Here is a 57,671-nt window from a genome sequence, read left to right as displayed (position 1 = left end):
GGAAAATTTAACTTATGAAAACATCGTTATTAGAAAAGACTAGGACAGTTAATAAATTAATTCAACGTGCTGCTGGTAATCCAGTTGATTTTGAGGAAATGGCTAAGGTGCTTAGTCAAGCGGTAGTTGCCAACATTTATATCGTTGGACGTCGAGGAAAGATCCTTGGCTATAGTTTTATGGATCATTTTGTTTGCGGAACCATGGAAGACATTGTCATTCATTCCGAGCGTTTCCCGGAAAGCTATAATGAAGGTCTGATGAAAGTTAGTGAGACAAAAACTAACACTGCGCAGGTTGCAAATGGTTGTGTATTTAATTGTGATGAACCGTGCCATTTCACGAATAAACTTACGACAATCGTTCCAATCTTAGGTGGAGGCGAAAGAGTCGGGACGCTTGTGCTGGCTAAATATGATGAAGAATTCCAAGAGGAAGATTTAGTCTTAGCTGAATACGGTGCAACGGTTGTAGGGATGGAAATTTTACGAGTTAAGGCGGAACGGGCGGAAGAAGAAGCTCGTAAAAAGGCGGCAGTCCAAATCGCAGTAGGAACTCTGTCCTATTCTGAGCTCGAAGCAGTGGAACACATCTTTGCCGAACTAGGCGGCGGTGAAGGACTTTTAGTTGCCAGTAAAATTGCTGATCGAGTGGGGATAACTCGTTCAGTTATTGTTAATGCCCTGCGCAAATTTGAGTCAGCAGGAGTGATTGAGTCGAAGTCACTAGGCATGAAAGGCACCTATATTCGAGTTCTTAACGATTATTTGATAGACGAATTGGATAAGCATATCAAACACACAAAGTAAGACTGAGTGACTTGCACACTAGTTGCGCTGCGTTAGCAGCATGAATGTCTACCTCCCTTGATGTAGAGCATGGAACTGCCATTTCATAAGAAGTGGACAAACTGTTTGACAGGAGGTTAAATTTCATGGATGAACATGATTATGTTTACCAACTGCGACCGCTTATCGTTCCGGCCGTTCTATTTCTAATTCTCTTTCCCCTTGTTATTGGTGGTGTTCATTTCTTTAGCACGCTACCAATCTTAGAACTACGGGTTCTTATTGGGATCTATGTCGTGGCAGCACTCGGGATTTTATCCTTATGGATTGTTGGAAAGAGTAAACATGTTCAAATTAAAGAAGGGCAAATAGTCTTTCAGTCGTTACTTGGTAAACACACCTTAGAACCGCAGGATATTCGTCGGGTTGCCTTTTACTTTGATCAAAAAGGGCAAGAAGTCGCCCAGATTCGGACTGAAGATGAGCTTTATTACGTGAGCGAGTTCTATTTTCCCTTTCCCGAGCTCATGAGTGACCTCGAGAATTTCATAATGAAGTACGATTTACGTTCAAACCTTGAGAGTTATGCTGGTTTGATTAAGTAAGGCTCGATGAACTGACCCTACTTGTAAAGAATTGCGGAATGTGCTAATCTATCTATTGGTAGTGTGGTTTAATGAAGCACGCAGAGGGATTAAAGCGTTAGTTCCTTGTCGGGAGACAAGGGGCGTTTTGAGATGAACCTGCGGAGGAAAAAACAAAAGAAAGTTGGTTAACAAAATGGCAGTAATTTCTATGAAACAATTATTGGAAGCGGGTGTCCACTTCGGACATCAAACTCGTCGGTGGAATCCGAAAATGGCTCGTTATATCTTTACTGAGCGCAATGGAATCTATATTATTGATCTCCAGAAAACCGTTAAAAAAGTTGATGAAGCCTTTAATTTTGTTCGTAACCTCGCAGCTGAGGGTGGTACCATGTTGTTTGTAGGTACTAAGAAACAAGCTCAAGAGTCAGTCAAAGATGAGGCAGAACGTTGCGGTATGTATTTTGTGAACGAGCGTTGGCTTGGTGGTATGCTTACAAATTTCCAAACGATTCAAAAACGTGTTGACCGTTTGCGTGTTTTGGAGCGGATGGAAGCTGAAGGCGTTTTCGATGTGCTTACAAAGAAAGAAGTTTCTGCTCTGCGTCATGAGATGGAAAAATTGGAGCGTTTTTTAGGCGGCATCAAAAATATGAAGAAAATTCCGGATGCTTTGTTTATTGTTGATCCACGTAAAGAACGTATTGCGGTTGCTGAGGCACGCCGTTTGAAGATTCCAATTGTTGCAATTGTGGATACAAACTGTGATCCAGATGAAATCGATGTTGTAATTCCGGCTAATGATGATGCAATTCGTGCAGTCAAGTTACTTACTTCGAAGATGGCAGATGCTATTATCGAAGGCCAACACAGTAACGATGAGGATGAGGAAGCTGGAGAAGTAGCTGAAGGCTAAAAGCGAGTTTGGTAGTTCGAGGTTCGATGTCCGAATACGGTGCAAAACGCAGTAAACCTCGGGCATCGTGCTTCAACTATAGTATATATGAAGGTTCGAGGTTAGAATATCGCACCTCGAACCTATGCATTGCACTCGAACATAAAGTGAATATCTGTTGGTAAAATATAAATTGCGCGTCAAGCATCGTGCATTGAATTTGGAGGGATAACCATGGCAGACGTAAGCGCAGCTCAAGTAAAAGAGCTTCGGGAACGTACAGGGGCAGGTATGATGGATTGCAAAAAGGCACTGGTACAATGTAACTGTGAAGTTGACAAAGCCTGCGACTTTTTACGAGAGAAAGGCTTAGCAGCCGCCGCTAAAAAGGAAGGGCGGGTTGCAGCTGAAGGGACCGTTGAAGCCTATATCCATGGCGGCGGGCGCATCGGCGTACTGATTGAAGTGAACTGCGAAACAGACTTTGTGTCTCGTGGAGATGAATTTCGAACGTTAGTACGCGATCTGGGGTTGCATATTGCAGCAGCCAATCCGCAATATATGAACAAAGAGGACGTACCTGCTGAAGTACTTCAGCATGAGAAGGATATCTTAAAAGCGCAAGCTCTCAATGAAGGAAAGCCTGAGAAAATCATTGAAAAGATGGTAGAAGGTAGAATTGAAAAGTTCTATAAAGAAGTTTGCTTAATGGATCAAACATTCGTTAAAGATCCAGATAAGAGCGTGCGAGACTTGGTGCTCGATAAAATTGCTAAAATAGGTGAACGCATAGTTATTCGACGTTTTACTCGCTATGAGTTAGGTGCAGGTATAGAGAAACGACAAGATGATTTTGCATCAGAAGTTATGAAAGAAATAAATCGATAAACAACCTAGACAATCTATCTAGAGAACACCCTGGTGTTCTCTTTTTCGAATATGAGAGGATTTCTCATTCTAGGCGTGGATTAAGATTGATGGAGGTTAATCGATGGAAAAACCACGGTATAGTCGACTTGTCCTTAAAATTAGCGGGGAAGCGCTTGCAGGTAATCAAGGTTTTGGGCTTCAACACGATATGCTCGTCTCCGTAGCGTCCCAGGTGGCAGAAATTCGGGATATGGGGGTTGAAGTTTGCCTGGTTGTTGGTGGCGGAAACATATGGCGAGGAATTGCGGGAAGTGCCCAAGGCATGGACCGTGCAACGGCTGATTATATGGGCATGTTGGCAACAGTGATGAATGCCTTGGCTTTACAAGATGCCTTAGAAAAGACCGGGACAGTCACCCGTGTCTTATCGGCTATTGAAATGAGACAGGTTGCTGAACCGTATATTCGACGCCGAGCGATTCGACATATGGAAAAGGGACGAATTGTAATTTTCGCGGCTGGAACGGGTAACCCTTACTTCTCCACAGATACAACGGCCGCTTTGCGGGCTGCTGAAATCGAGGCTGATGTCATTTTGATGGCTAAGAAGGTAGATGGGGTTTACGATTCTGACCCGATGAAGAATCCCCAGGCCAAGAAGTTTGACCGTTTAAGTTATCTCGATGTCCTAAGCAAAGGACTAGGTGTGATGGACTCTACTGCCACGTCACTTTGTATGGATAATAATATTCCTGTCATAGTTTTTGACCTAACAACACCAGGCAATATTCGAAAGGTGCTTATGGGCGAAGCCATTGGAACTTATGTAGGGAGGGATAGTGAATGATCTCTGAGGTGATTAGAGACGCAGAAGAGCGGATGCATAAAGGGATAGACGTCTTACGTAGAGAGTATGCCACAATTCGAGCAGGCCGGGCAAATCCGAGTGTTCTCGACAGAGTTATGGTCGAATACTATGGGGCACCTACTCCAATCAGCCAGCTGGCAAATATCTCTGCTCCTGAGCCAAGAATGTTAGTTATTCAGGCTTGGGATAGAACCGTTCTTCCAGCTATTGAAAAGGCAATCATGAAATCTGATCTAGGGTTGAATCCGTCCAGTGATGGAATAGTGATTCGCTTGAATATTCCCCAACTCACAGCTGAACGTCGCATGGAATTGGTCAAAAAGGTAAAAAAAGAGGCTGAAGAGGCGCGAGTAGCAGCTCGCAACGTGCGCAGAGATGTCAACGATAAGCTTAAGAAGCTTGAAAAAGATCATGAAGCCTCCGAAGATGAGATAAAGAGGGCCCAAGAAGATGTCCAGAAGCTGACAGACAAGATCATTAAAGAGATTGAACATATCATGGATACTAAGGAAAGTGAAATTACGGAAGTATGATACAAGGTTTGCTCGGCCGAAACTGGGACGAGGTAAAACTTGAACTTGAAAGCATAGGTAAACCTTATGCTTTTCAAATCACGAGCCCTCATGGTAAAATGAAAGCGTGGGGAAGCTGTCGTGTCGTCCGTGTTAGAGAAATTGACGGTCGTGTGGAGGTTGTCTTAGCGTATGAGAAATTTTCGCCAAGTCAGCCATAGACCCCTTGTTCGTTGTTCGATATTTGTGGTTCGTGGTTCGATATTCAACTAAGAACCGCGCAACCACGGACCAAGAACTTCGAATAGGGGGTCTTTTCGAGGTTCTTGGTTCGAAAGGCCCGAAGTCTGTAGTTTGAATATCGAACACCCAGTATAGGGCTTTTCATGGTTTGCATATCTTAGTTCGAGGATTTATAGTCCGAAAGTCCGTAGTTTGTAGTTTAATATCGAACCACGAACATCGAATTTCGAATATCGAGTATGGGGGTGGAATGATGTGGTTCAAACCTTGGGATAAAAATAAAGTTAAATCAAATGACCAAGTTGCTATGGACCGCCTCCCGCGTCATATTGCCATTATCATGGACGGAAACGGGCGATGGGCTCTGAAACGAGCGCTTCCTCGTTCAATGGGACATCGGGCAGGCGTTGAGGCCTTACGAAAGGTCGTTAAGGCATGTTCTAAACTTGGAATTGAGGTCTTGACTGTTTATGCGTTTTCTACAGAAAATTGGAAAAGGCCTAAAGATGAAGTGGGAGTATTGATGACACTTCTTACGGAGTACTTGAGAAAGGAACTCCTTGAGTTACATCAAAGCAATGTAGTCATTCGTACCATGGGGAAGCTCAATGACCTCCCGCCGGAGGCGCAGCATGAATTAGCACATGCGATGAAGAGTACACGCGATAATACGGGCCTCATTCTAAACCTTGCTCTTAATTACGGTGGACGATCGGAGATCATCGATGCAGTTAAGAGTTTGAGCAAAGAAGTCTTAACTGGAGAGCAGAGAATTGAAGAGATTGATGAGCAAAGCTTTAGTGAAAAACTCTACACTCGAGGATTACCAGATCCAGATTTGCTTATTCGGACCTCAGGAGAAATGAGGTTGAGTAACTTCCTACTTTGGCAGTTGGCTTATACAGAGATTGTTGTAGTAGAAGAACTTTGGCCGGATTTTGGCCAAAAGGCTTTAGTTGAAGCGATAAAAGCGTATCAGAAGCGTGATCGTCGTTTCGGTGGAATACATACAAATTGAGGAGAACACATGCTTAAAAGAACAATAAGTGCCTTGATTGGCGCGCCACTTTTCTTGGGACTTATTTATATGGGTGGGCTATATTCAGCGTTCCTAGTTGCAGTATTGACATTATTTGCCTTATGGGAATTTATGCAAATTGGTGAGAAAATGGGTATCCGCACTTGGTCTAAGCTTACGACAGTTGTCACGGTTGTTTGGTTGGCTAGCTTGTTGAGCGGTGGGGCAGAATGGATGGTGACGGTTCTAGTCTTTTGGCTTCTAATTGGACTTGGACGGTTGGCCTTAACTTATCCAAAAACGTCTTTATCGGAAGCAAGCTTTAATATACTTGCGGTCCTTTATTCGGTTGTCTTATTATCTCACCTATATTTACTTCGTCAGCTTCCAAATGGAACCGAATGGACTTTTCTGACTATATTTTTGGTATGGGCAACGGATACGGGCGCATATCTTATAGGGAGACAATTTGGAAGCCACCTTTTAGCTCCCCAAGTTAGCCCTAAGAAAACAGTGGAAGGCTCTCTTGGGGGATTGTTATTTAGTGTAGCAGTCGCCTTAGTGTTCTGGCGTATTGCCGGCGGAGCAACTTTGATTATGTATGTCATCTTGGCTATTATTATTGGGATTAGCTCGCAAATTGGTGATCTGTTTGAATCTGCCTTGAAGCGTAGCGCTGGGGTTAAAGATTCTGGAAAGCTTATTCCCGGGCACGGTGGGATCTTGGACCGGTTCGATAGTCTGATTTTTGCACTCCCTTTAGTGTATTATGGGGTTATATTACTTTCGTGAGGTGAAAGCGTTGAGCATTCAGAAACACCCTATATGGACAAATCTAAATAGGCTTGCAGTGGTAACTACGGGACTCGTCATGTTGAAAGTCTTTACATACTTTTTCCAAGATTTTTTGCCGGTATTTGGTGAAGTTATCGCTAAAACGTTTAGTGCCCTTTTGCCATTTGTTCTAGCACTTCTTCTTGCCTTCCTACTCGAACCGCTCGTTGTGCGACTGATGCGAGGTATTCGGATTCGTCGAACGTATGCATCTATACTCTCTATCATTTTGGCACTGGCTGGATTGAGCCTGTTTATTTTTATAATTGTTGCTCGTCTTTATACAGAATTATCCGAGTTAGCAGTCACGTTACCTGATTATAGTTATCTTGTGGATTTTGTGACAAAGCAAGTAGATACTGTTGAAAAATTTATAAAAGTAAACCCTCAAATTCAAACTACTCTGGTAGGAGCGACGGAAAGCTTAGCCAGAACACTTCAGGAATGGGCCAAATCTGGGAGTACCCTTTTACTGGGTTTTCTAACTGCATTGCCTCGTGTGTTTATTGTCTTGGTGGTGTCCATTGTCGCGACATTGCTGATGAGCTCGACTTATCCAAATGTAAAACAGTTTATTTCCGACTTGTTTCCGAACCGTTGGCACGTCAGTGCTCAAGCTATCAGTAATGATTTGGGAGCGGCGATTGTGGGATATTTGCGGTCGCAAGCAATTTTGATTTCTGTCACGGCATTTTCAACCATCGGCGGTTTGCTGCTGCTGGGAAATCCTTATGCTGTTACGTTGGGTGTACTGGCAGGGCTTTTGGACATAATGCCGATTGTGGGCACGGGTATGCTGTTTTTGCCTTGGAGCGTCGGGCTTTTTATTATGGGATCTTTCGGAGAAGGTTTAAAATTATTGGTGCTGTGGCTTGTTACATTTACAGTACGTCAGTTTCTGGAGCCCAAAATCTTGTCTAATGGAATTGGAATACACCCGCTTCCAACTCTCATTTCGATGTATGTAGGACTTCAGTTAGTAGGTGCTATAGGCATGATTATGGGACCAGTGGTGGTTATTTGTTATGAAGCCGTGCGAAAAGCGGGAGCTTTTGGGCCTCCCAAGTAAAATGATTATTAATCATCGAGTGAAGTGGAGTTCACTGTAACAACTAAAAGTAGGAAGAGATGATTCGCGTTGAAAACCCTAACTATATTGGGATCAACAGGCTCTATTGGCCGTCAAACCCTAGATGTTGTCCGACATTCGGGAGAGCAGCTCAAGATTCATGCCTTGGTAGCGGATAAAAGTATCGAGCTTATAGAACAACAGGCCAGACTTTACCATCCGGAAATCGTTGTAATGATGGATGAAGGGGCCGCTCGTGAGCTACGTGGTCGATTAAAGAATTTACCGATTAAGGTTGATCAGGGTATGACCGGGATTATTAACTCAGTTATCGCCCCACAAGTGGATACCGTCGTCACGGCAATTTCAGGTAGAATTGGCCTAGAACCCACTCTTGCTGCGCTAGAGGCAGGCAAAACTATTGCCCTAGCTAATAAGGAAACATTGGTCGCTGGTGGGGACTTGGTCATGTCTACGGCAAGGAAGATGAAATGCCCGATCCTCCCAGTGGATAGTGAACATTCCGCAATTTTTCAGTGTTTGGAGGACAATCACGAAACGCTTGAGAAGATCATTTTGACTGCATCGGGTGGCCCTTTTTTCGGATGGACTCAGAAACAATTAGCAACGGTCACGTTAGAGAAAGCACTTTGCCATCCAAATTGGGATATGGGTGCGAAAATTACCATTGACTCGGCAACAATGATGAACAAGGGTCTCGAAGTGATTGAGGCGCATTATTTATTTAATATGGAATATGATCAGATAGAGGTCCTTATACATCCGCAGAGCGTAGTCCACTCCATGGTTCAATATCGAGATGGCTCCGTACTTGCCCAGTTAGGTAGGGCGGATATGCGGTTGCCAATCCAGTATGCTCTGAGCTATCCATCCCGCTGGAAAAACTCTTTTGAACGACTAGATTTTCGTGGAAAAACATTAACCTTCCATGAACCAGATCTGGAAGGTTTTCCTGCGCTTGCTATGGCTTATCGTGTAGGTCGACGCGGCGGAACTCTACCTGCCGTGATGAATGCAGCCAACGAAATCGCAGTGTTGGCATTTCTTCAGGAGAAGGTCACATATCTTAAGATTCAAGACATTGTCGAAAAAGTTTGTTCTGAACATAATGTGTTAGATAGCCTAGATTTGGAAAGCATACTCGATGCAGACACCTGGGCACGACGACGTGCCGCAGAGCTTATTTCGTAGTTCGATAATCGGGTTGCGAAACTGAACCATGACTCGAATTTATGTTATGATCGAACCAACCGTGTAATTATAATCGAAGCATGAAATACGAATTACGAACTTCGAAAAAGGGGGGATTAAAGTGTTAACGACACTCGCCATCGTTTTTGTTTTTGGAAGCATGGTCATGATTCATGAACTTGGGCACTATATGGTTGCAAAATGGATCGGAGTTAAGGTTATAGAATTTAGTTTTGGTTTTGGTCCGAAAATTGTGGGTTATCAAGGGAAGGATACACTTTACGCTCTGCGTCTCATCCCTTTAGGTGGGTTCGTCAAACTTCATGGAATGGATGCTGAAGTTGATGTCAATGGCAAAGCTGTGATTGCCCCTACCCATGATGCGCAAAGTTTTATGAATAAGCCAGTTTGGCAGCGTATGTCGGTAATTGTGGCTGGACCGATCATGAACTTTGTTCTAGCAATAATTCTATTCGTGGGAGTTTTTGCCTATCTCGGGATTCCATCACAAGGTAACACTAATATGATCGGATCACTCGTTACGGGAAAACCAGCAGCCACTTCTGGGATTCAACCGGGAGATAAAATACTGGCAGTGAACAATGAGTTAACGCCAAATTGGACAAGTTTGACAGAAGCCATCTGGGCCAAACCGGACCAAGTGTTAAGCTTAACGATTGAAAGAGACAAAGGAAAGCAACAAACTGTATCATTGAAGACGGAAAAGGACGCTCCAACTGGGCATGGTATGATTGGTATTGCACCGGAAATCATCTATACGCATGCTTCTATTTTGGAGTCGACCCGTTACGGATTAGAACGAACAGTAGATTTTACAAAGACAATCGTGGTGTTGTTGGTACAGATGGTAACGGGAAAGATACCAGCCGATGTAGGTGGTCCAGTTATGATTGCTCAAGTCATTGGGGAAGGGGCCCAGCAGGGGTTAGCAAACTTATTGAGTTTAACTGGAGTATTAAGTATTCAACTAGGACTCATTAACTTATTTCCCATCCCTGCTCTAGATGGGAGTAGGCTTATCTTCTTATTGATCGAGGGGGTAAGAGGGAAGCCGCTAAACCCAGAAAAGGAAAATATGATTCATTTGGTAGGTTTCGTTTTGCTTATGGCTTTAATGATCGCCGTTACTTATAAAGATGTCCTGCGCTTATTCAATAAAGTTGGGTAGTGAATGAGGCTTGGAGTAGGAGATAGACATGGTGCACAGAAAAACGACAAAACCCGTATCAGTAGGACCTGTGACAATTGGTGGCGGAGCCCCGATTGTCGTACAATCGATGACAAATACGGATACTCGCGATGTAGGAGCAACCTTAGCTCAGATTAACGCCTTGGCTGATGCTGGCTGTGAAGTCGTCCGTCTTGCAGTCTTGGATGATGAGGCAGCCTCGGCTTTAAAGGAGATCGCAGCTAAGAGTCCACTGCCTGTGATTGCAGATATTCATTTTGACTATCGTTTGGCTATCCGTGCAGTTGAACAAGGTATCCATGGCTTGCGACTTAATCCTGGGAATATCGGAGCCCGTTGGAAAGTACAAGAGGTCGTTCGTGCTGTAAAAGAACGACAAATCCCCATACGAATTGGGGTTAACGCAGGGTCATTGGAGAAAGAGCTCTTAGAAAAATATGGAGGTCCCACTGCCGGAGGGATGATCGAGAGTGCCTTAGGACATATTCGATTACTTGAAGAAGAAGGGTATCATAAAATAAAGGTCTCGTTGAAAGCATCGTCCGTTCCCCTGATGCTTGAGGCTTATCGCAAGATCTACGAAGTTGTGGATTATCCGTTACATCTCGGGGTGACTGAGGCAGGGACGGTACGTTCTGGTGTGGTAAAATCGGCGATAGGGATCGGGACATTGCTTGCTGAAGGGATCGGAGATACGATTCGAGTGTCACTCACAGGTGACCCGGTACGAGAAATTCCTGTAGCTCTTGAAATCCTGCATGTTCTAGGCCTAAGACAGCGGAGCGTGGAGTTAATCAGTTGTCCAACCTGTGGCCGCACGCAAGTTGACTTAGCCTTATTGGCGGAGAGTGTTGAAGAGCAGTTAGCACACTTGCCTGTACTGGACAAGCCCTTAAAGGTTGCGGTAATGGGATGCGCAGTCAATGGGCCGGGCGAAGCACGTGAAGCTGATTTTGGAATTGCAGGCGGAAAAGGGACAGGGCTTTTATTCCGAAAGGGAGAAATTGTAGCTCGACTACCAGAAAATGAATTACTACCGGCTCTCCTCCGCGAAATCGAAGAATATGTCCGTGAACATGCTAAGAAATAAGGTTGGGGCGCGAGTCATAAATTGCTCGTAAGCAGGTGGTAATAACGTGGGGCAATGCTTGACTCGCCAGTACAACAACAGGCTTGGAATTGGGTCTACAGAATGACGATATATGATATTAAGGTAGGGATTTATGAATCCCTACAAAGGAAAGGAATGGACATTATGCGTGTCAGTCAACTTTTAAACCCTACACTCCGAGAGGTTCCGGCTGAGGCTGAAGTTATTAGCCATCAATTGATGGTTCGGGCAGGTCTAATTCGCAAGTCAGCGTCTGGATTTTACACTTATTTGCCACTCGGATTACGAGTCTTAAGGAAAATTGAAGCCATTGTTCGAGAAGAAATGGATGCCAAAGGTGGACAAGAAGTCCTGATGCCGATCATGCAACCCGCCGAATTATGGAAAGAGAGTGGGCGTTGGGAGGTATATGGTGACGAGCTGTTTCGTTTAAAAGACCGTCACAATCGGGAGTTTTGTCTCGGGCCGACGCACGAAGAAATTATTACGGACCTTGTAAGGAATGAAGTTCGTTCATACAAGCAACTTCCACTTTTACTTTATCAGATTCAGAATAAATATCGCGATGAGCGACGTCCCCGTTTCGGCTTGATGCGTGGACGTGAGTTTGTCATGAAAGATCTTTACTCTTTTGATCGAGATGAAGCAGGGCTCGGTGAAAGCTACAAAAAAATGTACGATGCCTATTGCCGAATCTTTTCCCGTTGTGGTTTAGCTTACAGGGCTGTCGAAGCAGATGCCGGGGCCATAGGTGGAACAGGTGGAACCCATGAATTTATGGTTCTAGCCGATTCGGGAGAAAATGCAGTAGTCTATTGTCCAGAGTGCAATTATGCGGCCAATGTAGAAAAAGCAGAGTGCCGTCCTCAAGTTATTGAGGATGTCTCGCCTGAAGGCCAACACAAGTTAGTCTCTACGCCGAACGTGAAGACTATTGAGGAGTTATCAGAGTTTTTAGTTGAACCGAAGACTGCTCTGGTCAAATCTTTGCTTTATCAAGGAGATGAGAAATTATTTTTGGTATTGCTCCGTGGAGACCGCGAACTAAATGAAATAAAATTAAATAACGCTTTAGGAGGATTCGTATCCCTCCAACTAGCGTCTCCTGAGGCTGTCTCAACGATTTTAGGGTGTGCACCAGGTTCTGTGGGCCCAATCGAAGTGCCTGCTGGACTTTTGGTAATCGCCGATGAGGAAGTACCTCTGATGAAAAAAGCAGTGTGTGGAGCGAATAAAGCGGATTATCACTTTGTCGATACCGTTCCAAGTAGAGACTTTCGTATAGACAAGATCCTGGATTTACGAATGATGGAACCCGGTGAAGCCTGCCTAAAATGTGGTGTTCCCCTCAAAGAAGCTAGGGGAATAGAAGTAGGGCAAGTATTTAAGCTGGGGACAAAGTATAGTAAAGCATTAGGAGCAACTTTTTTAGACTTAAATGGAGAAGAAAAGTTTTGTGTCATGGGTTGTTATGGCGTTGGCGTGAGTCGTTCAATAGCCGCTACGATCGAACAAAATCATGATGATAATGGGATTATTTGGCCGATGCCGATTGCCCCATACCAATGTATAGTTGTACCAGTCAGCACAAAAGATGCCCTAGTGGTCGAAACGGCGGATAAGCTTTATCTTGAGCTTAAACGTCTTGGGGTGGAAGTTGTTCTGGATGATCGTGATGAACGTGCTGGTGTGAAATTTAAGGATGCAGATCTCGTCGGATATCCTATACGGGTAACAATAGGGAGTAAAACCCTGGCGAATGGCCAGGTTGAGCTTAGAGAACGAAAAACGGGCGAAACAAAGCTAGTACTAGTTGAGGAAGTTGCCGGGCAGGTTAAGACCATAATAGAGAAAGCTCTAAAATACTAACTTCGGACCTCGATGATAAACAAACAAAAAAACTCTCATTCCAACTTCGCATAATGAGGGTAGGGGGAACGCACATGGCTAGGACTCTTTCGTTGATGGAAGTCCCGTTCATATTAAAACTTCCTCCAGATCAAATTAGACCTTGGCAAATAGATTTGACGACGGTCGAGCTCATTCAGGTGGAGGTCTTTCCCAAACAAGGGAGATGGGTCCTCCACCTTTCTTCATTAAATGAGCTGGAGGAAGCCAGTTTAGCATCCTTGGAATTATTACTAATGACACTAGTTCCGGAGATTAAGAAGGTCGAATGTTGTGTTGAATGTGTAGCGCAAGTCACTTCGTTAAAATCCCTCTGTGAGAAGCACTGGGGAGAAATTGTCCAGGATATAACAAAGCAGCTACCTTCCATGAAAGGTTGGCTTGGTGAGGCGCATTATGAAGTTTCCAACGAAGAACTGCGGCTATTCGTTCCCAACGCTTTAGGGATTGAATATTTCCATGCCAAACAACACGTCCTTGAAAAATATTTTTATACCCGTTATCGGCTGCAACCAAAGATTATCTGTGAGCTGGATACCAGCATAGATCTTACTGGTCTTGCCCAGCAAACTGAAACGGTAGAGTTTGAACATTTACAGCAACTTCTTTCTTCTCAAACCAAACAGGGGGCTGAATCTGATAAAAAACGAATAACATGTTTGCTAGGGAAAGAGTTTAATGGAGAGCCCGTTTCCTTGCATGAGGTTCAAGACGAAGAACGTCAGATCATTGTTTTAGGGCAAGTATTTGGAATTGAGTATAGAAAATTAAAATCCGGACGATTACTGCTAACTCTTATGATCTCGGATAAATCCGATTCGATATCTGGCAAGGTTTTTCTAGAAAAGGAGCAAGAGAGCCTTGATCTTAAAGAAGGAGAATGGGTGAAAATCCGTGGAAGTGTTCAATACGACCGCTATAATTCCGAGCTAACTCTAATGCCAAAAGATATAATGCGGACGTCTCCGGCGATTCGCCAAGATCAAGCAACGGAAAAAAGAATCGAATTGCATTTGCATACGCGTATGTCGACTATGGATGGCATGACTTCAGCAGAGGACCTGATTCAAAGAGCAAGCCACTGGGGTCATGAAGCAGTGGCGATTACTGACCATGGGGTTGTACAAGCATTCCCGGAGGCCGTTGATGCGGGTGCCAAATATGGTGTTAAGATAATTCTGGGCGTTGAAGGGTATTTGATTGATGACTCACCTGGCACTCCTCCTTTAAATCAGCAGAAAAGTCGCCATATCATCCTTTTGGTTAAAAATAAAATTGGGCTTAAGAATCTATATCGTTTAATTACTGCATCCCATTTGGAGTATTATCATCGCCGTCCTCGGATGCCGAAATCATTGCTTCAGACTTATCGTGAGGGATTGATCATCGGTTCAGCGTGTGAAGCAGGGGAACTGATCCAAGCAATTATGCGTAAAGAACCTCGAGAAACGTTAAAGGAAATAGCCTCATTTTATGATTATTTAGAAATACAGCCTATTGGCAACAACTCTTTTTTGCTTCGTAACGGCCAAGTGCCTTCTGAAGATGGACTCCGAGAAATAAATCGAACAGTGCTCTCTCTTGGGCGAGAAATGGATAAATCAGTCGTGGCCACTGGTGATGTTCATTTTTTAGATCCAGAAGATGAGGCCTACCGACGAATTATTATGGCCGGAAAAGGGTTTAGCGATGCCGATGACCAAGCTCCTTTGTTTTATAAAACGACGGAGGAAATGCTTCAAGAGTTTGCATACCTAGGTGTTGAAGAGGCTCTAGAGGTGGTTGTCCGCGCGCCTAAACGTATTTGTGACGAAATTGAAGCTCTGAAACCCTTCCCAGATGAACTCTTTACACCTACTATTCCGGGAGCAGAGGAAAAAATCGAGACGATGTCCTGGAAACGGGCCCGTGCGTTGTACGGTGATCCATTACCGGAGGTTGTCGTAAAACGCTTAGATAAAGAACTAAAAGCCATAATCGGAAATGGTTTCTCCGTTCTCTACCTAATCGCACACTTATTGGTGAAAAAATCGAATGAAGATGGTTATCTTGTCGGCTCTAGAGGGTCTGTTGGATCTTCCTTGGTGGCCACGATGACAGGGATAACCGAAGTGAATCCTTTGCCTCCTCATTATCGCTGTGTGAATCCTGATTGTTTGCACTCCATTTGGGTTGAGGACGGAAGTGTCGGTTCAGGCGCAGATTTACAGGATAAAGATTGCCCAAAATGCGGGCAACAGCTGGCGAAAGATGGTCACGATATACCCTTTGAGACGTTCTTGGGTTTTAAAGGTGATAAGGTACCAGATATTGATTTAAATTTCTCTGGAGACTATCAGCCTAGAGCTCATCGATTTACGGAAGAATTATTCGGCAAGGATAATGTATTTAAGGCTGGAACCATCGCGACAATCGCCGATAAGACCGCGTTTGGTTATGTCAAAAACTATGTCGATGAACGGAAACTGCAAATTAGACCAGCTGAGATGGCACGTTTAATAAGGGGATGTACTGGAGTCAAAAGGACAACTGGGCAACACCCCGGAGGGCAGATGGTTATCCCTAAAGAATGTGATATTTTCGATTTTACGCCGTTGCAAAGACCTGCCAATGATCAAAAATCTGAGTTTATCACCACCCATTTTGATTATCACTCTATTTCCGGCCGCTTGGTAAAGCTTGATATCCTTGGGCACGACGATCCGACGGCAATTAAGATGTTGGAGGATTTAACAGGGGTGGATGCACTAGCAATTCGGGTAGATGATCAGTTGACGTTGTCTCTGTTTTCCAGTCCAGAGGCCTTAGGGGTTACAGCTGAGGAGATATATTCTAAAACGGGCACCTACGGAGTCCCAGAATTCGGGACTAAGTTTGTGCGGCAAATGCTAGAGGACACTCAGCCAAAGGGATTCTCAGACTTAGTGCGTATTTCGGGACTGTCGCACGGTACCGATGTATGGATCGGTAATGCGCAAGAACTTGTTCGAGGCGGAACAGCCAGCATTTCAGAGATCATTGCTTGCAGAGACGACATTATGGTATATCTCATTTATAAAGGGTTAGAGCCTTCACATGCCTTTAAGATCATGGAAGGTGTTCGAAAAGGATATGGGCTAAAACCAGAACAAATTGAAGAAATGCGAGCCAACAATGTGCCTGAATGGTATATCGAATCTTGCCAAAAGATTAAATACATGTTTCCTAAGGCTCATGCAGTTGCTTACGTGACTATGGCGTTCCGAATTGCTTGGTTTAAGCTTAACTATCCAGAAGCATTCTATGCGACGTTTTTCACGGTTCGAGCAGATGAGTTTGATATTGAAATCATCATTCAGGGAAAGGAATTCTGCCGCCAAACCATTGAAGAGATCGAACGAAAAGGGAAAGAAGCGACTGCCAAAGAAAAGAACATGGCGACGATTCTTGAACTTGCGGTTGAGATGTATGCCAGGGGCATTACTTTAAGGTACGTCGATTTATGGGAATCCGCGGCGACTGATTTTTTGATAACACCCACGGGGCTATTGCCCCCCTTCACATCTGTTCAAGGATTAGGAGAAACTGCCGCTCGGAATATTGTGGATCTTCGGAAGGAACAAGGGATTAAATCAATTGAAGATTTGAAACTTAGTAAATCTATTATCGAAGTTCTTCAGAACCACGGGTGTTTTGAAGGGCTTGCAGAAACGAATCAATTTAGCCTGTTTTAGGGGAGGGTCCGCGTCGCACGTCCTCGGCCATGCGTTCGCCGTGGGGCGAGAAAATACCAATCGGAATTTTCTACCGCGTTGAAAAACCGACCTTCAGTGATCGGCTCTCATGGATGGTGGACCGACCGCCACTCGTCGATAGAGTCTGGGAACCACGAGATGCACAACGTTTTATGAAAGAATTAGAATAGTAAGGATTAGGGAGGAAAGTACAATGACAAATCCAATCGCAATTGGAGCTACTGCTCCAGATTTCAAACTAAAGGATAACCGAGGTAATGAGGTGAGCTTAAACGATTATAAAGGTAAGAAAGTTTTACTGTCGTGGCACCCTTTAGCTTGGACTCCTGTTTGCGCTGATCAGATGAAATCTTTAGAAACTAATTACGCGCGATTTGAGGCATTAGGTACGATTCCATTGGGTCTCAGTATTGATGCTGTCCCTTCGAAAAATGCCTGGGCTAAGGAACTGAAGATTGCCAACATTAAAATGCCCTCGGACTTCTGGCCACATGGGGCAGTCGCTAAAGAATACGGCTTGTTTCGTGAGGAAGAAGGGTTTTCTGAGCGGGCAAATGTGATTATTGATGAAAACGGTAAAATAATATGGATAAAAATCTATGATATACATCAACTCCCAGACGTTGAAGAGGTTATTCAACAATTAAAGTGAATTTGTTCAGCACTTTTATAAAATAAGTAGATACCAAAAAAAGAGCCTCTCGGCTCTTTTTTTGTAGAATACGTATTACTTTACCAACTTTTACGTGCTCTCCAGAACTCAGGTTGGAGTACAACCAATAACGTGAAAAGTTCCAAGCGTCCCAGTAGCATACAAATGATCAAGACCACTTCGCCAAAAGTATTGATCGAGGAAAAAGTAGTTGTAGGTCCAACTACTCCGAATCCCGGGCCGACATTACCGAGGGTAGCTGCTACAGCACTCATTGCATCAAACGGTTCTAAGCCTGTGGCAGAAAGCAGAATAGTAGCAAAAGCAAAAATGGCCATAAAGAGGAAGAAAAAAACAGCCACAGTATTAAGCATGAGTGGGTCGACATGTTTACCGCCGTAATTAATACTCATTATAGCGCGAGGATGGACAGCCCTCCTTAGTTCAGCCCAAGCCAGTTTCGCCAATAGAATCATCCGGGCTACTTTAATGCCCCCAGCAGTTGAGCCAGCGCTCCCACCAATAAACATTAATAAGAATAGGACAATTTTGGTTAGTGAAGGCCACTTGTCGAAATCGTCTGAAGCAAAGCCAGTAGTCGTTATAATTGATGCCACCTGAAACAGGGCTAGTCGCAAAGAGGAAATGATCTCCTTACCCCCAGCAAGCCATAAACTCAGTGAGATGAGCATGGTGGCGCCTGCAATAATCGCCAAGTAAATGCGAAATTCTGTATCTTGCCATATATGTTTCAATCCTCGACTCCAAGCTAGAAAATAAAGCCCAAAGTTTCCACCGGCAATAATCATAAAAACAACGATGATCAACTCAATGACAGTACTGTCATAGTGCATAATACTGGAATTCTTAGTAGAAAAACCGCCAGTCGCCATTGTAGCGAAGGAATGGTTTACGGAATCAAACAAAGACATTCCTGCAAGCACCAAAAGGACTATTTGTAATAGGGTAAAGCCAACATAAATCTGCCAGAGTCTTGCAGCGTTATCTCTAATCCGTGGTAATACTCTTTCCGCCATTGGACCAGGGACTTCGGCGTTAAAGAGATGTACTGCCCCTGCCCCAATCTTGGGCAAGAAAACAATGAACAAAACAATAATCCCCATACCTCCCAGCCAATGGGTTAAACTGCGCCACAGTAATAAACTGTTGGAGAGGGCCTCAACATTGTCGATGACACTAGCGCCGGTGGTAGTCAGGCCGGAAACCGTTTCGAATACCCCGTCAATATAAGATGGGACGGCATTCGAGAGGTAAAAAGGAAGGGCGCCAGAAAGTGACGTCAAAATCCAAGCCCCAGATACGATGGCAAAACCCTCTCGAATCCCCATTCGGCCTTCTTTACGTCCGTGATGAGTAAGAATGAAACCGACGACACCCGTAAGAGCAATCGTGAAAAGGAAAGGCCCTGGGCTAGTATCTTTTTCTATAAGAGCGCAAGCGAGAGGAATACTCATTATTGCCGCGTAAACTAATAACAATCCCCCTAATACGCTCTCTATCAATCGAAAGTTCATTTTCAGGTCCTACTCTCAAAGAATTTTCCGACTTTCTTAACTATGTCAGGAAGCGTAAAGACCACGACCCTGTCTCCAGCGTGAAGGACTGTTTCGCCATTAGGAACACTGACCACTTCTTCATGAATTAAGGCTCCAACCAAGGAATTACGAGGGAATTTAATATTCTTAAGTTTTTTGCCGGCAATTTGGCAGTTGGCGGGAACTAAAATTTCCATAGCCTCCGCTTTAGCACCTTCCAGAAGAGTGACAGCGACAATGTTACCGCGTCGAACCTGGCGTAAAATGACGCCAGCGGTTAGTAGTCTTGGAGATAAGACAACATCCACCCCGACTTTGCCCATTAAGGACATATAGTCAGAGCGTCCCACACGGACAATCGTTTTCTGAGCGCCTAAATTCTTGGCTAAAAGAGCCAACAGTAAATTTAGTTTATCATCATCAGTGAGGCATACAACGGCATCAGCCTCTCCGACTCCTTCTTCAGCTAAAAGATCAATATCCGTGCCTTCACCACACAGGACGAGTCCTTTACCCAGATGGTCTGCTAATTCACGACAACGTTCTCTATTCTTGTCAATTACTTTTACAGACAAGCCCGCTTTGACCAAAATCTTGGCTAGATGACGTCCTATTCGGCCCGCGCCGATGATCATAATTCGTTCTATCACCGATCTCTTATCTGCGAACTGCTTACCAAATTTCTCTATAGCATCAGCCCCCCCAACGAAAAAAACATTATCCTGAGGAAGCAGATAATCTTCGCCGTGGGGAATGATCATCATGTTTTGGCGTAAAATGCCCGCGACCAGAATATGAGGTGGGAGGGTTAGTTTTAGCAAGGGAATGTTTACAAGCGTTGATTCTGGACTAATTTTTACTTCCAATAAGCGGACTTTTCCATCAGCAAAGTCCTCTACCGCTAAAGCTGCGGGTGTCAGAAGAATTCGGCTAATTTCGATAGCCGTTGTCATTTCTGGATTAATAGCCAAATCGATACCCAAGGATTCATTAAATTTGAATTGATCTGCGCAGGCGTATTCCTGGTTTCGCACCCTCGCAATCGTTTGAGGTATTCCTATTTTTTTGGCCGCCATGCAAGCAATCATATTAACTTCATCACTGTCAGTAACCGCGACAAGTAGATCAGCATTTTTGGCAACGGTGCTGGTTAGAAATTGTGGGTTTGCTCCATTTCCTACTATAGCCATGACATCTAAACTATTTTGCACGATCAAACGACGTTCTTCGTCCTGTTCGATTACGATTACTTCATGCTCCTCTTTGGCTAAGCGCTCAGCGAGGCTAAAACCTAATTTTCCTGCCCCCACAATAACGACGCGCATTTCATACCCCCATCAAAATATAAATATATTATTTGAATGATTATGTACAGTTTACTGCTTCAAGCAAGCCGAGAAAAGCAAATTTTAGGCATATAGTTTGACTCGATGTCTGTCACTATATGCCTAGAATCTTAATCCGTCAACAAATTTTTCATAAACAGAATACTTGATTGTTATTATGTTCTTCATAACGCCTAGAACGTAGATATAACAACAGAAAATGAGGAGACAACTCTAGAAACATACGACTTGATCACACCCCTAATTGTTCCAGATCTATGAGGATGTATCCTGCTTTTCGAATACTTAAGAAAACTTGTTACATGGTGAGAACAGTTTATAAATTGTTTATAAATTGTTAAGAAAAACTTAAACCAATTGGATTATAATAATAAGAAGAAAGAAAATTCCTAAAAACTAGGGGATTGAATCAAACAAGTTACAGTATCAAAGCTGATCAAAGGATATTAACAGGTTATGTTATAATTTAGGGGGGGGTTCGTATGGTAGGTTTAGATTTTTTAATAACGGCCATCTGTTTCTCAGTTTTAGGATATGGATTATGCTATATGACCCTTTCAGTTAATCATGAATCTAAAACGCAAAGCGTGAACTCAGAAAGCCCACTGCAAAGATGAGATTGATAGATAAACATTTGAGTGTTTTGAATATCAACAGGTAATTGAATAAGTTGTGGTAAAAAAGGGGAACTGAAGGCTTAGCTTTCAGTTCTTTTCTATATATATGGAGGATAGACCAGATCTTTAGAAATGTGCAAGTTGCATTATTAAGTGAGCTCGTTCAACTACAGTTGATGCTTGCTCTCGATTGCCTATGTTCAAGCCGTTGCAAGTGAATTGCTCAAGGCTCAGGGCTTAATTTAATAATATTGTCACTATACTCAATGTTTGCTTCTATGTTAAAGAAGTTTTGGTCTAGGTTGCAGATGTCCTGTGAATATGATATATTAGTATAAGGAAATTTGCAGTAATTGTTGGTAAGGAGTGGGTTCTAGCCCGCTCCTTCGTTTGTTCAAATCGTGTCTTTAGTATAACTCTAGACCATCTTCGTTAGAATACAAAGAGTACTTACTTTACCCTAGTTAAAGGAGCGAGTTCACATGGATGAGGCAATGGAACAACGGATAGGATTACTAGTCGAGCCACTCGTAAGAGAAAAGGGACTCGAACTAGTGAATGTGGAGTACATAAGGGAAGGCGCACATTGGTATTTGCGCCTTTATATTGATAAAGACGGTGGCGTGGACATGGATGATTGTTCAGGAGTAAGTCATATGGTTAGTGAAATGCTTGATCAAAAAAATCCAATACCACAGGCATATATGTTAGAAGTGTCGTCTCCTGGGTTGGAGCGTCCTCTGAAAAAAGAAGAGGACTTTATCCGTTTTCAGGGAAGTTTAGTTACGGTGCATACGACTTCCCCGTTCCAAGGGTATAAGGAGTTTTCTGGAAATCTGATAGGATTGATAAACGATGAAATCGTTTTGGAATATGAGAATAAGCGTATGGCAATTCCACGAGCCTTGGCGAAAAAAACTCATTTATCACTGGATTTTTAGTTTTTTCTTTATGTTACTATAGAATGAGGAGGAAAATGGAAAAATGAATATGGAGTTCATCGAGGCTCTTCACGAGTTAGAAAAAGGACGGGGAATTTCTGCGGAGATTCTATTTGAGGCAATTGAGGCAGCGCTGATTTCCGCGTACAAAAAGAATTTCGGATCATTACAAAATGTACGGGTTCTTATTGATCGTTTAACCGGCGAGTTTAAAGTGTATGCCCGCAAGACCGTTGTTGAAATCGTGGAGGATACTCGCACTCAAGTCGGATTGGAGGATGCGCGAAAACTCGATCCTAATTATCAACTTGAAGACATCGTGGAATATGAAGTAACTCCACGTGACTTCGGACGAATAGCAGCTCAAACGGCAAAGCAGGTCGTTGTTCAGCGTATAAGAGAAGCTGAGCGTGGTATGATTTATGATGAATACGTTAATCGCGAAGGGGATATCGTGACTGGGGTTGTCCAACGATATGAACAGAAAAATGTAATTGTGGATTTAGGGAAGGTGGAAGCCGTACTTCCTGCTCAGGAACAAATACCCGGAGAAGTATATCAATCCTTCGAACGTATTAAAACATATGTCGTGGAAGTCAAGAAAACAACTAAGGGGCCGCAAATTATGTTGTCCAGAACGCATCCTGGACTGATAAAACGCTTGTTTGAGCTGGAAGTGCCAGAAATTCATGATGGCATCGTTGAAATAAAGGGCGTTTCACGTGAAGCCGGTGCTCGCTCTAAAATTGCTGTTTATTCACGTGACCCAAATGTTGATCCTGTTGGAGCATGTGTCGGACCGAAGGGCGCTCGTGTTCAAACCATCGTCACAGAATTAAAAGGGGAAAAAATAGATATTGTAAATTACTCGACAGATCCCCAAGAGTTTGTGGCGAATGCACTTTCTCCAGCTAAAGTTGTGGGAGTTTATCCTAAAATCAATGAGAAAGTTGCAATTGTGGTGGTTCCTGACTATCAACTTTCCTTAGCAATCGGGAAAGAGGGGCAGAATGCCCGCTTGGCTGCTAAACTCACGGGTTGGAAGATTGACATTAAAAGTGAATCACAAGCTAGCACCCTTAATATCATTCCTCAAGGAATTGAAGAAGGGTACGAGACCTACAATGAGTATGAAGAATACTCGGAATATGATGAATTCATTGAAGCGGACAACTATCAGGAGTATCAGGAAAACGGACAAGATATTGATAACGGGCATACTCTGCTAAATGAAGAAAATGCCGTGGGCGAAATTAATCAAGCGGATGATGAAAAATATGCATACAATAACAATGAAGCCTATGATGCTGATTTTTCTATAAGCGAAGATACTCAGAAAGTTACCGAAGGAGTTCTTGAAAGAGCTCCACGTGAGATAGTGAAGGATTTAAAAGCAGATGAAAAAATAAGCGTTAAGGAGAAAAAGAAGAAAGGGAAGGGATAAGGGGATGAAGACACGAAAAGTTCCGATGCGGATGTGTTTGGGTTGTCAACAGATGAAGCCCAAGAAAGAGCTCTTGAGAATTGTTAGAACTCCCGAAGGGACTGTTGAACTCGATCCAACTGGAAAACGGAATGGTCGTGGCGCATATCTTTGCCCCAACTTAATCTGTTTTCAAACTGCGATTAAAGAACATCGATTTCGGAAGGCTTTCGGAGTTGATGTTAACCCGGAAGTATTTGCGCACCTGGAAGGGAAGATTTCTACTTGAATACACGTATCCAGTCATTAATAGGGATGGCTCGTCGAGCAAGTAAAGTTGCTACTGGTGATGCTCAGGTCGAAGCGATGATGAAAAAAAGAAAAGGGTTTCTACTTATCATGGCGGAAGATGCCCCTGGTGCTCAGAAAAAATACGATCAGTGGGCTGGTGACTTAAAGCTACCGATATTAGTAATGGGAACCAAAATGGAACTTGGACATTCAATAGGACTTTCACCGCGTTCAGCAGTGCTTATTTTAGATCAAGGGTTTGCTAAGGCTATTTTACTAGCAAGGAGCTGATGCTTGGAGCGTAATGTGGGAGACGATTATGTGGGGGTGGTTAAATGAGTATTCGTGTTCATGAACTAGCAAAAGAATTGAACTTTAGTAGTAAAGAAGTGATGACAAGACTCGTGGCTATTGGAACAGATGTGAAAAATCATTTAAGTACGGTCGAGCAGAAAGATGCAGATCGTTTAAGAAAAGAACTGAAAGGAAAGGAGATAAATTTGGATCATTCTGAACAGAAAAATACTGTAGACGCAAGGCCAGTTACATCTGAATCCGGACAAGAAGGACAGCCGAAATTAGCTCGTCCAGAAATAGAAGGACGTCCTCAAGAATCACGACCAAACATAGAAGGACAGCCGCAAAGCCCACGACCAGGTATAGAAGGACAGCCGCAAGGCCCACGACCAGGTATAGAAGGACAGCCGCAAGGCCCACGACCAGGTATAGAAGGACAGCCGCAAGGCCCACGACCAGGCTATCAAGGACAGCCACAAGGTCCACGACCAGGCTATCAAGGACAGCCGCAAGGTCCACGACCAGGCTATCAAGGACAGCCACAAGCTCCACGACCAGGTTATCAAGGACAGCCACAAGGTCCACGACCAGGCTATCAAGGACAGCCACAAGGTCCACGACCAGGCTACCAAGGACAACCACAAGGTCCACGACCAGGCTACCAAGGACAGCCACAAGGTCCACGACCAGGCTACCAAGGACAGCCACAAGGTCCACGACCAGGCTACCAAGGACAGCCACAAGGTCCACGATCAGGCTACCAAGGACAGCCACAAGGTCCACGACCAGGCTTTCAAGGACAACCACAAGGCGCACGTCCAGGCTATCAAGGACAGCCACAAGGTGCACGACCAGGCTATCAAGGACAACCACAAGGCGCACGTCCAGGCGGCTTTCAAGGGCAGTCGCAAGGTCAACGCCCCGGCATGCCTGCACGAGCTGGTGTAGGTGCTCCGTCGACTCCAACGGTCACAGAGCAACCCAAACGTCAGCCACCTGCTAATAAGAAAGCCCAAGACAAAGCCTATGAACGGAAACGTGAATTAGAAAAGGAAAAAGAAAATGCGATTCGTTCACCGCATCGCAGCCGTTATCAGAAGCGTCCCAAGAAAGAAGTTCGGGACACCTCGCCGAAACACATTGTAATTCAGGAGTCTATTTCAGTACAAGATTTAGCTGCTAAAATGGGCCGTAAGGCGGGAGAAATCATTAAACACCTGATGACGCTAGGGGTCATGGCTACTATTAATCAGGAGTTGGACGCTGAAACAGCAACAATTTTAGCTGCTGAAATGGGAGTAACAGTTGAAGTAAAAGCTGAAAAATCAATGGCTGTTATTGTAGAAATTGATGATGATCCTGAGGACCTCGTTTTTCGCCCGCCAGTAGTAACTGTAATGGGACACGTTGATCATGGAAAAACTTCGCTTTTGGATTGCATTCGTACTACGCATGTGACGGCTTCGGAGGCTGGTGGAATTACTCAGCATATCGGAGCGTACCAAGTTGAGGTCAATGGCCAAAAGATTACTTTCTTAGATACACCTGGACATGAGGCCTTCACAGCTATGCGTGCTCGAGGTGCACAAGTCACAGATATTGCAGTGTTGGTAGTAGCAGCGGATGATGGAGTTATGCCTCAGACTATAGAGGCTATCAATCACGCCAAAGCGGCTGATGTTCCCATCATCGTAGCTATTAATAAGATAGATAAAGAAAATGCAACCCCGGAAAAAGTTAAACAAGAACTTACAGAGTACGGTCTTGTGGTTGAAGAATGGGGCGGAGAAACCATTGCCGTTCCAGTATCAGCAAAAGGTAATTTAGGCATCGATAAACTTCTGGAAATGATTCTTCTTGTCGCGGAAGTTCGGGACTATAAAGCAAATCCGAAACGTGCAGCAGCAGGGACCGTCATCGAGGCTGAATTGGATAAAGGTAAGGGACCGATCGCAACAGTACTCGTTTCCAAGGGTACGCTCAATATCGGGGATGTTGCGGTGGCAGGCTGTGCATTTGGTCGAATTAAGGCCATGGTTGATGATAAAGGGCAACGTGTTAAAAAAGCAGGCCCATCGATGCCGGTTGAAGTTCATGGCTTATCTGAAGTGCCTGAAGCGGGAGAATTATTCTATGTTGTCGCGGACGAAAAATTAGCTCGCCAAATAACGTCTGCACGTATCTCAGTGCGTAAAGTAGAAGAGTCTAAAAAGACCGTCGTTAAGGTAAGTTTAGAAGACCTTTTTGAGAAAATCAAAGAGGGTGAAATAAAAGAATTAAATATTATTATCAAAGCCGACGTTCAAGGATCAGTTGAAGCATTGCGGCAGTCGCTTCTTAGGCTTTCGACAGACGAGGTACGCGTCAACCCAATCCACGGCGGAGTGGGTGCTATCAATAAAAATGATATTATGCTGGCCTCAGCTTCAAATGCTATTATTATAGGCTTTAATGTCCGGCCGGACTCCCATACGAAGGCGACGGCTGAGCTAGAGGGCGTTGATTTGCGTCTGTATCGAGTCATATATGATGCCATTGAAGATGTTAAAGCGGCAATGACTGGTCTACTTGATCCTACCTTTAAAGAAGTCGTTTTAGGTAAAGTTGAAGTGCGTATGGTCTTTAAAGTCCCTAAAGCAGGAACGGTTGCTGGTTGTATGGTGACCGAAGGGAAGATTGTCCGTTCAGCGAAAGTGCGAGTTATCCGTGATAGTATCGTAATTCATGAAGGGGTAATGGAATCTCTTCGCCGCTTTAAAGACGATGTTAAAGAAGTTGCCGAGGGTTATGAATGTGGAATTGGCATCGAAAAATACAATGACCTTAAAGAAGGAGACATCATTGAAGCGTTTGTGATGGAGGAAGTCAAACGCACACTTTAGTAAATCGGCCCTGGAGGGATAACTATGGCAAAACATCGACCTAATCGTTTGGCTGAAACGCTCAAAGAAGAAATATCTCAACTCATTCGGGTAGAGTTAAAAGATCCTCGCTTGGGATTTGTAACTTTAACAAGTGTAGATGTTGCGGGCGATCTGGCTCACGCGAAAGTGTATATTAGTGTTCTGGGGACTGAGGATGAAGGGAAAACATCTTTGGATGTGTTGAATCGAGCAGCGGGGTTTATACGTTGTGAAATCGGGAAGCGTATACGACTCCGACACGTTCCAGCAATCGTTTTTGTATACGACCCTTCAATTGAACATGGGGCACACATAGCGAAGTTATTAAGGGATGTTGAAGTTTCTGACGATGCAGGTAAGGATGAAACTCATGATTCATAAAAACACTCCTGAGGAAATGATCGAAGTGATAAGAAAAGCGCCAAAGGTGGCGCTTTTCTCCCATGTTTCTCCGGATGGCGATTGTATTGGCTCCATGTTGGCGATTGGCTTAGCTTTGGAGAAAATGGGAAAAGAAGTGTCACTTTATAATCCTAATCCCGTACCAAGTTATTTAGCGTTTTTACCTGGCTCGTCTCGGATAAGTCAGGCGCTTCCTAGTCCCCAAGCCAAGGTCTTATTGTTTGTAGACTGTACGGACCTAGGGCGAGTTAACATGTCTAGGTCCGATATTCCGGAGGACAGTACCGTACTTAACTTAGATCACCATATTTCAAATCTGTTCTTTGGGGACTTTAATTGGGTCGATGTGCATGCTAGCTCAGTTGGAGAACTTGCTGTGACGTTTATAAATCGGTTAGGTGTGGAATTCGATGTAGACATGGCTACTAATCTTTACACAGCGATTGTGACGGATTCAGGATGCTTTGAGTATAGCAATACGACTGCGCAAACACATCGATTGACTGCAGACCTATTAGATATTGGTGTGGATTTGTCACTTATCCACCATAACATATTTAACCAAAAGCCTCTCGCTCAGATCCGGTTGCTGCAGTGTGCCCTGAACGGATTAGAAATCCTTGCAGATGGGCAGTTGGCGATTATGACTTTAAGCGCGGAAGATTTTCAGAAAAGCGGCGCAGAGCAAGAGATGAGTGAGGGATTGGTTAATCACGCTCGGAGTATTGCCGGCGTTGAGGTGGCAGTCTTGCTGAAAGAGCTTAGCCCTCATGAAATTAAAGGGGGCCTGCGTTCCAATCTTTGGCTGAATGTCAATGAGATTGCTGCTTTGTTCGGAGGAGGAGGACACCAGCGTGCTGCGGGGTGTACTCTTAGGATTCCGATGGCTGAGGCTAAACAAAGCATAACTACCGCAGTTGAGGAGGCGTTAAGGATTGGAAGGGATCATTAACGTCCTTAAACCACCAGGCATGACATCGTCTGATGTTGTTGTCTGGATGCGGAGAGTACTGAAAACCAAAAAAATTGGCCACACAGGGACGCTTGATCCCGGAGTGGCTGGAGTTTTGCCAATTTGCGTCGGTAAGGGAACACGTTTAGCAGAATACATAACGGAACAAGGGAAAGCTTATCTTGCCGAGGTTACGTTTGGAGTTACGACAGATACTCAGGATGCGTTCGGGAAAGAGGTCCATCAGACTAAACCCGATTTGAAACAGAGCGATTTAGAATGGGTACTACCGAATTTTCTGGGTAAAATATCTCAAACCCCTCCAATGTATTCGGCAGTTCGTAAAGAAGGAAAACACTTATATGAATACGCTCGCCAAGGGTTAACGATTGAGAGAGCGTCACGCGAGGTATTTATATATAACTTAAAACTGGTAAAATGGTATGAAGGGGAATTTCCACGGGCGACATTAGATATTGAGTGCTCAAAAGGGACATACATACGGACAATCAGTCATGATCTTGGACAGGCTCTAGGCTGTGGGGCACATATGTCTAATTTATTACGCATTCGTTCCGGGCCATTCAGGATAGAGGAGAGTTGGACACTTGAGGAAATCGAAGAGGCGGTACAAAAGTCAAAATATGACTTCTTACTTCCGCTGACTGCTGGAATCGATCTACCACGGGTAAACTTATCAGCTGATCGCGCAAATGCTTTTCGTCATGGCTTGCCTACCAAGCGTGAACTAGTTTATACGCCTTCCGAAGGCGACCCATCGTTCGTAGATCGTGGTGCGAAGCTCGAAATGAAGTCTAGCGTTCGAATATCGAACATTGAAGATGGATTATCGAATTCGCCCTCTGTCCAGGTATTTGAGGACGGAAATTTGATTGGAATTGGGGTCTGGCGTGATGAAAGCCTTTTTCCACACAAGGTACTTGGATGATACTTACTCCCCTATCGAAAGTCCCGATATTTCAGCTTTAGCTTAAACAAGTTCACTTAGGAGGTCAAATCCGTGCAAGTTCGAACAAGTCTGCCTACAAACAAAGAGCCCTGTGTATTAGCGTTAGGTAATTTCGATGGAGTACATCTGGGGCATCGTCGCTTGCTTGAGCATGGATTAGGACAAGCTATGCGTCTAGGTGTAGGGCTTTCGGTTTTAATTTTTGAGCCTCACCCGCTCAAGGTGTTATTTCCCGAACGGGAGCTAAAGCTATTGTCGACAACTAGAGAGCGATTATCATATTTAGAAGCGATTGGAGTCCAAACCGTCTACCATTTACCCTTTACTAGGGAGATGGCGAATACTTCCCCAGAACAGTTTGTGGAGAAAATACTTCTTCCGCTAGGGGTAATTCATGTTGTGGTCGGTTTCAATTATTCATTTGGTGCTCAAGGTAGAGGAAATCCCGAGTTGATTCAGGCCTTAGGGAAGAAACATGGATTTGGAGTTAGTGTACTTCAGGCGCAAAGTATTGGCGGCCGCGTGATTTCTTCAAGCAGCATTCGTAAAGCACTACTTCACGGAGATATTATCCTGGCTAGTTCTTTGTTAGGGCGCCCTCCTTGTCTTCGTGGAACTGTCATACACGGGGAGGAACGCGGCCGTCAACTGGGTTACCCGACGGCTAACATACTGCCTGAAGAAGACTATTTAGTACCAAAGCGAGGGGTATATGCGGTTTGGGCCGATTTAAATGGAAAACGTGTGTCAGGGATGATGAATATTGGCATGAAGCCAACTTTTCACGATTTATATACTACAATGGTTGAGGTTCATTTTTTTGATTTTAGCGGGGATCTATACGGAAGTGAGATTATGGTGCACATTGTTGAGCGATTGCGTGATGAGCGTAAATTTAATGGTATTAATGAACTTTTGATGCAGCTGAATAAAGACAGGGTTAAAGCAGAACAGATCTTGAGAGAAACCTTAGTGTAGGGGCAAATGCATCCAGCCCCTTACGGTTGGCAGACTGTCCTTACCTTTACAAAAACATTATTAACATGTATACTATTTTAGAAACTACGAGGTCCCACTGACTCGGATTGAGTGAGGCTCCAACGTCAACCTGGGCAGTCGGGAATTATAAAAAAAATGGAGGAATTTATCATGATGACACCTGAGAGAAAGCAAGAAATTATCCTAAAGCATGCCCAAAAAGAAGGGGACACAGGGTCGCCAGAAGTACAAGTTGCGCTTCTCACTGAACGGATTACGTATTTGACAGAACACTTTAAGACGCATAAGAAAGACCACCACTCCCGACGAGGTCTTTTGAAAATGGTTGGTTCAAGACGGGCATTACTGACATATTTAAAAAATGTTGATTTCGACCGTTATCGTAATCTTATTGCTGTACTCGGTCTGCGGAAATAACTCAATGTAAAGGCAACGGGAAGCGGATCAAAAATGATCCGCTTCTTTATTTGAAGAATAGTGTAAAGGGAATCACATTGTATACATATAAGACTATTTTTTTCAATAATCCGTAAAAATGTAATAGTCTAATCAAGATTATTCTTTGAGAAGAGTTTTATTATGCAATTTGCAGGAAATAATAATAAAATGTCGAAGAAGAAATATGAATAGAAGGATTGAAAAGTTTTAAGGAGGTTCCATCGTGAAACAGCAAATACTTGAAAAGTCAATCACAGTTGGAGGGCGAGTCATGACTTTCCAAACTGGGAAAATTGGTAAACAAGCGGGTGGCGCGATTTTTCTCAGGTACGGGGATACAGTAGTATCTGCGTTCGCTACAGGCAGCGGTTTACCCCGAGAGGGAATAGATTTCTTTCCCTTGACCGTTGAGTTTGAAGAGCGTATGTATGCTGCAGGCAAAATTCCAGGTGGATTTATTAAACGTGAAGGAAGGGCGAGTGAGAAAGCTACTCTATCTGCTCGTTTAATTGACCGTCCAATTCGTCCGTTGTTCCCACAAGGGTTTCGTAATGAAGTTCAAGTGGTTGCAGCGGTTATGTCTGTTGATCAAGACTGTGCGACAGATATTACAGCAATCAATGCAGTATCCGCAGCATTAACCATCTCGAACATTCCCTTCGAAGGTCCTATTGCGGCTGTCACAGTTGGGCTAATTGAAGAAGAATACATTGTTAATCCAACCATTGATCAATCTGCGAAAAGTCGAATGCTTCTTACAGTAGCAGGAACAGTAGACGCGGTTATGATGGTGGAAGCCAGCGCCCATGAAGTACCTGAAGATCAAATATTGGAAGCGATAATGTTTGGGCATGCAGAAGTTAAAAAGATTGCTAAGTTTATAGAAGACTATCGTGAAGAAGCCAAGGCTATGGGATTAGCTAAAGAAAAAGATGAGCTAAAGCTAACCAAAATACAAGATCAACTTGTGGAAGCTGTTAAAGCCTATACGTATACTAAATTGGATGAGGCAGTGCGTGTCGAAGAGAAGAAAGCTCGAGAGGGTGCGATCGATGCAGTTAAAGCAGAAGCCCTGAGCTATTTTGAAGCTGAATTCCCAGAGGATTCTAAAGCAATCAAGAGGATCTTGGAAGATATTACGCACCTGATTGTTAGAAAATTGATCACGGATGAGCATATTCGTCCAGATGGCCGGGCAGTGGATGAAGTGCGTCCGATCAGTGTCGAAGTAGGAATTCTACCACGTACCCATGGAACGGGGCTCTTTACACGTGGACAAACTCAAGTGCTAACAGTGGCTACGCTGGGGGCAGCAAGAGATGAACAAATACTGGATGGTTTAGGTCTTGAAAGGTCTAAGCGTTATATACATCACTATAATTTCCCACCCTACAGTGTTGGGGAAATTAAAATGATGCGTGGACCATCTCGCAGGGATATAGGGCATGGTGCTTTAGCTGAAAGAGCTTTGACCCCTGTTCTCCCCGATGAAAACGAATTTCCATATACGATTCGTTTGGTTTCTGAGGTTTTAGAATCTAATGGTTCGAGCTCGATGGCCTCAGTTTGTGGAAGTACCTTATCGATGATGGATGCAGGTGTTCCTATCACAGCACCTGTAGCAGGCATTGCAATGGGACTCATCAAAGAAGGGGATAACATCGCGATCCTTACTGATATCCAAGGCTTAGAAGATCATTTCGGAGATATGGATTTCAAAGTGGCCGGTACTAGCAAAGGCGTCACTGCTTTGCAGATGGATATTAAAATAAAGGGTGTATCTCGAGAAATCTTGCTGAAAGCCTTAACCCAAGCCAAGGCAGGCCGGCTCTTTATCTTGGATAAAATGGTAGCTATTATAGATAAACCGCGCGCTCAACTTTCTACTTATGCGCCTAGAATTATCACTGCGTCGATTCATCCAGATAAGATTCGGGATGTTATTGGACCTGGCGGGAAAACAATCAAGAAGATTGTTGAGCAAACAGGAGTCAAAATTGACATCGAGGATGATGGACGCGTCTTTATATCATCGGTTGGTGGGGATGGCGGCGAGCAGGCCTTAAAGATTATCCAAGCGCTAACCCAAGAAGTTGAAGTAGGCAAAATCTATAAGGGTAAAGTAACACGTGTTATGGATTTTGGCGCTTTCGTGGAGGTCATTCCGGGAGTCTTAGGGCTCACTGGTAAAGAAGGCTTAGTGCATATTTCGCAACTGGCTCATGAACGCGTTGAAAAGGTGGAGGACATAGTGAAGGCTGGGGATGAAATTATGGTCAAGGCAACAGCTATAGACAAACAAGGCAGGTTGAATCTATCTCGCAAAGATGCAATGCCAAACGAACGTAAGGATAATCCACCTATTCTCTAAACAATCAAGAACAAAATACTAATATTATATGGGTCGTACCAAGTCTGTGAGTTCCCCTGCCCGCATAAAGGTTAGGGAGGGGGGGACGCAAATGTTCATTAACTTAAAAATCTCGCGACGAATACACTCGTTGGTCGGGATTTTCTTTCTGTTGCTTGTAGGGATTGTTGCAGAACATTGGATTAGCTCATCCGATGTTCCTGTCTCAAAACCCATCGATCAAATCAAAACTGATCAGCTGGTTATAGCTTTAACGATTAATGTGGATTGGGGCGAAGAGTATATCCCAGCAATGTTAGATGCTTTAGATCAAGGTAAAGCCCGCGCGACCTTTTTTGTCACGGGGCGTTGGGCCAAAAAAAATTCGGATTTGCTCAAAATAATCTCAGACAGAGGCCACCAAATCGAAAACCACGGATATTCTCATCCACATCCTGATAAGCTCTCCATCGGCACTAACCAAGAAGAAATCAAAAAGACGGAAAGCATTATTGAGGGAATTATTGAAAAAAAGACACATTTGTATGCACCGCCCTATGGCGAAAAAGGTGCTTCTGGGCTTCGAGCTGCCGAAATCTTGGGCTATCAGACGATTCTATGGACATTAGATACTGTCGATTGGCGAGCAGATAGTACGCCAGAGATTATCGCGAGACGTATTATCAACCCAGCAATACAGTTTGGGATAAAACCCAATAAATCTGGTGCTATTGTATTAATGCATCCTAAAGCCAATAGTGTCAAAGCCTTGCCTGTCATTCTCGATCAATTGACTCGAGATGGATTTAGTTTCCAAACTCTAGATGGACTAATAACATTTAGCCAGATCGGAAATACTACCTCATAAAGAATTAGAAGTTGAGGTGGTTAAATGATCAGGCAAAAGTGGACGTGTGCTTGGTGCTACGTCTTTCTTTGTATAGTAAGCATTAGCAACCTATCGTCGCCCTCTGTTTATGGTGCAGAACCTAAAGAACCAGTGGCTCAACCTGTTGTGATAGCTGATGGACCCACAGGTATCAGTGCAGCTGCGGCAGTGCTGATGGATGTGACAACAGGTGATATTCTATTTGGTAAGCAGGCCGATACGCAACGCCCTCCTGCAAGTACCACTAAAATTATGACCGCTATTTTGGGCTTAGAGCTAGGAAGCCCAGATGAAGTCGTAACTGTAAGTAAGAAAGCTGCAGCTGTCGGGGAAGCAACCTTGCATTTAGATCCTGGAGAAAAGATTACCCTCTATGAACTTATTACGGGAGCTTTAGTTCGATCTGGTAATGATGCCTGTGTTGCAATTGCCGAACATATTTCGGGTAGTGAAGAACAGTTTGTCAAGTTGATGAATAAAAAGGCTATGGCCTTGGGTGCCCAAAATACTAATTTTGTGAATACGAATGGCTTGCCACGTAAGGAGCATTATACTACTGCCAGAGATCTTGCGCTTATGGCTCGACATGGTTTGCAAATTCCTCAATTTTCCTCCATTACTCGTCAAAAAGAAACAGAAATTCACTTTCTCGAGCCTGATGTGTTCATGGATTTAAGGAACACGAATAAACTATTATGGAATTATCCATATGCTAATGGCGTTAAAACAGGGACGACGACAGCAGCCGGAAAATGCCTTGTTGCATCGGCGACTAAGGACGAACGCCAACTATTAGCGGTAGTTTTAAATGCTCCGGATCGCTTTGGGGATGCGAAGAAACTATTAGAGTGGGGTTTTGAAAAAACCGAGACTATTAGGCTCGTAGAGGCAGGACAGGCAATCGCAGAATTTCCGAGTGCAAAAAAATCTGTCCAAGTATTTATTGACAATCCGATTGATGTTAGTATTTCAAAAGTTAAGCGCCAGAGCCTCCAAACCCGTGTGGTGTGGGAGAAAACTGCTTATACGCCTGTTCGTGCCGGGGAACGGTTAGGACACTTAGAAGTCTGGCTAGGGGAACAAAAATTAAATTGTGTACCATTGATTAGCGAAAAAGAAGTCACAGGAGACCTCCTTGATACGTTATTTAAGTGATGGAGAGGGAGTGGAATTCATTGTATCAAAAGACGGTATTGTCCAACGGGGTTAGAATTATTACTGAGGAGATTGAACATGTTCGTTCGGCAGCCATCGGAGTATGGGTGGGAGCAGGTTCGCGGGATGAACGTGAAGGATATGAGGGAATTTCTCACTTTATGGAGCATATGTTTTTTAAGGGAACGGAGCGACGAACTGCACGAGTTTTAGCCGAATCCTTAGAAGCCGTAGGCGGTCAGCTGAATGCCTTTACGACGAAAGAATATACCTGTTACTATGTTAAAGTCTTGGATGAAGACCTTGATCTCGCCATTGACGTTCTAAGTGACATGTTTTTTCATTCACTGTTTGATGAAACCGAAATCGAAAAAGAAAAAAATGTGGTTATTGAAGAAATAAAGATGTATGAGGATTCTCCTGATGAGTTGATTCACGATATTTTTTCAGAACATGTATGGAATGAGCATCCTTTAGGGAAGCCGATTTTGGGAACTGAGGAGAGCATCGGAGCCTTAAGTCGAGAGAAAATTATGAAATTCCTCACAGAACATTATGCTCCGGATAATGTAGTTATTGCTGTAGCGGGTAAAATAAAGCACGAGGACGTTGTTTCAAAGCTATCTGATCAATTTGGTACGTTCAAAAGAGGTGGACGTCGTGTACTCGAAGAAACCCCCACTGGCCAGACGGTTGAACATTATCAAAAGAAAGATACAGAACAGATGCATATCGTCTTGGGAGTACCAGGTCTTGGGCAAGATGATGATGATATTTATGCAATGCACGTTTTTAACAACATATTAGGTGGAGGTTTGAGCTCTAGGTTATTTCAGGAAATACGGGAACAACGTGGATTGGCCTATTCAGTGTATTCGTATCATTCCACTTATGTTGATACTGGCTTATTTGCCATTTATGCTGGAACAAGTCCCAAAAACACCAAAGAAGTTATTGAGTGCATTCTCCAAGAGCTAATAAAAATTAAGCGACAGGGAATTACAGCAGACGAATTAGCAAGAACTAAAGCGCAAATTAAAGGCGGTCTATATCTTGGCTTGGAAGCGGTAAGCAGTCGGATGAGTCGTTTGGGCAAGACAGAACTTACGTATAACCGCGTGCTATCACCAGAGGAAGTGATTGAAAAGCTGGAAAAAGTAACATTGGAGGATGTTTCACGCTTGATTGGGCGCCTTTGGCAAAGGGACAAAATTAGTATAATGACACTTGGGCCAGCTGGACATGATGTTGTTTTATCCGATTTACTGGATCAAACAGGTTGGGAAGAGTAGGCAAATGCCTACTCTTTTTTTAGAGGTCAATACAAGGGGGCATTTTTGGTGACGGATTTTATAAATGTTAAAGTGAAAAGAATGGCTAGTAATTCAAGGGCTCTTCCTACATATGCAACAGCTGCCTCAGCAGGTGTCGATCTTTGCGCGGATCTTAAAGAATCCTTGCTAGTTAATCCAGGCGAGAGTGTTAAGATCCCAACGGGTCTGGCAATTGAACTGCCGAGTCAACAAGTGGTAGCGCTTGTTTTTGCAAGAAGTGGTCTGGCTAGTCGTCACGGAATGGGGTTGACGAATGGAGTGGGTGTGATCGATTCTGATTATCGCGGGGAAATTCAAGTATTGCTACAGAATCTTGGACAACAAGGAGTAACAATTAATCCAGGAGATCGAATAGCTCAAATGGTTTTCATGCCGGTTTTTCAGGCAATATTCGAAGAAGTCTTAGAACTTGAGGACACACCTCGAGGAGCGGGGGGGTTTGGCTCGACGGGAATGTAGGGACAGACATACCAGACGCAGAAGGATGAATCTTAACTTTTCTGATACTTTTGTTCTACGGAAGTTTGTCTGTTCATACAATCCCCATGAGGGGGAGTGATGTATGCAAGCCCTTGGGGTTATCTTTTTGCTCGTCGGAGTAGTTATTTCGGTACGAGAGAGAAAGTATTTGATGATGTGGCGATCGCAGCAGCCTACATCAAACCAACTGGCCAATGCTTTAAGTCAATTGGTGGGTACGGCAGGGGGGATCTACCTCTCGTTGGAACTCCTGTTCTCCTTTCTGAAAATCCCCGAAAATTGGTGGAGTGATTCAGCTTTTCTGGTTGAACCACTTGCGGTCATTTCCTTATTACTAGCCATTTTGCAACCTTTTGTCCTGAGTATTTGGTTAAAACTGCGAAAATAGGGAGGGTATAGAATGCTTTTAAGCGATCTTGCTGGTAAAGAAATCATCAATTTATATGATGGGGCAAAACTCGGCTTGGTTGGGGACGCTGATCTTGATATTTCCTTAAACGGATCCGTCGAAGCGATCATTCTAACCTCCCGCGGGGGATTTTCAGGTTTTTGGGGTGCTAGGGGGGATCGTGAACGAGAAATATTGGTAATACCATGGCAAACCATTAAAAAAGTAGGTTCTGAGGTCATTATTATTGATTTGCATAATAAATCTGATAAAATTCGTTAAGTTCAATTTGACAGTGGACGGGATACCCAATAAAATGAATGGAAAAGCTGGACCCCGAATTGCGTTTTGCAACGGGGTTTTTGGCTTATCATCGCAGGAGGGGTTTCCGTTGAAGAAAATTCGTGTTTTTGTGGCTGGGGCAAGCGGTAAAATGGGTCAGGAAGTGATCCGTACGCTATTAAAACAAGATGACCTCCTCTTGGTGGGAGCTTCAGATACACGACATCTCGGGATGGATGTTGGGTTTGTTGTAGGCGCACCGCGAGTCGGGGTAGATATTACAGGTCCATTAGATCATGAAATCTTGATTGAGACACGCGCTGATGTTTTAGTGGATTTTACAAATCCACAATCCGTTTTAAAAAATTCCAAAACGGCAATTCTGGCCGGTGTAGTGCCAGTCGTTGGAACAACCGGGTTGGATGAATCTGAAATTGAAGAAATTCGTGCACTAGTAGCTAAAGAACGCGTAGGTGCGTTTCTCGCTCCAAATTTCTCAATCGGAGCGATATTGATGATGCGATTTGCAAGGGAAACAGCAAAATACTTCCCCCATGTGGATATCATTGAAATGCACCATGATCAAAAACTAGATGCCCCTTCAGGAACTGCATTAAAAACGGCAGAAGGAATCTTAGAAGTTCGTCAACCCATGGTTCAGGGACACCCAAATGAGTATGAGAAGGTTAAGGGGGCACGTGGTGCGGATATTGAAGGAATTCACATTCACTCTGTGCGTTTACCAGGATTGATCGCCCACCAAGAAGTTTTATTTGGAGGTTTAGGTCAGGCTCTAACTATCCGGCATGATGCATTCTCGAGAGAAACCTATATGCCTGGGGTAATGATAGGTATTCGAAAGTCTTCAGAATTGACTAATCTTGTCATAGGACTTGAGAATTTCCTTGATTAAGTAATGTCCCTCGTAACCGCTGCCCTCATTCCCTCATATAATGGATAGTAGTCAACGGGACACTGTCTCAAAGGGGGCATAAAGATGAGTGCGGGTCTGAAAGGAATTCGTTTGGCCGTGATAGGGGGAGATGATCGGGAACTATATTTAATTCCCGAACTACAAAAACAGGGGGCCTACATAGTCGGGGTCGGGTTCGAAAATGCTTCGCCCATTTCTGGAATGGCACTTGCGCCTTCACTACTAGATGTAGTTGGCCAAGTAGATGCGTTGCTTTTTCCAATGTTCGGCACAGATGAACGTGGGATAGTCAAAGCCAAATACGCTGATAAACCTATCATACTAAACAAAGAAGTACTTCAAGCTATTCCAGCGCGTGTTCCACTGATCATTGGTTTCGCGCGGCCAGCTCTGAAGTCGGTCGCAGAGAAAATGGGAATCCAGTTGGTAGAAACTAAATCCCTTCATGAAATTACTATACTTAATTCCATACCTTCTGCAGAAGGAGCCATTCAAATGGCTATGGAGGCCACAACAATTACTATTCATGGCAGTGAAAGCATGGTCTTAGGCTTAGGGCGGTGTGGTTGGACTCTGGCGCGAATGCTTCAAGGGGTTGGAGCACATGTTACTGGGGTTGCGCGTAAGGCCTCGGACTTAGCACGTGCAGTAGAAATGGGATTTCATGCTGTACACTTTACGGATCTTAAGGATAAGATTGGGCGTGCGGAAATCATTTTCAATACCGTACCTCATCTTATACTAGATCCCGAAATGCTTGAAAATGTGGCAAGAGATACAGTAATCGTGGATTTGGCGTCTATTCCTGGAGGGACAGATTTTGAATATGCGAATATGCTTGGCATAAAAGCACTTCTGGCTCCGGGTCTCCCTGGTATTGTAGCTCCCAAAACGGCCGGCCGAATTCTTGCTCAAATCTATCCGCAACTTATTCTCCGTCACTTGACCACGACGAATGTAATGTTCCAGTCTTTAGTGGAGGTGCGAAGAGATGAAGTTTGACGGGTTGAAAATTGGGTTCGCTGTTACAGGATCACATTGTACATTAAGTGAAATTATTAAAGTTATGAGGCAACTGGTAGATGCAGGGGCAGACGTTACGCCTATCATCTCTTATTCTGTTGAAAGTATGGACACACGATTTGGAAAGGCTGAGGAATGGAAACATCAATTACAGGAAATTACGCAAAAGGAGCCGATCCATTCCATTCCTGATGCTGAGCCCATCGGCCCCAATAAGATGTTTGATTGTGTGGTTATCGCTCCATGTACCGGAAATACCCTGGCTAAGTTAGCAAATGGGATTATTGATACCCCAGTGCTCATGGCAGCAAAATCTCATCTTCGAAATCTAAGGCCCGTGGTTTTGGCGATTTCGACCAACGATGGGCTAGGGCTTAATGCACGAAATATTGGAACCTTACTCATCACAAAAAATATTTACTTGGTACCCTTTGGGCAAGATAATCCGAAAGTTAAAGCAAATTCCCTTGTAGCCCATATGGAAAAAGTGCCGGAAACCATTCTGATGGCCTGTGAGGGAAAACAAATCCAACCTGTGCTTTTGGATTATCGGTAGTGAACTCGTTTTAGCTAAAACTGAACATCGAAGCTTTAGACTGAAAGTCTCCGGTACGATAGTCCGGTGGAGAGTATCGCCGAAGTCGTGATCCTAGAGGAATGCCTAACTGGCGGAGGATAGAAAAGTTACACTGACATTTGGGGCCCTGCGATTTTCTGCGGGGCACCCTTTTCCACAAGGCTACGATATATTTAAGGAGGAACATCAATGTCAAATATAGCAATTGTTGGTGCCACGGGCGCAGTTGGACAAGAGTTTCTTAAAATCCTCGCCGAACGAAATTTCCCTATTAATGAATTGAGGCTGTTAGCGACAAAGCGTTCTGCAGGGAAAGAAATTTCATGGCAAGGCCAGAATCTTGAGGTTCAGGAAACAACCCACGAAAGCTTTAAGGGCATTGACATTGCACTTTTTGCAGGTGGATCGGGAAGTACGGAATATGCCCACTCAGCAGTAAAGAGTGGTGCCGTGGTGATCGATAACAGCAGCGCTTTTCGGCTTGACCCAGAAGTGCCACTTGTAGTACCTGAAGTTAATCCTGAAGATGTTTTGTGGCATAAAGGAATTATTGCCAATCCTAATTGTTCAACAATTATTATGGCAGTTGCTCTTAAACCGATTTACGATTTAGCAGGGATTCGGCGAGTGGTAGTTTCTACCTATCAAGCCGTGTCTGGAGCAGGCCGTGAAGGGATCGAAGAATTGGAAACACAAGTCAAGGCCTGGTCACGAGGGGAAGAACTTACTGCTAATGTTTTCCCCTATCAAATTGCTTTCAACCTCATTCCTCGCATTGATGTATTTCAAGATGGAGACTACACCAAAGAAGAATGGAAGATGGTCTTGGAAACCCAAAAGATTTTCCACGCACCAAGTATGGCTATTACAGCAACCACCGTTCGAGTACCAGTTTTCCGTAGTCATTCGGAGTCAATTAATGTAGAGACTGAGCGGTTGGTGAGTGTCGCAGAAATCCGTGAGGCATTAGGCAAAGCAGCGGGTGTTATTGTCGATGACGATCCAAGTAATGATCGTTATCCAATGCCTTGGCTTAGCTCGGATAAAGACGAAGTCTATGTTGGACGCATACGTAAAGATTTTTCGATCGTTCAAGGGTTTAATTTGTGGGTGGCGGGGGATCAAATTCGTAAGGGTGCAGCAACGAATGCCGTACAAATCGCAGAGCTACTACTTTAGTACGGTTTGTAGTTCGAGATAAGAAGATCGAAATCTGGGGATCAAGTTTCAGGTCTAAAGCGGTTGCGTAGTTCGAAGTTTGTACTAGGTGGTTAATTTGTTCGAATTTAAGGAAAAGTGCGATGGTCAAGATTAGAAGTTAGAAGTTAGAAGTTAGAAGTTAGAAGTTAGAAGTTAGAAGTTAGATATTCGAACAACGAATATCTAACCGCGACGAGGGGGTGAAGTGGTGCGAATTCTGGTACAGAAGTTCGGAGGAACTTCCGTGGCTACGGCGGAGCGACGAGAGAGTGTGGCCTCAAAAGTTTCAGAAGCTGTACATAGTGGATATTCTCCAGTTATTGTAGTTTCTGCAATTGGTCGTTCTGGAGACCCCTATGCAACGGATACTTTCTTAAGCATGGTAAAAGGAATTTGTCCTGATTTACCAAAACGTGAGTTAGATCTTCTGATGAGTTGTGGAGAAGTGATTTCTGGGACGATATTAGTAAGCACGTTAAATAGTCTGGGACTTGAAGCGGTTCTTTTTACTGGTGGTCAAGCAGGAATTATTACTGATAAGGACTTTGGAGATGCCCGAATTGTACGGGTGGAGCCGGGGATGATTCTAGAGCAACTGGCAATTGGCAAGGTTGTTGTCGTCACTGGCTTTCAAGGGACAACAGAAGACGGCCAGATTACGACTCTTGGACGAGGAGGAAGTGATACTACTGCGTCAGCCCTAGGGGTTGCTCTCAATGCGGAAGCGATCGATATTTACACCGATGTTGAGGGAATTATGACGGCAGATCCTCGGATTGTTGAAGACGCACGAACAATTGACACTGTGACTTACAATGAAATATGTCAAATGGCATATCAAGGCGCCAAAGTTATCCATCCGCGTGCAGTAGAAATAGCGATGCAACGAAACATACCGCTTAGAATAAAGTCGACTTTTTCAGATGCCCCAGGAACATTGGTCACTAATATGTGCCCAGCTCGTGGAGTTGGCACGGATATTACCACAGACCGTATTATTACCGGAATTGCACATACGCCCAATGTCACGCAACTGCGGGTTTTAACAGGGGATGTTCAAGACCAACATCTTACGGACAAAAGGATATTCAAAGCGATGGCACTTGCCGATATTAGCGTAGATTTCATCAGTGTACAACCAGAAGCTGTTCTCTATACAGTACGAGATGAGGTTGCGTCAAAAGCGGTTAAAATCCTACTAAATATGGGCTTTGAACCAGGTGTAGTACCAAGTTGTGCTAAAGTTTCTATTATAGGCGCTGGTATTGCTGGGGTTCCTGGTGTGATGGCTGATATGGTAGAGGCGCTTTCGGATTCAGGTGTGACAATTCTACAATCTGCTGATTCACACACAACTATTTGGGTACTGGTTCATAAGGAAAACATGGTTACCGCAGTCCAAACATTACACAAAAAATTCCGGTTAGGTGTTTAAGTATAAGTGAAGGTATTGGACAGAAAGGGATGAGTTAGATGACTTTTGGAAGAATCTTAACAGCCATGGTAACTCCCATGAATGAAGCATTGGAGATTAATTATGAAGAAGCCAAACGCTTAGCTCAGTACTTAACCGTCCATGGGTCAGATGGCGTCGTGGTTTGTGGAACGACAGGAGAATCTCCAACTGTAACAGCCAGTGAGAAAGTGGAACTATTCAAAGTAGTAAAAGAGGCCTTGGGTTCAAAATTTACTGTGATTGCCGGGATAGGGTCAAATTCTACGGATTCTAGTATTAAACTCGCTAGGCAAGCTGCAACAACGGGTGTTGATGGATTGATGGCAGTGGTACCTTATTACAACAAACCTTCTCAAGAAGGGATGTTTCAGCATTTTAAAGCAATTGCAGAGGCTACTCCTTTGCCTTTGATGCTGTATAACGTACCAGGTAGAACTTCAGCCAATTTGATGCCGGAGACTGTGAAAAGGTTATCTGAGATTCCAAATATTGTCGCTTTGAAAGAGGCCGCTGGTTCGCTTGATCAGGTTAGTGAACTTAAAAGGATGTTGCCAACTGCGTTTGAGGTGTACAGTGGAGATGATTCAATGACCTTGCCAATGTTAGCATTAGGCTGTAGTGGAATAGTCAGTGTTGCAGCCCATGTCGTTGGGGACGAAATGAAAGAGATGGTGGATGCCTGGTTTGATGGTGATACGGCCCAGGCAACAAAATGGCACCTCGATCTTTATCCAGTCTTCAAAGGAATCTTTGTAACGTCAAACCCAGTTCCCGTTAAAGCGCTGATGAATATGATTGGGATTAAAGCTGGTGGTGTCAGGCTTCCTTTAGTTAAAGCGACGCCAGAGGAAATAAAATTTTTAAAAGAGTTAATCGAGAATTTTAAAAAGGTACACGTATATGCAACCAATGGGACGAAAGTAATAAGCGAATTGAGAGTTGCCGCTGAAAAGGCTAGTGATATAACCGTCTAGAGAGATCTGGTTAGCACTCTTAGCGATAATGATCTAAGCGGTGTTCATCATCGCTAAAGGTTAGAAAAGTTAAAGTCATCACCCAATTCGGTGATGACTTTAACTTTTCTAACCTTTTCTAGCCCTTAGCCAGCTCATTGGACCAATCGTGAGGCTCCTCTAAAGGCGTAGCTAACGGCCTTAGGATTACAATCTCTAAGGTCGCCTTTCCAAATAGCAAAGGAGCTAGACTCCTGCGTGAGGCGCGATGTTCAACTTTAGTTAAACGAGTTCACTACTTAATCCCTATTTTGCGGGTTCATAAAACGAACACTCTGCCTCACGGCCCATTAAACTGGATGTGACACTTAGTGTCTCAAGCTGACAGTGTCCGTCCTCGTTGTGAGTACATTGTTCTGCGGAACATACAACATTGGTCATGATTTTAGCCACCTTTCTAAACAATGTTGATGTTATAGTATCCATTTCCATAAATTTTATACTTTTATCTATTTAGGATTAGTAAAGTATATAGTGATGTGAAACTTGCCAGTCAGCAGTTTGCACGCTATAATGAAAGTATCTAATTGTGCGGCTAGTTTCATAAGATGCTTTTCGAAATGATGACGAATGCGTGGCGTCTATGTGTTCGTTAGTAGATTTTCGCGTCTTTTTGTTGCCAAATTTTGGCGAACTTTTAAACCACAATACTAGAGATAAAATAAATACAGGAGGTAGATTTGATTGCCTAAAGAGCATAAACTACAAATTATTCCCTTAGGCGGACTTGGGGAAATCGGAAAGAATATGACAGTGATTCGGTATGATAATCAGATGGTGCTTGTTGATGCTGGGTTAGCGTTTCCAGATGAAGAAATGCTCGGGATTGATATTGTTATACCAGACTATACTTATTTGATTGAAAACAAAGAAATGCTCCTTGGCATATTGCTGACGCACGGGCATGAAGATCATATCGGCGCATTGCCCTACTTGTTGAGAGACGTGGATGTTCCTATTTTTGGTACACGTTTGACCTTGGGTATTATTCAGTCCAAGATGAAAGAGAACAACTTAAATAGTATTAAAGCTACAGTTGTTCAACCTCGTGATGTGATTAAATTAGGGGTTTTCCGAATTGAATTTATTCGGGTTAACCACAGTATTCCAGATGCAGTATCTATTGCCATTCATTCACCTTTAGGGACTATTCTTGTTACAGGGGATTTCAAACTTGATCATACACCAGTATCAGGAGAAATTCTTGACATACAGAAATTTTCCGAACTGGGTGATAAAGGGGTTTTATGCCTCTTGTCCGACAGTACGAATGTGGAAAGACCTGGGTTCACCCCGTCTGAAAAGCTAGTCGGACAAATGATTGATGAAGCTTTTTGTGAAGCTAAGGATCGAGTAATCCTTGCTAGCTTTGCCTCAAATGTTTATCGCCTTCAACAGGCTATTACCTCTGCGGTTAAGACGAACCGCAAGGTGGCAGTTGTGGGACGAAGTATGGTCAATATTGTTGGCATTGCCGAAGAATTAGGGTATCTGGATATCCCAGAGGGAACCCTTATCGATATCGATGAGATAGTCAGCTTACCCGGAAATCAAGCATGTATTCTAACCACGGGGAGTCAGGGCGAGCCAATGTCAGCACTGACACGCATGGCAAATCATGACCACCGTCATGTGGCGATTAAACCTGGTGATACTGTGATCATTTCAGCAAGTCCAATTCCAGGTAATGAAAAGTCAGTGGCTAAAACAGTAGACCAATTATTCAAATTGGGCGCCAATGTTATTTATGAATCTGCTGATGGAATGCACGTATCAGGTCACGCCAGCCAGGAAGAACAAAAGTTAATGTTAAGCATGGTTCGACCAAAATATTTTATGCCAGTTCACGGAGAGTATCGTATGTTGATCAAACATGCTCAATTAGCTGAAGAACTCGGTATTCCTCGAGAGAATATCTTTATTACGGAAAACGGGGGAGTTGTGGAGTTCACTCGCCACGGTGCATCTATGGGGGGCAAAGTTACGGCTGGGAAAGTCTTAATTGACGGATTAGGGGTTGGAGATGTTGGTAATATAGTGTTACGGGATCGAAAACAGCTCTCTCAGGATGGTATTTTGATCGTAGTCATGACTATAAGCCGTTCAAGTGGGGCGATTGTTTCAGGGCCTGATGTAGTGACGCGCGGGTTTGTTTATGTCCGTGAGTCAGAGTCTATGTTAGACGAAGCCAAACAAAAGGTCAGGCAGACGATGGCACGCTGTCGAGAGAATCGGGTTACGGAATGGGCCATGTTAAAAAGCCAAATTCGGGATGCCTTGAGTAAACAATTTTATGAAAAGACTCGCCGCCGTCCTATGATCTTGCCAATCATTCAAGAAGTGGAATAATATAGCATGCGAAACACTCCAATTTATTGGAGTGTTTCTTTGCTTTATGCCGAATTATAATAGCAAGCTATTCTTTAAACCATTATTAGTATAAGTAAACAGAAAATGAAAGAGGGAAAAGAGTGTTAGGCGCAGAAAGAAGAAAATAATAATAATGGCAAAAAGTATATTGAAGTTTTATCCAATTGTGAGTATCCCCTACAAGTTGGAGTGTTACCGGAGACTATCGCCCTGGAGGCTTTCGTCACCGAGATCTAGATGGTCAACTTTAGTTGAACGAGTTACTAATAAGAAACCGGGGGCGTAAGAATGGCTGCTGAAATCTTATTTATCGCACCATTACAGGAACTAGCCAGCCTCGTTAAAGAGGTTAGCCATCAAGAAAGTGCACAGGAAATCGATATTAAGGTTGCCCGGATGGAAGATGGGGTTAGACTTGCCTTAGAAGCCGAAGGGCGAGGATATCATGTGCTAGTTAGTCGCGGAGTCACGGCGTGGATGATTAGAGAGGCCGGGATTTCTCTTCCTGTCATCGATGTGCTTATTGGCGGGTTGGATATTTTAGAAGCCTATTTGCAGGCCAAATGTCTCGGAAGTCCCATTGGAATTGTTGATGTTAATGAAATAATTCAAGAGATAACTAGTTTCGAAGAGCTTGTCGGAGAGAATTTCATAAAGTATACCTTGACAGATCAGAAAGAGGACATTCTAAAAGGGGTGGCTGCCCTGAAAGCAGCCGGAGTGCAAGTGGTAATTGGTAAAATCGCGATGGCTAACGAGGCTAAAAGACTGGGCATGCAGGCTGTGGTAATTAGGTCTGGTCAAGAAGCCGTTAAGCGTGCCTTAGCGGAGGCCAGGCGCGTCTTGGTAGTACGCAAACTAGAAAAACGCCGTGTCGAACAACTAAAGGCTATTTTAGATTTCACCTATGATGGTGTTATTGCCTTGGATAAAAATGGAAGGATCAGCGTTTTTAATCCGGTTATGGAGAAACTTACGGGGTGGAAGGCCAAAAAGGCCATTGGTAGTCTTATTATTGATGTGTTGCCCAAATCTCACTGCGCGAATGTCTTAAAGAGTGGCAAGGCAGAAGTTGGAGATATTATGGAGATAGGTCGAGCTAAAGTCGTAGCTAACCATATCCCAATCAAAGTGGACGAAAAGATTGAGGGAGTTGTTACTACCATTCAGTCTGTAGATCGACTTCAGAGTTTAGAGCATAAAGTACGCCGAAGCTTGGCTGACAGGGGGCATGTTGCAAAACATAATTTTAAGGATATCTTAGGACATAGTCAAGCTATTGAAAATGCCGTAAAATGGGCATCTGAATATGCCCAAGTAGATTCTACGGTTCTCTTGCATGGTAGGACTGGATCGGGAAAGGAATTGTTTGCTCAAGCAATTCACAATGCAAGTCCACGAAGACATGAATCTTTCGTAGCCATAAACTGCGCAGCTTTGCCTGAAAGTCTTTTAGAAAGTGAGCTTTTTGGTTATGTCGAAGGAGCCTTCACAGGAGCTCGCAAAGGTGGCAAGGCAGGGGTATTCGAGATCGCCCATGGTGGAACCCTATTTTTAGATGAAGTAGGGGAGATGGCACCCTCGCTGCAAGCTCGTTTACTTCGTGTTCTGGAAGAGGGTGAGGTCATGCGTTTGGGAGATAATAGCATTCTGCCTGTGAATGTTCGTCTAGTGGCGGCTACACACCGAGATTTAAAGGCAATGGTTGAAAAGGCAAGTTTTCGTGAAGATTTGTTTTATCGTCTAAATGTCTTGTCCTTAGTGGTTCCAGAGCTTGCTGCGCGGGGAAGTGATATTTTGTTGATCGCCCGTCATTTTCTGGATGAATTTAGCGGAAAGATGAACCGAAGAGTGGGTCGCCTTTCTGGAGATGCAGAGCGAATTCTCTTGGAGTATCCATGGCCAGGAAACATTCGCGAATTGCGTAATGCCATTGAGCGTATGGTCATGTTGACAGGGGAAAAGGAGATTTCTAAGGACGATGTGGCTAGGGCGCTTTTGTTAGACGGGGAGCAGACCTTCTGCGTTCCTGTACGGAAAGAAAAGTTACACGGCGAAGTGGAGCTAGCGGAAATTCATATAATCCAGAAGGCACTTAAGGAATGTGGTGGAAATAAAACAGAAACAGCAAGGCATTTAGGAATAAGTCGGACTACCCTTTGGAGGAAGATGCAAGAAGTAGGGGTTGAACTGTTTCAACAATGAAACAGTTGTTTCGTTGATTTGAACGATATTGTTTCAATAATGAAACTCATTAGAGGGAAGCTATGCAAATAATTAGATTATTTTGTAATTTTTGATTTGTTATTATAGCGGTAAAGGCTTAATAACAGAATATTGTAGTGTTTAAAAAGAGCTTTGGCTCTTTTTTCATTTTGTGGCATGAATATTGCATTTATCGTATATGAGACTAAAAGAAAGGAGGAAATGTAGTGGTTAAAAATCTTCCAGTAGTCCCGACAGCACGGGCTGGTAGCCTGGTTGAGACGCCAACGGGAATAACTTGGCGTATTCAGTATCCTGTAATTTCTGAAACATGCAATATGTGCTTAGACTGTACATTGTTTTGTCCGGATGGGGTCTTACTCCAGCAAGAGGGTAAAATTGTTCTTGAATTAACTTTGTGTAAAGGGTGCGGAATTTGTGCCAATGAATGTAAAGAGAATGCCATACAGATGATCCCCGAGTATTCTGGGATTCAGGGCGTTTTTCGTTAAGGGGGGAAATGAATGAGTACGACATTGTTAACAGGTAGTGAGGCCGCAGCCTATGGAGCAAAGCTAGCCCGTATTGAAGTATTGGCGTATTACCCAATTACACCGGCCTTTCCAGCGATGGAGAGAATTAGTAAGTTTATTGATGATGGTGAGTTGAATACCCGTTTTGTACGAGTTGAGTGCGACCATAGCGCTTTAGCTGCTGCACTAGGTGCGAGTCTAGCGGGCAGTAGGACTTTTACTGTAACTAATTCTCAAGGATTGCTCTATATGACTGAAGTCGTCTATCATACGGCTGGATTACGCCAACCTATAGTGATGGCAGTCGCAAATCGAGCGCTTTCGGCACCTCATAGTCGTTTCCCAGAACAAGGTGATGCGATTTCCCAAGGGGCAAGCGGTTGGATTCAACTTTTTTGTGAGAATAATCAAGAAGTGCTTGATAATATGCTCCAGGCCTTTAAAATAGCGGAAACAGTCCGTCTACCAGTTATGGTGAATTATGAAGGATATATCCAATCTCATACCTTAGAGGAAGTTGAAATTCCTAATCAGGAGAAAATTGATCAATTCTTGCCATTAAATCGAGTTCGGACCCTTGATGTCGAGAACCCACAAGGTGTAAATACCGTTGCTAGTCCTGAATTCTATATGGATTATAAGTTTCACCAAAATGAGGCCATGGAGCAAGCGAAAACTGTCATCAACAGTGTTGCCTCGGATTATGGCGAGAAATTCGGACGGGATTGGTCGGGGTTAATCGAAACTTATCAGATGGATGATGCGGAGCAGGCGTTTGTAGCTATGGGATCGATGGTTAGTGATGCTCGAATCGTAGTGGATGAACTACGCAAAGAAGGTCATAAAGTCGGGTTGGTAAAAGTAAGGGCATGGCGTCCTTTCCCAGCGGAAGCACTTCTTGAGGCACTGAACAAGGTTCAACGCATAACAGTATGTGACAAGAATATTGTTTTCGGTCTCGGCGGAGCGTTAGGAACTGAGGTAAAGTCGGCACTATACGGGCAGGCAGTCATCATTAATAGTTATATTCTAGGGCTAGGAGGCCGGGATGTAACGACTGAGGAAATCAAGAAAGTACTTGAACTTTCAGAGAAAACGGAAAAACAGACAACCGCTTCCGAGTGGTTCGGGTTATAAGGAGGGATTCAAACATGGCTCTATCCATCGCAGATTTGCCAAAAGAGGATTTATTTGGTCAAGGAAACGCGGGTTGCGGAGGGTGTGGTGCAGCTGTTGCCGGTAGGCAAGCAATGAAGGCTTTAGGCTCTAGGACGATTATGACAATTCCAGCATCATGCATGGCAACCTTGGGCGGCTCAAACCTTAAGACGACTTGGAAGATTCCCTTTTACCATACGCTTTTTGAGATAGCTCCAGCAGTATCTTCTGGAATCAGGGCCGCGTTAGAAGCACAAGGAATCGAAGATGTTAATGTTGTTTCTTGGGCTGGGGATGCTGGTACAGCAGATATTGGGTTTCAATCTCTCTCGGGTGCAGCAGAACGCAATGAACACATGATTCACGTGTGTTATGACAATGAGATGTACATGAATACCGGCGGACAAACGGGCAGTCAAACTCCGATGTATGCGATTACTAGTAACATGACAAAAGGCAAAACGGTCAAGAAAAAGAATATGCTGGCCATTATGGAGGCGCATGGAATAGATTATGTGGCGAGTGCTTCTATCGCTTATCCGCTGGATCTTATTGCAAAGTTCAAAAAGGCAGCAGAAAAACCTGGCTTCTCTTATATTCATATCTTGGCTCCGTGTCATCGCGGATGGCAAATTCCACCGGAGAAAACTGTCGAGTTTGCTCGACTAGCGGTAGAAAGCGGCCTTTTTGAACTTTACGAAGTGGATGAAGGTAGACGCACTCGTACTTTAGAGCCTACATTTGTTCCAGTGGAGGATTATCTCTTGCCTCAGGGCCGGTTTAAACATCTTACCCCGGAACAGGTCGTAGAGCTCCAGAAAAGCTTGAATGCATACTATGGACGAGGGGGGAGTGAAGAACGATGAGAGAAATTCGTTTTCACGGTCGCTTTGGCCAGCCTGTAGGGAAGCTCACCCGAGCAATGGGGAAAGAACTTTTAAAACAAGGCAAGCATGTCCAAGTGTTTGATGCGTTTGCCGCTGTGCGTCCCGGGGCACCCATGTACTCCATCGTTCGGGTAGGAAATGAGTCGATTCGGGAACGCTCCGCGAATAATACATCACCCGATATAGTTGTGGTTTTAGATAACAGTTTATTTGGTCTAGTTGACGTGACCAAAGGACTCAAGGCGGATGGAACGGTCATGGCCTTGGGTGTAAATGAAGATGCTCTCGGAGATCATCTGAAAGGATTTCACTTCGTTTCCTTGGATCCTTATTTTAACCCTAATAACTTCGATGTAGAGGCAACGTTCATTAATATCCTAGTTGCGCGCGGTGTATTGGGTGTACCGAGTAATTAGATAGTCGTTTGCGAAATGTAATTCGACTCATCGCCTAAAAAGATTATTGTGATGTGTCAATTTTGAAACACTAAGGGTCCGGCCAAGCGATTGGACGGACTTAGCCCCTACTTAAAAATCAGAATATAGCCAATTTTATCTTATTTAACAGGCGAAAGGGCATGGTAGCCAGACCTAAGCAGCTTACTGCAAAAGGGGGGGATTTGTCGGAGTTTGTTCAAATAGATATAAAAATTTCTAATGAAAGGTTGGGTAAGCATGATATTAAACAATCCTACGTTTACGTTGATTGGTTTCCTAATTGTTATTGCTTTGCTATTTATCCTAATTGCTAAAGTTAAATGGCATGTCTTTATGGCTCTTTTAGTTCCAATAATACTGTTTGCTTTGATCCCAGGAGTGGATCAAGGTGCGTTCATTAAGGCATTTGAAACTGGTTTCGGGAAAACTGTCCAGTCGATAGCCGTGGTTATCGTTTTAGGTTCCGTCATCGCTGAAGCACTTAGAGAGACTGGCGGAATTGAAAAGATTACCCTTAAAATGATCGAATGGGTTGGACAGAAACGCATGCCTCTAGCCTTGACTCTGACCGGATTCGTTGTCGGAATCGCTATCTTCTCGGATGTCGGATACGTTATTCTTAATCCCCTCGTTCACTCAGCAGCCATTGCTGCGGGAGTCAACATGAGCGTCATGTCCACTGGTCTAGTAGGAGCCATGCAGCTTACACACGCGATGGTTCCACCAACTCCTGGCCCCTTGGCCGCTGCAGCTTTGCTTAAGGCTGATATCGGCAAGGTCATTATTTTTGGCTCTATCGCAACGTTCGTTGGTTCAATCGCAGGTTGGCTGTTTGCCATAACCATTGGTCCTAAAATTCCCTCCCCTCCTTCCGAAGAGTTTGTAGGTCAATCGTTTGCGGATAAAGGACTTAAACTTCCTTCAACGCTCTCAGCTTATGCTCCGATTATCATTCCTTTGGTTTTAATTGCAGGCCAAAGTGTCGCAAATCTTTATCTACACGCGGGTCTTTTAAAAACCTATGTGAACTTCATCGGCTGGCCACCAGTGGCATTGCTTATTGGTATTTGGTTTGCCTATCGCAATACGAATGCCGATCAGAAGAAAGTTCAGAACGACAAGTGGATTGAAAGTGCCCTACGTACCTCTGCCATGATCATCATGGTGACCGGTTTAGGAGGGTCCCTAAGCGAGATATTAAAAGGAACCCCTGCTGTATCCGTTATCGCTAACGCTGTCGCACACTCCGGAGTCCCTTCCATTTTCTTACCATTCATTTTGGGTATTGTAGGAAACATAATCACCGGCTCTACCACAGTAGGCGTTATCACAGCCGCGTCCATTGTTGCTCCTATGATCTCGACTTTGGGCCTCAGCCCTGAAGCGGCTATGCTCGCAGGCGCAGCAGGCTCGGTTATCATTAAGTATGTAAACTCAAGTTACTTCTGGGTTTGCACCTCCTTATCCCGAATGGAACTCAAGTCTGCTCTATATTCCTTTGGCGGTGTGACCTTAGTTGGTGGTGTCTTCTCTATGGCTGCGGTCTATGTTATGTGGGTAGTTCATCTCATTTAGTTTTACATTTAGGTTGATCGTTGTTTTGGGGGCGTAACTTTAGAGATACCCCCCAAAATACTCATTGATGGATTCTGGAGTTTGAATTCCAATCTTAGGTATGGTGGTGTTTTGAAAGTGCAAGCAAATTATTTTTACAAATATATTGCGAAAGCGGCTGGGGTTGAAAAGATAACTCAGGGAGACCGGGTTGAGATCGAAGTGGATCTAGCTCTTGCACATGACGGAACTGGTCCCAAATTGCTCGAGGCTTGGGGGAAGCAATCTGGAAAGGTATATGATGGACACCGGGTACTCTTAACGGTAGATCATGCTTTTCCAGCCCCAACCCCGGCAGAACGCAGTTTTCAACGTCAATTTAGCAAATTTGCCGTTGCACAAGGATGTGTTCTCTATAATCATGGCGAAGGAGTATTACATCAAATCGTAGCAGAAAAGGCCTCGCTTTGGCCGGGCATAATCATCGCTGGTGCCGATGGACATGTGGCTACAGCGGGAGCCTTTGGAGCTCTAGCTTTTGCTCTAACCCCGGAAGAATTAGTTTCAGTGCTTACTTCAGGGAGGCTAAATATTCAAGTCCCTGAGCTTCTAACGATAGGACTTGAAGGTGAGCTACAACCCGGAGTACTCCCAAGGGACATTGCACTGTATCTATTGTGGAAATTCGGAAGCGATATGAAGGGGAAAGCAGTTGGGTTAACAGGAACCTTTTTTAATTCCTCGTCCGCTGATGCCCGCATGACGATCTGCAACTTGTTACCTGAGGCGGGAACAACTACCGCTTTTGTTGTCCCTCCAGGAGACGAGGCTGGTCCTATCAAACATGGGGTCGATATCAGTATAATTGAAGCCATGATTGCGGCTCCTCCTCAACCGACCAACGTTCGGCCGGCAAGAGAATTGGCTGGATTAAAGATTAATGTGGCGATCGCGGGGGGGTGTTCTGCTGGTCGTTTGGAAGACATGCAGATTATTGCCACTGTTCTTCAGGAACATCCTGTACATCCTGATGTTACCTTTATCGTGACCCCAGCATCGAGAGCCGTAGCCCAAAAGATGGATGAACAGGAGATCAGCGCTTTAATCCGAGATCGTGGCGCAGTCATTATGCCACCTGGCTGTGGACCGTGCCCAGGCAAACATTTCGGAGTGTTGGCTGAGGGAGACGTTGCTATTACTACTACGGTTAAGAACACACCTGGCCGAATTGGATCTACTGAGGCTAGTATCTACTTAGCCTCTCCCTTAACAGTGGCACAAGCCGCTGTTAAAGGAGAAATTTGAATCGAGTATTTTTAAGAATGCTTTCCTTTGTGAAAAAAATATAAACTCTTAATCGAAATCTCACGCATTGGGTTGGGGACAGAGCAATTACTTAGTTGCTAATCGCTTTGTACTATAATTAATGGAACCTACTTAACTCTGTGTAGGCCGAATGGTGTAGAATTTCGCAGTTTTTGGAGGTTCCTTTTTTAATTCTTTAGGTGTCAACAGAGAACAAGACCTGGCTAAATACGAAACAAAGGTTCCTTTCCGATTGTACGGAAGGGGGTATTAGGGCGAAGGGGTGAAAGAATGATGGAGAAAAGCCAACTAGTTAACGATATGTTGCGGTTGCTAGGTCCCGAGAAAGTGATTTCCAGTCAGCTTGAAAGGTATACGTATACTTATGACAGCTCTTTCTTATCCCAGCTTAATGAATTTTATCCTGATGTTGTTGTTTGTCCTATGAACACTGAGGAAGTTCAAAAAATCATGCGTTATGCCTACAAACACGATATACCTGTCACACCTAGGGGAGCGGGGTCCGGTCAGACTGGAGGGAGTGTCCCCGTCAAGGGAGGTATTGTGCTAGACCTTTCGGGCTGGACGGACATCGTGGAAATCGATGAGAGCAACATGCAAGTTGTTGTAAGACCCGGGATTGTACACGCTGACCTCAATGTTGCCCTTTCGCCATATGGATTATTTTTCCCTCCCGACCCTGGAAGCTCAAAAATGGCGACGATCGGCGGCATGGTTGGGAACAACGCCAGTGGGCTGCGAGCAGTAAAGTTTGGTAACACGGGTCAGTATGTGCTGGGGTTGGAGGTTGTCTTGCCGGATGGCGAGGTCATCAAGACGGGAGGATTACACTCAAGAGCCTTGAAAAGTGTTTCTGGTATCAATCTTACGAGCCTTTACGTTGGGTCTGAAGGCACATTAGGTGTCATTACACAAGTTAGACTAAAAATTCTTCCTAAACCTCCGTGTAGGGGAATTTTGCTCACGATGTTTTCCAGCTTGGATGATGCGGCTGCAACAGTTTTAGAAGTATTCAAGAACGGGATTGTTCCTTCAGGTATTGAGATATTGGACGACTCTGGGATAAAAGCGGCCAATAAATTTCAGCCGGATTTAAAACTTCCAGAGGCGGAGGCTGCCCTTTTCTTCGAAATCAATGGCAGCAAGGCAGCAGTCGACTTTGAGGGTCAGCAAGTCAAAGAGATTGCAGAAAAACGGGCAAGCTCGGTGGAATGGGCTACGGACGCCCAGCGTATGGCGAAGCTTTGGCAGGGACGCGCCGTAATAGGAGCTGCTTCAGCCCGAGTTAAAGTAGGGGCAACCAGAATTTTTTGCGGTGAGGATGTTTGCTTTCCAATGGCCAAAGTTCCTGAGGCATTACGAAGGATTAAGGAGATTGGGGCAAAGCATAACACTCTCGTGGTCATTTACGGTCATATTGGGGACGGGAATATGCATACAGCTCCAATAATTGATCCTTTAAAAGCAGAAGAGGTCGAAGCTGCCCACGGCGTGGCGGATGATATCCATCAACTGGCTTTGGAATTGGGAGGCTCAACCACTGGAGAACATGGCGTGGGCTTCACTCGATCCCGATATATGGTTGCTGAACATGGTAAGGCCTTGGAGATCATGAAAATTATTAAGGATGCCATAGATCCTAAAGGAATTATGAATCCCGGCAAGATATGGGCTGAGGAGTAAGCGTATGAAAACAACATATCGAGTTGATTTTGCTGAAGAACTCAAGAAGTGTGTACGCTGTGGTGAATGTCGTGCGAATTGTCCAATCTTCGCCGAGTCAAAAAGAGAACCAGACTCACCACGAGGAAGGCTAGCTCTGGTAAAACTTCTTCAAGATGGAAAGATCCAAGCATCCACAGAACTGTCTGAAAAACTTTATGGATGCCTACTTTGCAAAACATGTGCTGTCAATTGTCCATCTGGGGTAATTACGGATGAGATTATGGTGGGAGTGAGAGATTACCTTGATGATGTTTTAGATAGAAACATTATCAAGAAGTTGGTACTCAGGGGATTCTTAACTCGTCCAGCTTTACTTCAAGCATCCTTTTCGCTAGTCAAGCTTTATCAAAAGACTGGGTTGAACAGCGTTTTAACAAGATCGAAACTTATTGAGCATTTGCCAGAAACAATGAGTGCGGGGGCGAAAATATTACCTGATGTCTCAAAACGAGTGGCTCGTGGACGCATTCCAGAGGTTGTTAAGCCCTATGGAGAAAAGCGTTTCCGAGTGGCCTATTTCCTAGGGTGTGCGACGAATTTGATTTATCCTGATGTTGCGGTTAGTGGCGTGGACGTACTTGCTAGGCATGGTTGTGAAGTGATTATCCCAGCTGTACAGTGTTGTGGTATGCCGCATTTAGCCTATGGAGATACGGATACGGCGGTACAACTAGCCAAAAATAACATAAAGATTTTGCTATCAGCACAAGTGGACGCAGTTGTGACTGATTGTTCGTCATGTTCTGCAACTTTAGCGGAAAGCTATCAGAAGCTTTTTGAGCCAGGTACAGACGAATACAATCAAGCAAAAGAATTAAGTTGCAAGGTGTATGATCTCAGTAAGTTTCTCGTGGAAAAAACGGGTGTTCACCCAGGTCCTAATCCGGTTAATGTTACGGTAACCTATCATGATCCGTGCCACTTGAAACGCGGGCAAAATGTTTTAAACAACCACGGGAGCTCTTAAAGGCCATTCCAGGTGTAGAATTCCGAGAAATGAAGGAAGCGGATCGCTGCTGTGGGTCTGCGGGGAGTTTTAGTATTATTCATCATGATCTGTCCATGAAAGTACTAGAACGGAAGATTAGTAACATCGTAACTGCTAAGGCTGAGGTGGTTGCCACAAGTTGTCCGACATGTACTATGCAACTAAGTTATGGGTTAAAAAGTCATGGCTTGACGGGACAGGTAATGCATCCAGTTCAGTTACTGGCTAAGAGTTATTAAAAACTTTACAGAAAATTTCCATTATCTAGGCTAAAAAGGGCAGGAGCTTGGAGGCAAACCAAACTCCTGTTTTTGTTTTTAGATTTCTATATTTAGAAAGAGCTAGGTTTCAATAAGATCGATTTTTGACTACAATATTATTAGTTAGTTATTTATAGAGAACGTTGTTTCTCGCGTTAAAAACCAGAGCAGTTACAAATAAAATAAATAGTTGACAGCATACGCTGAAAATGGTACTATAACTGAGCGCCACGAAGACGCACACTGAATGAACAAGTGAGGGGTTAAACCCTTCAAACTATTCAATCTAAACACAGTAAATTAGTCATTGACAACGCAAGTTGAAAATGCTAAGATGTAGATCCGGCCCAAACGGGTGCAGGGGATACAAACTCATAAACCATGGACTTTAATGGTCTTTGAAAACTAAACAACAAGGACAGCCAATGAGAGAAACTCTAAGGAGTTTCAAAAAAACAATGAGCGAATCATCTTCTTCAATAGAGAAGTGAAATAACTTTT

54 protein-coding genes are annotated in these 57,671 nt (G+C 44.0%); 51 read left to right on the top strand and 3 right to left on the bottom strand.

Going from position 1 to position 57,671, the window contains the following annotated elements:
• Positions 1 to 14: 14 nt before the first annotated feature.
• From codY to E4K67_RS26015, 17 genes are all read left to right on the top strand, one after another.
• Positions 15 to 809: a GTP-sensing pleiotropic transcriptional regulator CodY gene (gene codY, locus E4K67_RS26095; RefSeq protein ID WP_135552130.1), complete on the top strand. Its 795-nt coding sequence runs from the start codon at positions 15 to 17 to the stop codon at positions 807 to 809.
• Between the two features lie 125 nt (positions 810 to 934).
• Entirely contained in the window at positions 935 to 1,393 is a 459-nt protein-coding gene (locus tag E4K67_RS26090) for a hypothetical protein (RefSeq protein WP_135552128.1), read from the top strand.
• 175 nt (positions 1,394 to 1,568) lie between these two features.
• On the top strand, positions 1,569 to 2,291 hold the full coding sequence (gene rpsB, locus E4K67_RS26085) for a 30S ribosomal protein S2 (protein WP_135552126.1): 723 nt from the start codon (positions 1,569 to 1,571) through the stop codon (positions 2,289 to 2,291).
• A 213-nt stretch (positions 2,292 to 2,504) separates the two neighbouring features.
• The gene (gene tsf, locus E4K67_RS26080) at positions 2,505 to 3,158 is read left to right on the top strand and encodes a translation elongation factor Ts (protein WP_135552124.1); all 654 of its coding nucleotides are present in this window, start codon (positions 2,505 to 2,507) and stop codon (positions 3,156 to 3,158) included.
• A gap of 103 nt (positions 3,159 to 3,261) precedes the next feature.
• Entirely contained in the window at positions 3,262 to 3,987 is a 726-nt protein-coding gene (gene pyrH, locus E4K67_RS26075; RefSeq protein WP_135552122.1) for a UMP kinase, read from the top strand.
• Entirely contained in the window at positions 3,984 to 4,541 is a 558-nt protein-coding gene (gene frr / locus E4K67_RS26070) for a ribosome recycling factor (RefSeq protein WP_135552120.1), read from the top strand. Before pyrH ends, frr begins: the two co-directional genes overlap by 4 nt.
• A complete protein-coding gene (locus E4K67_RS26065; protein WP_135552118.1) occupies positions 4,538 to 4,741 on the top strand; it encodes a hypothetical protein in 204 nt (67 codons plus the stop codon). Before frr ends, E4K67_RS26065 begins: the two co-directional genes overlap by 4 nt.
• Before the next feature lie 275 nt (positions 4,742 to 5,016).
• Complete coding sequence (locus tag E4K67_RS26060; protein WP_135552167.1) at positions 5,017 to 5,781, top strand: isoprenyl transferase; 765 nt, start codon at positions 5,017 to 5,019, stop codon at positions 5,779 to 5,781.
• Between the two features lie 9 nt (positions 5,782 to 5,790).
• Positions 5,791 to 6,573 (top strand): phosphatidate cytidylyltransferase, encoded by a 783-nt coding sequence (locus E4K67_RS26055; RefSeq protein ID WP_135552116.1) that lies wholly within the window; start codon positions 5,791 to 5,793, stop codon positions 6,571 to 6,573.
• Positions 6,574 to 6,583: 10 nt separating this feature from the next.
• The gene (gene ytvI / locus E4K67_RS26050) at positions 6,584 to 7,684 is read left to right on the top strand and encodes a sporulation integral membrane protein YtvI (RefSeq protein WP_135552113.1); all 1,101 of its coding nucleotides are present in this window, start codon (positions 6,584 to 6,586) and stop codon (positions 7,682 to 7,684) included.
• A gap of 69 nt (positions 7,685 to 7,753) precedes the next feature.
• Complete coding sequence (locus tag E4K67_RS26045; RefSeq protein WP_135552111.1) at positions 7,754 to 8,896, top strand: 1-deoxy-D-xylulose-5-phosphate reductoisomerase; 1,143 nt, start codon at positions 7,754 to 7,756, stop codon at positions 8,894 to 8,896.
• A gap of 121 nt (positions 8,897 to 9,017) precedes the next feature.
• Positions 9,018 to 10,085 (top strand): RIP metalloprotease RseP, encoded by a 1,068-nt coding sequence (gene rseP / locus E4K67_RS26040; protein WP_135552109.1) that lies wholly within the window; start codon positions 9,018 to 9,020, stop codon positions 10,083 to 10,085.
• A 31-nt stretch (positions 10,086 to 10,116) separates the two neighbouring features.
• Positions 10,117 to 11,196 carry a flavodoxin-dependent (E)-4-hydroxy-3-methylbut-2-enyl-diphosphate synthase gene (gene ispG, locus E4K67_RS26035; RefSeq protein WP_135552165.1) on the top strand — a complete coding sequence of 360 codons (1,080 nt, stop codon included), beginning with the start codon at positions 10,117 to 10,119 and terminating at the stop codon, positions 11,194 to 11,196.
• Between the two features lie 165 nt (positions 11,197 to 11,361).
• Positions 11,362 to 13,086, top strand: coding sequence for a proline--tRNA ligase (locus tag E4K67_RS26030; RefSeq protein ID WP_135552163.1), 1,725 nt, complete (start codon positions 11,362 to 11,364; stop codon positions 13,084 to 13,086).
• A 74-nt stretch (positions 13,087 to 13,160) separates the two neighbouring features.
• Complete coding sequence (locus E4K67_RS26025) at positions 13,161 to 16,838, top strand: PolC-type DNA polymerase III (protein ID WP_243454637.1); 3,678 nt, start codon at positions 13,161 to 13,163, stop codon at positions 16,836 to 16,838.
• A gap of 29 nt (positions 16,839 to 16,867) precedes the next feature.
• Positions 16,868 to 17,029, top strand: coding sequence for a hypothetical protein (locus tag E4K67_RS31385; RefSeq protein WP_135552107.1), 162 nt, complete (start codon positions 16,868 to 16,870; stop codon positions 17,027 to 17,029).
• Between the two features lie 23 nt (positions 17,030 to 17,052).
• Complete coding sequence (locus tag E4K67_RS26015; RefSeq protein ID WP_135552105.1) at positions 17,053 to 17,511, top strand: redoxin domain-containing protein; 459 nt, start codon at positions 17,053 to 17,055, stop codon at positions 17,509 to 17,511.
• An 80-nt stretch (positions 17,512 to 17,591) separates the two neighbouring features.
• Here the strand turns inward: E4K67_RS26015 and E4K67_RS26010 are convergent, their stop codons facing one another.
• Together E4K67_RS26010 and trkA are read right to left on the bottom strand one after the other, a co-directional pair.
• Positions 17,592 to 19,046 carry a TrkH family potassium uptake protein gene (locus E4K67_RS26010; protein WP_135552103.1) on the bottom strand — a complete coding sequence of 485 codons (1,455 nt, stop codon included), beginning with the start codon at positions 19,044 to 19,046 and terminating at the stop codon, positions 17,592 to 17,594.
• A 2-nt stretch (positions 19,047 to 19,048) separates the two neighbouring features.
• Positions 19,049 to 20,392: a Trk system potassium transporter TrkA gene (gene trkA, locus E4K67_RS26005; RefSeq protein WP_135552101.1), complete on the bottom strand. Its 1,344-nt coding sequence runs from the start codon at positions 20,390 to 20,392 to the stop codon at positions 19,049 to 19,051.
• Between the two features lie 1,120 nt (positions 20,393 to 21,512).
• Here trkA and E4K67_RS26000 point away from each other — a divergent pair.
• From E4K67_RS26000 to dapA, 23 genes are all read left to right on the top strand, one after another.
• Complete coding sequence (locus E4K67_RS26000; RefSeq protein WP_135552099.1) at positions 21,513 to 21,971, top strand: ribosome maturation factor RimP; 459 nt, start codon at positions 21,513 to 21,515, stop codon at positions 21,969 to 21,971.
• 43 nt (positions 21,972 to 22,014) lie between these two features.
• On the top strand, positions 22,015 to 23,415 hold the full coding sequence (nusA, locus tag E4K67_RS25995) for a transcription termination factor NusA (RefSeq protein ID WP_135552097.1): 1,401 nt from the start codon (positions 22,015 to 22,017) through the stop codon (positions 23,413 to 23,415).
• A gap of 4 nt (positions 23,416 to 23,419) precedes the next feature.
• On the top strand, positions 23,420 to 23,683 hold the full coding sequence (gene rnpM, locus E4K67_RS25990; protein ID WP_135552095.1) for an RNase P modulator RnpM: 264 nt from the start codon (positions 23,420 to 23,422) through the stop codon (positions 23,681 to 23,683).
• Positions 23,680 to 23,976: a L7Ae/L30e/S12e/Gadd45 family ribosomal protein gene (locus E4K67_RS25985; protein ID WP_135552093.1), complete on the top strand. Its 297-nt coding sequence runs from the start codon at positions 23,680 to 23,682 to the stop codon at positions 23,974 to 23,976. The genes rnpM and E4K67_RS25985 overlap by 4 nt, the downstream gene beginning before the upstream one ends.
• Positions 23,977 to 24,020: 44 nt before the next feature.
• Positions 24,021 to 26,864, top strand: coding sequence for a translation initiation factor IF-2 (gene infB, locus E4K67_RS25980; RefSeq protein WP_135552091.1), 2,844 nt, complete (start codon positions 24,021 to 24,023; stop codon positions 26,862 to 26,864).
• A 24-nt stretch (positions 26,865 to 26,888) separates the two neighbouring features.
• Positions 26,889 to 27,266: a 30S ribosome-binding factor RbfA gene (gene rbfA, locus E4K67_RS25975; protein WP_135552089.1), complete on the top strand. Its 378-nt coding sequence runs from the start codon at positions 26,889 to 26,891 to the stop codon at positions 27,264 to 27,266.
• Positions 27,256 to 28,239 (top strand): DHH family phosphoesterase, encoded by a 984-nt coding sequence (locus E4K67_RS25970; protein ID WP_135552087.1) that lies wholly within the window; start codon positions 27,256 to 27,258, stop codon positions 28,237 to 28,239. Before rbfA ends, E4K67_RS25970 begins: the two co-directional genes overlap by 11 nt.
• A complete protein-coding gene (truB, locus tag E4K67_RS25965) occupies positions 28,223 to 29,188 on the top strand; it encodes a tRNA pseudouridine(55) synthase TruB (RefSeq protein WP_135552085.1) in 966 nt (321 codons plus the stop codon). Before E4K67_RS25970 ends, truB begins: the two co-directional genes overlap by 17 nt.
• Positions 29,189 to 29,260: 72 nt before the next feature.
• Positions 29,261 to 30,187 (top strand): bifunctional riboflavin kinase/FAD synthetase, encoded by a 927-nt coding sequence (locus E4K67_RS25960; protein ID WP_135552083.1) that lies wholly within the window; start codon positions 29,261 to 29,263, stop codon positions 30,185 to 30,187.
• Between the two features lie 171 nt (positions 30,188 to 30,358).
• Positions 30,359 to 30,625: a 30S ribosomal protein S15 gene (rpsO, locus tag E4K67_RS25955; protein ID WP_135552081.1), complete on the top strand. Its 267-nt coding sequence runs from the start codon at positions 30,359 to 30,361 to the stop codon at positions 30,623 to 30,625.
• 244 nt (positions 30,626 to 30,869) lie between these two features.
• Positions 30,870 to 33,017, top strand: coding sequence for a polyribonucleotide nucleotidyltransferase (locus tag E4K67_RS25950; protein WP_135552079.1), 2,148 nt, complete (start codon positions 30,870 to 30,872; stop codon positions 33,015 to 33,017).
• Positions 33,018 to 33,108: 91 nt separating this feature from the next.
• Positions 33,109 to 33,864 (top strand): polysaccharide deacetylase family protein, encoded by a 756-nt coding sequence (locus E4K67_RS25945; RefSeq protein WP_135552077.1) that lies wholly within the window; start codon positions 33,109 to 33,111, stop codon positions 33,862 to 33,864.
• Positions 33,865 to 33,888: 24 nt separating this feature from the next.
• Positions 33,889 to 35,040, top strand: coding sequence for a D-alanyl-D-alanine carboxypeptidase family protein (locus E4K67_RS25940; protein ID WP_135552075.1), 1,152 nt, complete (start codon positions 33,889 to 33,891; stop codon positions 35,038 to 35,040).
• A gap of 20 nt (positions 35,041 to 35,060) precedes the next feature.
• Positions 35,061 to 36,332, top strand: coding sequence for a M16 family metallopeptidase (locus E4K67_RS25935; protein WP_135552073.1), 1,272 nt, complete (start codon positions 35,061 to 35,063; stop codon positions 36,330 to 36,332).
• 48 nt (positions 36,333 to 36,380) lie between these two features.
• On the top strand, positions 36,381 to 36,833 hold the full coding sequence (dut, locus tag E4K67_RS25930) for a dUTP diphosphatase (RefSeq protein ID WP_243454636.1): 453 nt from the start codon (positions 36,381 to 36,383) through the stop codon (positions 36,831 to 36,833).
• 103 nt (positions 36,834 to 36,936) lie between these two features.
• Positions 36,937 to 37,242, top strand: a complete 306-nt coding sequence (locus E4K67_RS25925; RefSeq protein WP_135552069.1) for a hypothetical protein — start codon at positions 36,937 to 36,939, stop codon at positions 37,240 to 37,242.
• A gap of 12 nt (positions 37,243 to 37,254) precedes the next feature.
• A complete protein-coding gene (locus E4K67_RS25920; protein ID WP_135552067.1) occupies positions 37,255 to 37,524 on the top strand; it encodes a YlmC/YmxH family sporulation protein in 270 nt (89 codons plus the stop codon).
• A gap of 109 nt (positions 37,525 to 37,633) precedes the next feature.
• Positions 37,634 to 38,437, top strand: a complete 804-nt coding sequence (dapB, locus tag E4K67_RS25915; RefSeq protein ID WP_135552065.1) for a 4-hydroxy-tetrahydrodipicolinate reductase — start codon at positions 37,634 to 37,636, stop codon at positions 38,435 to 38,437.
• A gap of 84 nt (positions 38,438 to 38,521) precedes the next feature.
• The gene (dpsA, locus tag E4K67_RS25910; protein WP_135552063.1) at positions 38,522 to 39,460 is read left to right on the top strand and encodes a dipicolinate synthase subunit DpsA; all 939 of its coding nucleotides are present in this window, start codon (positions 38,522 to 38,524) and stop codon (positions 39,458 to 39,460) included.
• Positions 39,450 to 40,037 carry a dipicolinate synthase subunit B gene (locus E4K67_RS25905; protein WP_135552061.1) on the top strand — a complete coding sequence of 196 codons (588 nt, stop codon included), beginning with the start codon at positions 39,450 to 39,452 and terminating at the stop codon, positions 40,035 to 40,037. Before dpsA ends, E4K67_RS25905 begins: the two co-directional genes overlap by 11 nt.
• Before the next feature lie 210 nt (positions 40,038 to 40,247).
• A complete protein-coding gene (locus E4K67_RS25900; RefSeq protein WP_135552059.1) occupies positions 40,248 to 41,237 on the top strand; it encodes an aspartate-semialdehyde dehydrogenase in 990 nt (329 codons plus the stop codon).
• 229 nt (positions 41,238 to 41,466) lie between these two features.
• The gene (gene dapG, locus E4K67_RS25895) at positions 41,467 to 42,693 is read left to right on the top strand and encodes an aspartate kinase (protein WP_135552057.1); all 1,227 of its coding nucleotides are present in this window, start codon (positions 41,467 to 41,469) and stop codon (positions 42,691 to 42,693) included.
• 38 nt (positions 42,694 to 42,731) lie between these two features.
• Complete coding sequence (gene dapA, locus E4K67_RS25890; RefSeq protein ID WP_135552055.1) at positions 42,732 to 43,688, top strand: 4-hydroxy-tetrahydrodipicolinate synthase; 957 nt, start codon at positions 42,732 to 42,734, stop codon at positions 43,686 to 43,688.
• Positions 43,689 to 43,973: 285 nt separating this feature from the next.
• Here the strand turns inward: dapA and E4K67_RS25885 are convergent, their stop codons facing one another.
• Positions 43,974 to 44,108, bottom strand: a complete 135-nt coding sequence (locus E4K67_RS25885) for a DUF1540 domain-containing protein (protein ID WP_135552053.1) — start codon at positions 44,106 to 44,108, stop codon at positions 43,974 to 43,976.
• Positions 44,109 to 44,411: 303 nt separating this feature from the next.
• On the opposite strand from E4K67_RS25885, the gene E4K67_RS25880 reads away from it, so the two are divergent.
• The 11 genes from E4K67_RS25880 (at position 44,412) to E4K67_RS30870 (ending at position 57,149) form a co-directional block, all read left to right on the top strand.
• Positions 44,412 to 46,076 (top strand): ribonuclease J, encoded by a 1,665-nt coding sequence (locus E4K67_RS25880; protein WP_135552051.1) that lies wholly within the window; start codon positions 44,412 to 44,414, stop codon positions 46,074 to 46,076.
• A gap of 309 nt (positions 46,077 to 46,385) precedes the next feature.
• Entirely contained in the window at positions 46,386 to 48,302 is a 1,917-nt protein-coding gene (locus tag E4K67_RS25875; protein WP_135552049.1) for a sigma 54-interacting transcriptional regulator, read from the top strand.
• Between the two features lie 227 nt (positions 48,303 to 48,529).
• The gene (locus E4K67_RS25870; RefSeq protein ID WP_135552047.1) at positions 48,530 to 48,814 is read left to right on the top strand and encodes a 4Fe-4S binding protein; all 285 of its coding nucleotides are present in this window, start codon (positions 48,530 to 48,532) and stop codon (positions 48,812 to 48,814) included.
• A 12-nt stretch (positions 48,815 to 48,826) separates the two neighbouring features.
• Positions 48,827 to 49,972 (top strand): transketolase C-terminal domain-containing protein, encoded by a 1,146-nt coding sequence (locus E4K67_RS25865; RefSeq protein WP_135552045.1) that lies wholly within the window; start codon positions 48,827 to 48,829, stop codon positions 49,970 to 49,972.
• A 14-nt stretch (positions 49,973 to 49,986) separates the two neighbouring features.
• Positions 49,987 to 50,859, top strand: a complete 873-nt coding sequence (locus E4K67_RS25860; RefSeq protein ID WP_135552044.1) for a thiamine pyrophosphate-dependent enzyme — start codon at positions 49,987 to 49,989, stop codon at positions 50,857 to 50,859.
• Complete coding sequence (locus E4K67_RS25855) at positions 50,856 to 51,296, top strand: 2-oxoacid:acceptor oxidoreductase family protein (protein ID WP_135552042.1); 441 nt, start codon at positions 50,856 to 50,858, stop codon at positions 51,294 to 51,296. Before E4K67_RS25860 ends, E4K67_RS25855 begins: the two co-directional genes overlap by 4 nt.
• A 258-nt stretch (positions 51,297 to 51,554) precedes the next feature.
• Entirely contained in the window at positions 51,555 to 52,892 is a 1,338-nt protein-coding gene (locus E4K67_RS25850; RefSeq protein ID WP_135552159.1) for a GntP family permease, read from the top strand.
• Between the two features lie 117 nt (positions 52,893 to 53,009).
• Positions 53,010 to 54,176: an aconitase family protein gene (locus E4K67_RS25845; protein WP_135552040.1), complete on the top strand. Its 1,167-nt coding sequence runs from the start codon at positions 53,010 to 53,012 to the stop codon at positions 54,174 to 54,176.
• A 291-nt stretch (positions 54,177 to 54,467) separates the two neighbouring features.
• Positions 54,468 to 55,880, top strand: coding sequence for an FAD-binding oxidoreductase (locus E4K67_RS25840; protein WP_135552038.1), 1,413 nt, complete (start codon positions 54,468 to 54,470; stop codon positions 55,878 to 55,880).
• Between the two features lie 4 nt (positions 55,881 to 55,884).
• A complete protein-coding gene (locus tag E4K67_RS25835) occupies positions 55,885 to 56,889 on the top strand; it encodes a (Fe-S)-binding protein (protein WP_243454635.1) in 1,005 nt (334 codons plus the stop codon).
• 29 nt (positions 56,890 to 56,918) lie between these two features.
• Positions 56,919 to 57,149 (top strand): heterodisulfide reductase-related iron-sulfur binding cluster, encoded by a 231-nt coding sequence (locus tag E4K67_RS30870; protein WP_243454634.1) that lies wholly within the window; start codon positions 56,919 to 56,921, stop codon positions 57,147 to 57,149.
• The last annotated feature ends 522 nt before the right edge of the window (positions 57,150 to 57,671 follow it).

Origin of the sequence: Desulfosporosinus fructosivorans, assembly GCF_004766045.1 — a bacterium.
Lineage (GTDB): Bacteria > Bacillota > Desulfitobacteriia > Desulfitobacteriales > Desulfitobacteriaceae > Desulfosporosinus > Desulfosporosinus fructosivorans.
This window is presented reverse-complemented; position numbering and strand designations above follow the sequence as displayed.

Excerpts from the sequence above, each read along its gene's own strand:
- tsf (WP_135552124.1), top strand. The coding sequence starts at position 2,505 with ATGGCAGACGTAAGCGCAGCTCAAGTAAAAGAGCTTCGGGAACGTACA.
- E4K67_RS25920 (WP_135552067.1), top strand. The coding sequence starts at position 37,255 with ATGCTTTTAAGCGATCTTGCTGGTAAAGAAATCATCAATTTATATGAT.
- dpsA (WP_135552063.1), top strand. The coding sequence starts at position 38,522 with ATGAGTGCGGGTCTGAAAGGAATTCGTTTGGCCGTGATAGGGGGAGAT.
- trkA (WP_135552101.1), bottom strand. The coding sequence starts at position 20,392 with ATGCGCGTCGTTATTGTGGGGGCAGGAAAATTAGGTTTTAGCCTCGCT.
- E4K67_RS25860 (WP_135552044.1), top strand. The coding sequence starts at position 49,987 with ATGGCTCTATCCATCGCAGATTTGCCAAAAGAGGATTTATTTGGTCAA.
- E4K67_RS25855 (WP_135552042.1), top strand. The coding sequence starts at position 50,856 with ATGAGAGAAATTCGTTTTCACGGTCGCTTTGGCCAGCCTGTAGGGAAG.
- E4K67_RS26090 (WP_135552128.1), top strand. The coding sequence starts at position 935 with ATGGATGAACATGATTATGTTTACCAACTGCGACCGCTTATCGTTCCG.
- E4K67_RS25970 (WP_135552087.1), top strand. The coding sequence starts at position 27,256 with ATGATTCATAAAAACACTCCTGAGGAAATGATCGAAGTGATAAGAAAA.
- E4K67_RS26010 (WP_135552103.1), bottom strand. The coding sequence starts at position 19,046 with ATGAACTTTCGATTGATAGAGAGCGTATTAGGGGGATTGTTATTAGTT.
- E4K67_RS26030 (WP_135552163.1), top strand. The coding sequence starts at position 11,362 with ATGCGTGTCAGTCAACTTTTAAACCCTACACTCCGAGAGGTTCCGGCT.
- E4K67_RS25900 (WP_135552059.1), top strand. The coding sequence starts at position 40,248 with ATGTCAAATATAGCAATTGTTGGTGCCACGGGCGCAGTTGGACAAGAG.
- E4K67_RS26025 (WP_243454637.1), top strand. The coding sequence starts at position 13,161 with ATGGCTAGGACTCTTTCGTTGATGGAAGTCCCGTTCATATTAAAACTT.
- codY (WP_135552130.1), top strand. The coding sequence starts at position 15 with ATGAAAACATCGTTATTAGAAAAGACTAGGACAGTTAATAAATTAATT.
- E4K67_RS25940 (WP_135552075.1), top strand. The coding sequence starts at position 33,889 with ATGATCAGGCAAAAGTGGACGTGTGCTTGGTGCTACGTCTTTCTTTGT.
- E4K67_RS25875 (WP_135552049.1), top strand. The coding sequence starts at position 46,386 with ATGGCTGCTGAAATCTTATTTATCGCACCATTACAGGAACTAGCCAGC.
- nusA (WP_135552097.1), top strand. The coding sequence starts at position 22,015 with ATGAATATGGAGTTCATCGAGGCTCTTCACGAGTTAGAAAAAGGACGG.
- E4K67_RS25885 (WP_135552053.1), bottom strand. The coding sequence starts at position 44,108 with ATGACCAATGTTGTATGTTCCGCAGAACAATGTACTCACAACGAGGAC.
- E4K67_RS26015 (WP_135552105.1), top strand. The coding sequence starts at position 17,053 with ATGACAAATCCAATCGCAATTGGAGCTACTGCTCCAGATTTCAAACTA.
- E4K67_RS25865 (WP_135552045.1), top strand. The coding sequence starts at position 48,827 with ATGAGTACGACATTGTTAACAGGTAGTGAGGCCGCAGCCTATGGAGCA.
- dapA (WP_135552055.1), top strand. The coding sequence starts at position 42,732 with ATGACTTTTGGAAGAATCTTAACAGCCATGGTAACTCCCATGAATGAA.
- rbfA (WP_135552089.1), top strand. The coding sequence starts at position 26,889 with ATGGCAAAACATCGACCTAATCGTTTGGCTGAAACGCTCAAAGAAGAA.
- E4K67_RS31385 (WP_135552107.1), top strand. The coding sequence starts at position 16,868 with ATGCGTTCGCCGTGGGGCGAGAAAATACCAATCGGAATTTTCTACCGC.
- rnpM (WP_135552095.1), top strand. The coding sequence starts at position 23,420 with ATGAAGACACGAAAAGTTCCGATGCGGATGTGTTTGGGTTGTCAACAG.
- infB (WP_135552091.1), top strand. The coding sequence starts at position 24,021 with ATGAGTATTCGTGTTCATGAACTAGCAAAAGAATTGAACTTTAGTAGT.
- E4K67_RS26000 (WP_135552099.1), top strand. The coding sequence starts at position 21,513 with ATGGATGAGGCAATGGAACAACGGATAGGATTACTAGTCGAGCCACTC.
- E4K67_RS25850 (WP_135552159.1), top strand. The coding sequence starts at position 51,555 with ATGATATTAAACAATCCTACGTTTACGTTGATTGGTTTCCTAATTGTT.
- E4K67_RS26060 (WP_135552167.1), top strand. The coding sequence starts at position 5,017 with ATGTGGTTCAAACCTTGGGATAAAAATAAAGTTAAATCAAATGACCAA.
- pyrH (WP_135552122.1), top strand. The coding sequence starts at position 3,262 with ATGGAAAAACCACGGTATAGTCGACTTGTCCTTAAAATTAGCGGGGAA.
- rpsO (WP_135552081.1), top strand. The coding sequence starts at position 30,359 with ATGATGACACCTGAGAGAAAGCAAGAAATTATCCTAAAGCATGCCCAA.
- E4K67_RS30870 (WP_243454634.1), top strand. The coding sequence starts at position 56,919 with ATGAAGGAAGCGGATCGCTGCTGTGGGTCTGCGGGGAGTTTTAGTATT.
- E4K67_RS25945 (WP_135552077.1), top strand. The coding sequence starts at position 33,109 with ATGTTCATTAACTTAAAAATCTCGCGACGAATACACTCGTTGGTCGGG.
- E4K67_RS26065 (WP_135552118.1), top strand. The coding sequence starts at position 4,538 with ATGATACAAGGTTTGCTCGGCCGAAACTGGGACGAGGTAAAACTTGAA.
- frr (WP_135552120.1), top strand. The coding sequence starts at position 3,984 with ATGATCTCTGAGGTGATTAGAGACGCAGAAGAGCGGATGCATAAAGGG.
- E4K67_RS25905 (WP_135552061.1), top strand. The coding sequence starts at position 39,450 with ATGAAGTTTGACGGGTTGAAAATTGGGTTCGCTGTTACAGGATCACAT.
- E4K67_RS25840 (WP_135552038.1), top strand. The coding sequence starts at position 54,468 with ATGATGGAGAAAAGCCAACTAGTTAACGATATGTTGCGGTTGCTAGGT.
- E4K67_RS25925 (WP_135552069.1), top strand. The coding sequence starts at position 36,937 with ATGCAAGCCCTTGGGGTTATCTTTTTGCTCGTCGGAGTAGTTATTTCG.
- E4K67_RS25835 (WP_243454635.1), top strand. The coding sequence starts at position 55,885 with ATGAAAACAACATATCGAGTTGATTTTGCTGAAGAACTCAAGAAGTGT.
- E4K67_RS26055 (WP_135552116.1), top strand. The coding sequence starts at position 5,791 with ATGCTTAAAAGAACAATAAGTGCCTTGATTGGCGCGCCACTTTTCTTG.
- rpsB (WP_135552126.1), top strand. The coding sequence starts at position 1,569 with ATGGCAGTAATTTCTATGAAACAATTATTGGAAGCGGGTGTCCACTTC.